The sequence below is a fragment of the Methylobacterium sp. 275MFSha3.1 genome (genome assembly GCF_900108435.1).
GTDB lineage: Bacteria > Pseudomonadota > Alphaproteobacteria > Rhizobiales > Beijerinckiaceae > Methylobacterium.
On record NZ_FNWP01000020.1, the window covers coordinates 57,672 to 113,349 of the forward strand.

Genomic DNA, 55,678 nt, shown 5'->3' on the forward strand with positions numbered 1-55,678 from the left:
CGCCGATCGGGGTGCGGCGGGTGTAGTTGAGGTAGTTGCCCTCGACCGGGATGACGTCGTCGCGCCGCGCCAGCGCCACGCCCGCGAAGTAGCGGAAGAAGTCCGGCAGCCGCGAGAGCTGCGCCCGGGTCTCGTTGACCGGCCGGCCGTTGTTGGTGGTCTCCAGCCGGTAGAGCGTGTCGAGGTTGGCCTCGAACGCGTCGGCGAGCCGGTTCACCAGCCGGGCGCGCGCCCGGATGTCCATCCCGCCCCATTCCCGGCCCTCGAAGGCCGCCCGGGCCGCGCGCATCGCCCGGTCGACGTCGGCCGGCCCCGAATTGGGGATCCGGGCGATCACCGCGCCGGTGGCGGGATTGCGCACGTCGATCAGCGTCCCGTCGCCGGCCTCGACCTCGCGCCCGTCGATGAAGTTGCCCCGTGTCTCGACGGTCGGTTCCGGCGCGTGCAGGGTCATGGCGTCTCTCCCGTGTCGGGTCCGTTGTCGGGCCGGGTCGGGCCCGGTGTCGTGTTCGACCGCGTCCCTCGGCTCCGCGCCGGGCGCGGGCTCGTTCAGAGGACGATCGCGCTGCGTTCCAGGGCGGTCAGGATGCGGCGCTCGGCCTGGGCGACGTGCGCGCGCACGAGGCGGCGCGCCCCGCGCCCGTCGCGGCGCTGCACGGCGTCGATGATGGCGGCGTGCTCGTCCACCAGCTGCGCCGGGTCGCGCCCGCGGATGCCGTCGAGGCTGACCCGGACGAGCCGGTCCGCCTGCTCGACGAGGTCGCGCACGGTCGCGGCCATGCGGCGGTTCCCCGACGCCTCGGCGAGGGCGATGTGGAAGGCGCGGTTCTCCGCGATGAAGTCGGCGCCGTCCGCGACGGCGCGGAACGCGTCGAGGGACGCCAGGACGGAAGCGGGCGCGCCGGCCGCGGCCTCGGCCGCGCAGGCCGGCTCCAGAGCGAGGCGCATGCGCAGCAGATCGCGCGCGTCCGCCACCGAAATCGCGTTGATCTGATATCCCTGACGCGCGTGAACCGTGACGAGCCGCTCGCGCTCCAGGCGCAGCAGCGCCTCCCGGACCGGCTGCCGGCTCACGGCGTAGCGCTGGGCCAGTTCCTGCTCGCGCACCTCGGCGCCGGGGCGCAGGACGCAGGCCAGGATGTCGGCGCGGATCGCCGCGTAGATGTTGTCTCGGAGCAGCACGCACGGCCTCGTTCGATCGACACATGCTGCCATCCGTGAAATATCACGTCAACCGGATTGCGAGCGAACGCGTCGGATGCGACAGCGTCGTGAAGCCGCCGGCAGAGGCGGCGGGGGAGGTTTCGGATGCAGGCGATGTTCGCGGATGGCCAGGTCGCGGTGACCGCTTCCGGCGAGGGCCCGCCCCTCGTCCTGCTGCACTCGCTGCTCGCCGACCGGACGAGCTTCGACCGGGTCACCCCGGCGCTCGGCCGCGACTTCCGGCTCCTCGTCCCCGACCTGCCCGGGTTCGGCGCCTCCGCGCCCGCGCCGGGCGGCCTCGAGGCCGTCGCCGACCGGGTCGGCGCGGCATTGCGCGCGGCGACCGGGGGCCGGCCGGCGGCCGGGCTGGGCAACGGCTACGGCGGCTTCGTTCTGCTGCTCTGCGCCCTGCGCCACCCCGACCTCTTCGACAGGCTCGTCTTCGCCGATTGCGGCGCCTGCTTCCCGGAGCCCGGCCGGGCCGCGTTCCGCGGCATGGCCGGCGCGGCGGCCGAGAAGGGGCTCGCGGCGCTCGCCGACACGGCCATGCGCCGCCTGTTCGCGCCGGCGTTCCAGGCCGCGCACCCGGACCTGATGGCCGAGCGCCGGGCCGCCTTCCTGCGCACGGACGTCGACGTGTTCCGGGCCGCCTGCGCGGCCCTGGCCGGCCTCGACCTGCGCGCGCGCCTCTCCGAGATCCGCGCGCCGGCACTGGTGCTCGTCGGGGAGGAGGACGAGGCGACCCCGCCGGCCATGGCCCGCGAGCTCGCGGCCGGGCTGCCGGACGCGCGGTTCGTGACGCTGCCGGACTGCGCCCACGTCCCGCAGCTCCAGGCCCCCGAGATCTTCGCCCGCGAGGTCCTGGCGTTTCTCCGGCCGGGCGCCGCCTGAGCGGACGCGCGGAACGGTGCTAGGTTCGGCCGCTCCGGCGGGGTCGGCGGCCCCGATCCGCGCGGCCGCGGCGGCGCGCCATCCAGCGAGACGGACATGAAGACATTTTTCGTGCAGATCAAATGCGAGATCGGCAAGACTTACGCCGTGTCCGACGCGCTCGTCGCGATGGAGATCGCGTCCGAGATCTACTCCACGGCCGGACGGTTCGACATCATGGCCAAGTTCCACGTGGACAACGGCGTCGATATCGGGCTGTTCGTGAACGACTTCCTCCTGCGCCTCGACGGCGTGAAGGATTCCGAGACGATCATCGCCTTCAAGGCCTTCCACTGACGCGCCCGACCGGGACCGGCGGCCGGCCCCGCGCGCCGCGGACGTCCGGGGCGGCCCGGTTCAGCGGACGCGCGACGGGTCGATCACCAGGAAGTACTCGCACGCCTCTGTGCCGACGTTGGTGAAGGCGTGCCCGGCATCGGCCTCGAAATACAGGCTGTCGCCGGTCTCCATGATGACCGCGCGCTCGCCGATCACCGCCCGCAGGCGGCCGCGCAGGACGTAGATGTACTCGGACACGCCGCGGCGATGGGCGGTGAACTCGCCGGTGCTGGCACCCGGCGGCAGCGTGTTGAGCACCCAGTCGATGCCGCGCCCGGGCAGGACCGGCGAGATGCAGCGCCGCAGGTAGCCGGACGCCTCGTCGCGCAGGATCGGCTGGCGGCTCGCCGGGATCACCAGGATCTCGCGCTCCGTCGCGGGCGCCATCAGCCGCGAGAAGGTGACGCCGAGCGCCTCCGCGAGGCGGGACAGCACCACCGTCGACGGCACGGCCTCGGAGCGCTCGATCTTGGAGATCATCGAGCGGCTGACGCCCGAGCGCGCCGCCAGCGTCTCCAGCGACAGGCCCTGCTCCCTGCGGCGCCGCCGGATCTCCTCGGCGATGTGGATCTGCGGGGACGTCTCCGTCGCTGCCGGGTCCGCCCCGATGATCGTCCTCGCCGTCATGCCCCGTCATCCGCGCCCGCGTCCGGGCCGCGCGACCGGGGCGCGGCACCGAGAGAGTCGCCCCCGCCTAGCGCAGGGGCTGCCGAAATGCACCTTGCGCCGCACCTTGCGCCGAAGCGCACTCCGGAACGCGCGTCGCCGGGCTGGCACGCCGCTTGCCTCCACAAGAATGGATTTTTATCCATCACAGTGGAGGATGTGCCGTGGCCGATACCGCGTTGCCCCTTGAGGCGTCCCCCGTTCTCGATGCCGGCCCGGTGCCGGTCGCCGACCGGCGCCAGATCGTCTGGTCGAGCGTCATCGGGACGACGGTCGAGTGGTACGACTTCCTGATCTACGGGACGGCCACGGCGCTCGTGTTCAACAAGCTGTTCTTCCCGAGCTTCGACCCGCTGGTCGGCACCATCGCGGCGTTCGGCTCCTACGCGGTGGGCTTCCTCGCGCGCCCCCTCGGCGGCGTCATCTTCGGGCATTTCGGCGACAAGATCGGCCGCAAGGCGATGCTGTCCCTGACCATCATCATCATGGGCCTCGGCACGTTCCTGATCGGGTGCCTGCCGACCTACGCGCAGATCGGCATCTGGGCCCCGATCCTGCTCGTGGCGCTGCGCCTGGTCCAGGGCATCGGGATCGGCGGCGAGTGGGGCGGCGCGGTCCTGATGGTGGTGGAGAGCGTCCCGGCGGAGCGGCGCGGCTTCTTCGGCAGCATCGTCCAGCTCGGCTATCCCCTCGGCGTCATCGCGTCGATCGGGGCCTTCGCGCTGTGCGGCTTCCTGCCGGAGGCGGACTTCCTCGCCTGGGGCTGGCGGATCCCGTTCCTGGCCAGCGCGCTGCTGGTCGGCCTCGGGCTGTTCATCCGCCTGCGCCTGCACGAGACGCCCGCGTTCCAGCGAGTGAAGCGGCGGTCAGCCGTGGCGCGGCTGCCGGTCATGGAGATCCTCACCGAGCACCCGCGCACCTTCCTGAAGGCCGTGGGCCTCAAGGTCTCCGAGATTGCCTATGTCAGCGTCGTAACCGTGTTCTCGATCTCCTACGTGACCGGCCAGCTCGGGCTGTCGCGCAGCATCATCCTGAACGGCATCCTGGTGGCGGCGGTGATCGAGCTCTTCACCCTGCCGGCCTTCGGCTGGCTGTCGGACCGCTACGGCCGCCGGACCCTGTTCGTCGCCGCCTGCCTGTTCTCGATCGCCTTCGCGTTCCCGCTGTTCACCCTGCTCGACACGCGCGACCCGACGATCATCACCCTGACCGTCGCGGTGGCCCTGAGCTTCGGCCAGGGGATCATGTTCGGCACCGGCGCCGCCTGGATGTCCGAGCTGTTCGACGCGCGCCTGCGCTACAGCGGCGCCTCGCTGGGCTTCCAGGTGGGCGCGGCCCTCAGCGGCGGCTTCACCCCGCTGATCGCCGCGGCCCTGCTGGGCTGGAGTTCCGGCGCGACCTGGCCGATCTCCGTCTACCTGATCGCCCTCGCCTGCATCACCCTGACGGCGACGCTCCTCGCCCCGGAGACGGCGCGCAAGCCGATCGACTGACCGGATGAGCCGCCGCCCCGGACGCGCGCGGCGGCTTCCCATACAGTGGATTATCGTCCACTATCTGAAACAGACCGACGCGAGATCGACCGCATGACGAAGCACACCATACGCACCGAGAAGGCCGCCCCGGCGGTCGGGCCCTACGCCCAGGGGATCCGGGCCGGCGGGCTGGTCTTCGCCTCCGGACAGCTGCCGATCGATCCCGCCACCGGCGCGTTCCCGGACGGGATCGAGGCGCAGACCCGGCGGTCCCTTGCCAACCTCGCCGCCGTGCTCGAGGCGGGCGGCGCCAGCCTCGCGAGCGTCGTGAAGACGACCGTGTTCCTCAAGGACATGGCGGAGTTCGCCGCGATGAACGCGGTCTACGCCGAGCACTTCCCGGGCGAGGCCCCGGCCCGCTCCACGGTCGAGGTCGCGCGCCTGCCGCGCGACGCCCGGGTCGAGATCGAGGCGATCGCGCTCGCCACGGAGGCCGCATGACAACCGAGGCGACCAGCACGATGACCGGCGAGACCGCACCCCGCATGGTCGAGGCCTTCGCGCACGCGGCCGGATCGGCCGCCGTCCGGGTTCCGGGCGGCGCCGCCGGCTGGGTCGGCAGCCTGACCCACATCCACATCGCCCCCGCGGCGAGCTACGAGATGGAGGAGGTGTCCGAGGCCGCGTGCGTGGCCGGCCGCGGGATCGAGGGCGACCGCTACTTCCTCGGCACCGGCACCTACTCGCCCAAGCCCGACGTGCGCGAGGTCACGCTGATCGAGCAGGAGGCCCTCGACGCCCTCAACCGCAACGACCCGCCGCTGCAGGAGGGGCCGCTGCGCCTCCTGCCGGGGGACCATCGGCGCAACCTCACGGTGCGCGGCGTGCCGCTCAACCACTTGGTCGGCCGGCGCTTCCGGGTCGGCGCGGTGATCCTGCGGGGCGGGCGCCTCAACTTCCCCTGCCGCTATCTCGAGGAGCTGCTCGGAATGCCGGTCTACCTGCCGCTCTACAACCGCTCGGGCCTGAACTGCGGGATCGAGAGCGGCGGCGTGATCCGGCCCGGCGACGCGATCGCGCTGCTGGACTGACGGAGCTGCGCGCGATGACGGCCCGCCTGATCATGAAGCTGCGCGTCGCCGACGCCGTCGCGACGACGCCGGAGGTGCTGCACCTCGGTCTGGTCCATCCCGCGCGCCCGGAACTCCCCGCCTGGACGGCCGGCGCCCACGTCGACCTGCGCCTGCCGGACGGGCGGGTGCGGCAGTACTCGCTGTGCGGCGACCCGGCCGACCGGAGCCGCTACGAGATCGCGATCAAGCGGGAGGCGGCCGGCCGGGGCGGCTCGGCCTGGGCGCACGAGACGCTCGCGCCCGGGGCGTTCGCCCACGTCTCGGCGCCCCGCAACAACTTCCCCCTCGACCCCGAGGCGCGCCGCCACCTGCTCGTGGCCGGCGGAATCGGGGTGACGCCCCTGCTCGCCATGGCGCGCGCGCTCGCCGCGTCGGGGGCGGAGTTCGTGTTCCACCTCTGCGCCCCCTCCTCCGAGGCGGCGCCGCTGCTGGCGGCGGTGCGGGCGGTCTGCGGGCCGCGACTCCGGTGCTGGTTCGGGTCCGAGGGGCGGCGCTTCGACCCCGACGCCCTCGGCCCGGCCGAGACCGGGACCCACGCCTACGCCTGCGGGCCGCGGCGCCTCATGGACGCGGTCCAAGAGGGCCTGGTCGCGCGGGGCTGGCCCGCCGAGCGGGTGCACAGCGAGCATTTCGAGCCGCTGCGCGACGAGGGCTTCGTGCCGGAGCCGTTCGAGGCGCGCATCGCCTCCACCGGGCAGGTGCTCCACGTGCCCGCCGACCGGTCGCTGCTCGACGTGCTGCGCGGCGCGGGGCTCGACCTGCCCTCCTCCTGCGAGCTCGGCGTCTGCGGCGCCTGCGAGTGCGGCTATCGCGACGGCGCGGTCCTCCACCGCGACGCGGTCCTGCCGCTCGCCAAGCACGGGAGCCGCATGATGCCCTGCGTCTCGCGTGCGCGGGACGCCGTGACGCTCGAGCTCTGACGGCCGGACCCGCGCTGCGGCGTTATCAGACGTGCGGCCCCGCGCGGGCGACGACGCCGGCCGCCTCGCCGCGCGGCCCGCGCGACCGTGAGCTGCGCCAGCGCGCCGCACGATTCGGATCAGCGAACCTCACGCGGCGGATGGCGATGCCGCTCGGGCTGGGTTAGCCCGCCTCGACAGTGCCATCGCCGTGGGGCAGTGCCCCGCCCGCCAAAAGGAGGTTGTGAGAATGAGCCGATCCACGCTGTCCATCAGCGCCGGTCTGGCAGCGGCCGCAGTCGTCCTGGCGGGCCTCTGGATCTCCTACGGGCCCCGCCCTCACGCGAGCCGCGACAGGCAGGCGTCCACACCGATTCCCGTGTCCAAGCAGGACCGATCCGGGATCGACCCGCAGGGCGAGGCCATCCGGTCCGTCTATCCGGGGCCGAACGCCGGATCCGCCCAGCGCGTCGCCCCGGCACCGCGGAACGCGACAGCCGCCCCCCCGTCGTCCCTGGCGGCAACCCCGCCCGCATCGCCGCCCGCATCGCCGGATGCCCCCGCGGCGAGCGGGGTGGCGAAGCCGGCGGCGCCGCCGCCGCAGCAGGCCGAGGGCGCGCCGGGCTCCGGCCAGCCGCCGGCCTCTCCGGGCCAGGGCGTCGACCTCAACACGGCGTCCGTCGAGGAGCTGAACGCCCTCGGGGCCGGCATGATCGGGCGCCGGATCGTCGCGTTCCGGCCCTACGGCTCCCCGGAGGATCTCGTGACCCGGCGTGTCCTGAAGAAGGCCGATTACGAGGCGATCAGGGCTGCCGTCGCGGTGCGGCAGACCGAGTCCGCTGGCGCGGGCCGCCCGGATTGAGGGTCGAAGCCCGTCGGCACCGAGCCGGGCTCGCCGGTCCCACGGGTGCCAGGGGCCACGGCCCGGACGCTACGCGCGCTTCGACGGGGCGGGCTGCTTGGCGGCGAGACGTTTGCCGAGCCGCTCGATGTCGACGATCATCCGCTCGTGCGTCCCGGACCCGATCTGCTCCGACTCGTCCCAGGCCGCGACGCGGAACTGGATCTGGCGTCCGGCGACGCCGACCACCTCGGCCTCCGCCCGGACGCGGTGCCCGACCGGGGTCGCCGCCATGTGGGTCACGTCCACCTTAGTCCCGACGGCGCTCTCGCCGGGATCGAGGTACTGGCGGACGGCGTTCAGCGCCGCGTTCTCCATGATCAGGACCATCATCGGCGTGGCGAAGACCGGCGGCAGGATGTTGTCCTTGAACTGGCTGGCCAGATGTGACGGCCCGACCAGCATGGCGAAGCTCCCCTTCGCCCCCAACGGGATGTCCTGCATGCGCGCGCTCCAGATCCGTTTCGGCCCGATGACCGATAGGTAGGGCCGAGGGACCGCGTCCGGACATCCCGGGACCTTCGCCGCACGCAGCCCAGCCCCCTCCCCGCCGCCCGGCGCGGCACGGGAACCCCGGCACGAGACCCCCGGACCGGGAACCCCGGGAAGGGAGGGACGAGCGCTCGCAAGCGAGTCGCGTCCGGTCAGCGCCGACGGCGGGGCTGGCCGGCCGCCTCGAGGATGAGGTCCGCGATATCCGGAGCGCGCGAGATCAGGGACAGGTGGCTCGCCCGGAGCTCGACGGTCCGCGCGTTCATGCGCTTGGCCATGAACCGTTCGAGGTCCGGGTCGATGGTCCGATCCTCGGTCGACACCGCGTAGAAGCTCGGCTTCGAGCGCCAGGCGGCCTGGGTGGTCCGTCCCGTCAGCAGGACCTTGCGGAACGGCTGCTGGACCGCGAACAGCACCCGCGCCTTCTCCACCGGCAGATCGCCCGCGAAATCCCGCAGGAACGCCGCCTCGCTCAGGCGCCCCTCGTCGCCGTCGAACACGATGCCGGCCGAGGCGGGCGGGGTCGGGTAGGCCTTCGCCAGCGCCGCGTAATCCTCGTTCGCGTCCGGCGCCCGCGCCGCCACGTAGACCAGCGCCGAGACCTTCGGGTCGATCCCGGCCTCGGTCACGATCATGCCGGAGAACGAGTGGCCGACGAGGACGGTTGGTCCCTCCTGGCGGGCCAGCACGCGCTGCGCCGAGGCCACCGCTTCCGCGAGGGTGGTCAGCGGGTTCTGCACGGAGGTGACGGAGAGGCCGGCCGCCTGCAGGTGCGGGATCACCTCCGACCAACACGACCCGTCGGCGAACAGCCCGTGGACCAGCACGACGTTGCGCGCCCGCGGGAGATCCTGGGCGGTGGCCGGTCCGGGCAGCAGCGCGGCGGCCGCGCCGGCGGCAAGGGTGCGGGTCAGCGTTCTGCGCGTCATCATGGGGACGCCTCCATCCGGACTCGTCGATGCGGGACGTACCGTCCCTGTTCGCCGCCGGCGCGGGAAGGATACAGCCTCGGGCCGCCCAGGGCGCATCTCGGCGCGCATCTCGGCGCGACCCGGCGGCGGCCGGGACCGCGCGCGGACGGGCACATCCGGGCGCAAGCGTCCCGGGATGTTACCCGGATATGCTGCGCGATGCTGGACGAGGGCGGCCTTTCAGCCTCTCATGGCGGCACGAATTGAGTAAAAACCGGGAGAGGAAACCGAGATGCTGCGACGCGTGCTGCGTCGGCTGACGGCTGCGGCCTCGCTGACAGTGCTGACATTCGCCGTTCCGGCCTTCGCCGAGGAGCCGCTGCGCTTCGAGGTCGATCCGGCCTGGCCGCAGCGCCTGCCGAACGACTGGATCATGGGTCAGGCGGCGGGCGTCGCGGTCGACGCGCAGGACAATGTCTGGGTGATCCAGCGGCCGCGCACCCTCACCGACGACGAGAAGGCCGCGAGCCTCGATCCGCCCCGCACCCGCTGCTGCAAGCCGGCGCCGCCGGTCCTCGTCTTCGACCAGGCCGGGCGCCTGGTGAAGTCCTGGGGCGGCCCGGGCGAGGGCTATCAGTGGCCCCAGAACGAGCACGGCATCCACATCGACCACAAGGGCTTCGTCTGGCTCGCCGGCAACGGCGACACCGACGGCCAGATCCTGAAGTTCACCCCGGACGGCAAGTTCGTGCTGCAGATCGGCAAGCAGGGGCCGCAGACCGACAGCCGGGACACGAGCCGCCTCGGCAAGCCGGCCGGCATGATGGTCGATCCGGAGACGAACGAGCTCTACGTGGCCGACGGCTACTACAACCACCGCGTCATCGTGTTCGACGCGGAGACCGGCGCGTTCAAGCGGATGTGGGGCGCCTACGGCAAGCCGCCGACCGACGACAAGCTCGGCCCCTACGATCCGGCGGCGGCCCCGTCCCAGCAATTCGCCAACCCGGTGCACTGCGTGCAGGTGGCCCGCGACGGCCTCGTCTACGTGTGTGACCGGACCAACGACCGGATCCAGGTGTTCCGGAAGGACGGCACCTTCGTGAAGGAGATGTTCGTCGAGAAGAACACCCGGGCCAACGGCTCGGTCTGGGAACTCGCCTTGTGGCCGGACGAGCGCCAGACCTACCTGCTCAACGCCGACGGGGCCAACAACGAGGTCCGCACCCTGAGCCGCGACACCGGCGAGGTCCTCGGCCGCTTCGGCCGCAACGGCCGGATGGCCGGCGACTTCCACTGGGTCCACAACCTCGCGATCGACTCCAAGGGCAACGTCTTCACCACCGAGGTCGACACCGGGAAACGGGCGCAGAAGTTCCTGTTCCGGGGCGACATGGTGCTGCGCAAGCGCGCCGCCCTGCCGGAGGGCGGCGCGCGATGATCGCGGCGGCAGATCCGGCCACGCCGGTCGCCGGCGCGGGCTGCGCGTGCTGCCTGCCCCGGCGCGGCTTCCTGGGCCGCCTCGCGGGGCTGGGGGCGGCGGCGCTGACGGCCGGCGCCGCGCGGGCCGAGCCGTCGCGCTACACGGGTCTGGTGATCGATTGCCACGGGCACTACACCACCGAGCCGGCCGCCATGCTGGACTGGCGCAAGCGCCAGATCGGCGCGCTCAACGACCCGGGCCAGTCCCCCAAGCCGTCGGACCTGCAAGTCAGCGACGACGCGGTGCGCGCCAGCGTGAGCGGGCGGCAGCTCAAGCTCCAGTCCGAGCGCGGCATCTCCCTGGCGCTGTTCTCGCCGCGGGCCGGCGGGATGGGCCACCATATCGGCACGGCCCGCACCAGCCTCGACTGGTCGATCGTGTCGAACGACATGATCCACCGGGTGACGAGCCTGATGCCGCAGAACTTCGTCGGCGTCTGCCAGCTGCCGCAATCGCCGGGTGTCTCGCCCAAGAACTGTACGGCCGAGCTCGAGCGCTGCGTCAAGGAACTCGGCTTCGTCGGCTGCAACGTCAACCCGGACCCGTCCGGGGGCTACTGGACCGATCCGCCGCTCTCCGACCGGTTCTGGTACCCGCTCTGGGAGAAGATGGTCGAGCTCGACGTGCCCGGCATGGTGCATGTCAGCGCCTCGGCCAATCCCAACTTCCACGCGACCGGGGCGCACTACATCAACGGCGACACCACCGCCTTCATGCAGTTCGTGACCTCGGACCTGTTCAAGGACTTCCCGACGCTGCGCCTGATCATCCCGCACGGCGGGGGTGCCGTGCCCTATCACTGGGGACGCTACCGGGGACTGGCCCAGGACATGAAGCGGCCGCCGCTGTCCGAGCTGATGCGCAACGTCTTCTTCGACACCTGCGTCTACCATCAGCCCGGCATCGACCTGCTGCTCAAGGTCGTCCCGCGCGAGAACGTGCTGTTCGCCTCCGAGATGGTCGGCGCGGTGAACGGGGTCGATCCCGAGACCGGCCACGCCTACGACGACACTAAGCGCTACGTCGAGGCCGCGGCGATCCCGGACGCGGACCGGGCCAAGATCTACGCCGGGAACGCGCTGCGCGTGTATCCGCGCCTCGCGGCGCGGCTCCGGTCGGCCGGCGTGACGCCGTAGGGCCGCCGAGGGCCTCGGAGGAGCCGCAGAGGCGGGGCGGACCCGATCGCGGGTCCGCCGGCGCGCGCCTGCCGGTGACCGGGCGAATGTGTCTCAGATCGACGGCGCCGCCGCGCGAACGATGTTGGTCCCAGGGCCGGACCGGCGGGTGAAGCGGGGATGTCGTTCATGAGGGTCACGATCTGCGCCGTCGCGCTCTGCCTTGTCGCGGGCCTGGGCCACGCTCAGGAGGCCGGACAGACGGTCGCCGGCGAGGGCGATTGGGTGCTCAGGAAATCGGCGGCCCCGTCGAGCGGCGACGTCGCCTGCGTTCTGGCGCCGAAGGCGCGGTCGCGCATCCAGATCGTCGGCGACCGCATCGAGATCACCGGCCTACCGAAGAATTCCATCTTCAATTATCAGTATCGGATCGACGACGGACCTGTTTCAAACGCGATGTTTCCCACAACGCAGATGCAGGACGCCGGAGTGATCACGCTGAATGGGGACGTATTGAAAAATATTCTGGCCGGTCGACGCTTCAGCATCCGCCTGCTGGACCGATGGCACGAGGCCATGACGGAGGAGATCAGCCTCTCCGGGCTGCGCGGCCTGATCGACAAGCGGGCCGAGGCCTGCAGGTAGCCGGCGCCTCACGCAGCGCGCCGGAGCCCCCTCCCCCGTGCGGGCGGATCGCGCGCGGCGGATCTCGGGAACCGGCGGCCTCGCGACCGGTCCGCCCCGGCGGCGCGAGGCCCGCGCGGCGCGACCTCAGAGCCCGGATCGCTCCGGGCCGCGCGCCTGTTCGCGCTCGTAGGCCGCGAACAGCTCGGGGAGGCGCGCGACGAGGAAGTCGCCGAAGGCGGGATGGAGCGTCTCGTCGATGATTAGGCCCACGGTCGTCGGGGTCCGCTCGATGCGCGCCAAGCGGCGCCCGTCCTCCGCCAGCCCCGCCTCCGGCCCCGCGCGGACCACCGGCGGCGCCGGGACGGGGACCGGCGCCACGGCCGCGTACACGCGCACGAACCGCTGGTCGGAGGACAGGGTCGCGAAGGCGTCCGCGGCGACGATCTCATCGACCCGCGCCCGCATCTCCGGGCTGGCGAGGCGATCCGCGAGGCTCATCCACCGGCGGCGTCCCGCCTTCGGGGCGGGACCGATGGCGGCGATCACGGAATCGGGCAGGGCGCGCCGCGCCGCGATCAGGCGCGACAGCTCGGTCTTGTCGACGAGCAGGGCGGCCATGATCACGTCGCGCCCGTGCCCGAGCCGCTCCAGCGTCAGGGCGAAGGCGGCCCGCTCGATGAAGCTGAGATCGGCCCGCGCGTTGTTCTCCTGACCCTGGGCGACGACGAGTTCGGCATCCGTGAGCGTCCGCACCAGCGCGCGGACCGGCCGCCCCAGCGCGGCCGCGGCCCGCAGCCGCCGGTGGCCGAACGCGACCTGATAGCGCCCGCTGACGGTGGGATGGGGCCGCACCAGGATCGGGGTCTGCTGCCCCTGCGCCCGGATGACGGCGACGAAGGCGTCCTCGCCGGGGCCGTCGATCACCGGCAGCCGGTCGGGGGCCGGCGACGGGTCGACGAGGCCCGGATCGAGATCGACCGCGACGCTGCCGGACCTGAGCTGGTCCTCCGCGGCGCGCGCCGAGACGACCTCGGAGGTCAGGCGCTCCAGGGACCGGCTCATCGCGCCGACCGCGCCGCGGCCGGTGAAGCTGGGAATGGCCGGGGCGGGGCCCCGCTCCGATCGCGCCGCCGCCGCGTCGTCGCGGGGCGAGTTGACCGCGGTCAACTCGGTCTGGTCGGCCGGATCGAGCAGGCCGGCGAGGAGGTTCTTGCGGGCCATCGGATCAGCGTCCCCATGCCGTGCGGATCAGCGCGTCGATCTCGCCGTTGACCGCGTCCAGGCTCTCCATCGCGCGGTCGTAGGTCGCGCGCGTGAACTGGTCGCGACTGACCTCGAACAGGGTCTGCTTGGTAATGCCGGCATCCGAGACCGCCGTGCTCTTCAGCATCGCGTTGGTGAGCACGCGCTCCCCGAACAGGGTCCGCATGAACGCGACCATCTGGGTCTGCGGGCCGTCGGTCGGCTCGTAGCGCGTGACGAGGTAGCGCATCCAGTCGTAGTTCATGTCGCCGCCGGCCTTGGCGACGACTCCGAGCATCTCGGAGGTCATCAGCAGGAACTGGCACATCGACATCACGTCGAGCATCTGCGGATGCACGGTGACGAGCACGCTGGTAGCCGCGCATAGGGCAGAGAGCGTCAGGTAGCCGAGTTGCGGCGGGCAATCGACCACGACCACGTCGTAGCGGTCGGCGACCGGCGCCAGGGCCTGGGCGAAGCGCGTGAAGAACAGCGAATCGTCGTCGCTGCTCCGCTGGAGGAGGGCGCGCGGTGTCTCGTGCTCGAACTCCATCAGCTCGAGATTGCCCGGCACGAGGTCGAGGCCCGGAAAGTAGGTCTTCTGGATGACGTCGGTCAGGGGACGGCGCGCCGCGTCGTACCGGATCGCGGCGTAGAGGGTCTCGTTGTCCCGCACGTCGAATTCGGGCTGGATCCCGTGCAGGGCCGACAGGCTCGCCTGCGGGTCGAGGTCGACGGCGAGGACGCGGTAGCCCTGCAGCGCCATGTGCTGCGCGAGATGGGCCGCCGTGGTGGTCTTGCCCGAGCCGCCCTTGAAGTTCACCACCGCGATGATCTGGAGATGCTCCTCGGCCCGCCGCTCCTTCCGGTACCGCCGGCCGGTCTTGGCCCCCTCGTCCAGCATGCCGCGCAGCGCCTGGATGTCGGCGCTCGAGTAGGATCGCCGCCCGGACGGCCCGATCTCGGGGGCGGGCCCCTTGCCGTCGAGCGAGAGTCGCCGCAGGTAGCCGTCGTCGACCCCGATCAGCTTGGCGGCCTCGCCGGACGAGAAGCGCCGCAGCTGCTTGCGCGCCTCGGGCGGGAACAGCCGCTGCCGGTGCGACTGCAGTTTGGCCGACAGCGCCTGCGCGTCGCCGGCGATCAGATCGTGCATCGCCATGGAGGTTGACCCCGAAGAGGGTAGGGCGGCGAGCGCCGCGGGGCTGGCCACGGTTCCGAACTCCTGTCACGGTTTTCGCGGCCGCAAACGCCGCCGCACCGTGACAAGATCACAGTCAACCTTAACAGAATGTTGACGCTCGCGCCGCCCCGCTTCCGAGCTGGCGAGCGTGTTGACCGCGGTCAACTCCCGCGACGCGGAGGGGCCGCTTGGGCCGTCGGCTGACGCTCGACGGCGCTGGCGCCACAGGGCGAAGAGCATCGGCCAGGCCGAGAACCGGCCGGAGTGGGCCTTCCGCGTCAGGTCGCGCAGATAGGCGCCGGGCGCGCCGATCGACTCGGCGCGCTGGAGGATCGCCGACAGCGCCGCCAGCGCGTGGTCCCGCCCCATCGCGGCCAGGGCCGCCTCCCAGACGTCCGGGCCGATTCCCAGCGCCGGACGAACGACCTCCGCCGCGCCGGCCAGATCGGACCAGCTCCGGATACCCTCGCGGGCGTAGAGCACGACGTCGGGACAGGCCTCGAGCACCATCGGCAGAGGCAGGGGCGAGGGGAGGGGACGCGGCTGGCCGGGCGCGGGAGCGACGTCGGATCGCGCGGCTCCGGCCGGGCCTCGCCGGGGGCACCGTTCAGAATCGTCAGCAGGATCTGGATCTGAATTCTGATGGTGGCGCTCACCGTGAGACGCAGTGCCGACCATTTCCGGCGCATTCGCCAAACTTGGCAGCCACTTGTCCACCTCCCGGCGCAGCGCGCGCAGCGGTTCGGCGGCGGCGTGCAGGTGGGGCTCGCCGGCGGTCCGACCCGGCATGCCGCCGCAGGCCGCGAACCGATCCGCGAGCGCCGCCCAGGGCCCGGGCCATCCGGATTCGGCGGCCAGGGCGAGGATCTTCGACAGGTCGCGGCGGTGCAGGGCGATCTCCTCGCGCAGGAGCAGGCGCCGGCGCGCGGCCGCCCGCACCGCCCGGGCGAGCGCGGCGAATTCCCCCGCGCGCGCCACGAGCGGCGTCAGGTCGAACCCGAAGGCGCGCGCGATCGCGCCGGCGCCGTCGCGGCGCGCGTAGCGCTTGCCGTTCGGGCTGTCCCGCCGGATCACTAGGCCGGCCGCGACGAGCTGGGCCAGCGCGCGCCGCAGCGTCGCCGGGGACGGGCCGTGCGACCGCAGCGACAATTCGCGGTTCGACGGGAAGACCACGAGCGGCGAGCCGGGCGACAGCGCCGTCTCGGGATGGAACGTGAGCAGCGCGCTCAGCACCGCGAGGGCGCGGTCCGAGACGGCGAGGTGATCCTTCGCCTCGGTCACGTCGCGGAAGATGCGCCATTTGTGCCCGACCGCGTCGTCGGGGCAGGCCTTGGCCGCCGCCTGCGCGGCCATCATGCCGAGCGAGAGCGGTCGCCGCCCGAAGGGCGTCGTGGGTTCGTGTCCGGGAAGCATGGTCCTCGCCCGCGATGAGGCAAGAGAGCAGCGCCCGCCGAGGCGATGGCCGCGTCGCGTGGTTGACAGCGATGTCCGGGAGTGATTCTCTGAGGTTGTCCAGACGACAGAGAGGGCTTCCGGGGCGAACGTCTCGGGGGCCTTTTCTTTTGCCGGGTTGCTCCGTCTAGAGGGGTGGGGGCGGGCCGCCGTCAGGCGCGCGCGGCACCGGCCGGCGTCAGCAGGTCCGCGCTCTCGCAGGGGCCCGTCTGATCCGGGACCCGCGCAGCCTTGCGCGCCCGCGGCGCGGCACGGGCGCGACGGGTCGGGCCCCCCGCGACGGCGACGAAGGCGCGCCGCAGCTCCGCCGGGTCCGAGTGCCGCAGCACCAGACCCTCGGCCGTCATCGCGACGTTGGCTTCCGGGTACGCGTCGAGGGTGCGCTTGATCGATTCCGAGAAGGCCTGCTTGAAGCGGGAGGCGAATTCCGAGGATCCGAACTGCGCCATCAGATCGCGCCAGGTCAGCAATTCGCTCTCCCCGCGCGAGAGCAGCGGCAGCCGGTAGCAGAGGTACACGAGGATATCGATCGCCATGGCGTTGTGGGCGACCTGGCGCAGCCTGGCGGTCGGCACCGGGATCGAGTGCCGTGTGAAGCGGTCGTAGGCGTTCTGGCTGAGCATCAGCGCTTCCGGCCAGCGCATGGCGCTGTGTCCCCCGGCGGCCCAGACCTCGAGGTCGTCATCCTTGAACGCGCCCCCCTCGATCAGGCTCTCGCGCTTGAACACGTGGCCGCCCTCGTCGCCGTTCAGGACCATCGTGAAGATGGGGAAGCTCAGCCGGACGAGCTGGTCCTTGGTCGGCCCGATCGAGCCCCGCTCGCCGCCCGTGACCGGCAAACCGACGGCCTTCAACCACTCGGTGATCCGCCCCATCTCCATCCAGCGGTCGCGGGCGCTCCGGCGCGGATCGCGGGCCTCCGTGGCCAGCCACATGGAGAGGAGGCGCGCCTTGGGTCCGAACGGGACGCCCACCTCGATCTGGCGCCCGTTGGGCAGGACGAACCGGGCCGGCTCGACGGTCAGCGAGAAGCGACCGTCGCGCCGGTTCCACGGCTCCATCGTGTTCTTGGGCCGGCGCAGCGGCAGGCCGGCGATGCAGAAGCCCTTGTGGAGGAACGACACATCCATGCGGCCGTCGAGCGCGGGGCCGAGCCCGGTCGTCGGCCGGTCGGCTCCGGCCTCGGGGCGCCGCAGGCTCTGCTCCCACAGGCTCAACTGGCGGGTCTCTGCCGCGTTCATGCCGGTCTTGCTCTCCTCGTGCCGACCACAGGGCAATTTGGAGGCTATCAGTCGCGAGTCGCCGACCGGGCGCAATCATCGGGTTTCCAAATCTCAGCGCGCCGACCGGGATTCTTTACAAAACTCAGCGTCGGCGACCCACGGCCGCCCAGCGGTCGAGCCGCGACGGCGTCCCGGCACGGCTGCGACCGCCGTTGGCGCCGGTCGCGGCGGCGCGAGTGCGAAAAATCAGCGCTCGCCGACCGTCCGCTGGCAAAAGTCAGCGTGGCGCACGCCGTCGGTGACGGGTGAGGGCGCTTGGCGACCTTCCAAACCGCGGCAGGCGCGTCCACCCGCGCTGATTTTTGTAAGTCCCGCGCCGTCGGACACCGCTGGGGCCGCGCTGAGTTTTCTCAGGAGCGGACCCGGGGGCGCTGATTTTTGTAAGCGGTCGCGTCGGAAGGCCCGGCACCATCGCATTGGGTGGCCACTGATCGGCCACGCGTCTCTGGCGCGCTCGGACGCCACTGGACAGAGACGCGAGACGGGCGATCAGCCGAAGGGTGGCGACCCGGCCTGCTCGGGACCTCGCCGACGCGCTTCCAGCGGCGGACCGTAACCCGCGCGCCCGTGAGGCGGCGTGAACCGATCGGCAGGGACGACCCAGATGCGAGCCGCGCACCGCAGGATCAGGATGGTGGTGCGGCGACGCGTCGGCCAGTGGCGTCGCTGACCGGCAAGGTCCCGTGGTCCGGAGACGGTCGGGCATTCGGTCGCGGCCCGCGACGACGCGGTCGGTGACCGCCCGGCACATCGGAGCGCTACGGAGCGGGACCGGGAGGGGAGGGCGCCTTCGGGCCGCTCGCGCGACGGGCGTCGGTACCGGGCCGGCCATAGACGCCCCGTGCGCCCCTGCGCGGGCCGCGCGTCCCGTTCACCCATCGCCTGCGAAGTTCCAGAACGTGCCGCGTCGCGAGCGGCAAGTTGTCGCTCGAGGACAGGACGCGCGCATCCGAGGTGAACCGAATCTTCCTGTCGTTGTTTACGCTCGCCACCGAGGAGCGTTGACGACGTGACACCCCGATACGGTGTGTGACGCGGCGCTCCGGGCCGTCTTGCCTTCACGGAGCGCGGTCGCGCGCTGCGATCTCTGTCGACGCCCGAAGATCCGATTTGTCTGGAGGAGATCCAGGAAGGGATTCACGAAAATTGTGTCGTACGCGGCGGCCGCGGCGGCGGTCTGCATGCTCGCGGTGGTGGTGGTCCAATCGGCGGGCCTCCTCGCCGGGTGATGGGCCCCACGCGGTGATCCAAGTTCATAGTTCGTACAGGGTCAGGAGCGATCGTCTAAATCCGTCTCATCGACGATGATTCCGGTATCGGGACCGTGGAGGAACAAGCGGCTTGGCGATTCTTCCCGGCATCGTCCGAGCCGAACGCCGACTCAGACCGGGGTCGGAAGACGAGCGATGACCTTGATCTCGAAGTCGAAGCCCGCGAGCCAGGTCACGCCGACGGCAGTCCAGTTCGGATAGGGCGGTTCGCCGATCATTACGTCGCGTACCGCCATCACTGTGTCGAACTGCGTTTCAGGGTCGGTGTGGAAGGTTGTCACGTCCACCACGTCGTCGAAACTGCAGCCGGCCGCCGCGAGAACGGCGTTCAGCCTGTCGAAGGCACGGCGAACCTGCGCACCGAAATCCGGTTCAGGCGAGCCATCCTCGCGGCTGCCGACTTGGCCGGAGACGAAAAGCAGGTCGCCGGACCGGATCGCGGCCGAGTAGCGGTGCTTGTCGTAGAGGGCTTGCCGTCCGGGCGGAAAGACTGCATCGCGCTTCGACATATCGCGTGTCCTCTGCGAAGGGTGCCGACGGCTTCCATCGACCTCGCGGCACCATTCACATACGCCGCGTATGTAGGGACATCGTGACATACGCCGCGTATGTCAACACATGCGGGCCTACGTGAAGGATCGAGGCATCCTGTGGCATCGGGACGGCGCGCGCTGAAGATGGAGGAAACCCGCGCGCGGCTGATCCGCGCGGCGCGTGCAGCCTTTGCCGAGAAGGGCTACGCAGCGGCGTCGATGGATGAGCTGACGGAAGCAGCCGGCCTGACGCGTGGCGCGCTCTATCACAACTTCGGCGACAAGAAGGGCCTGCTTCAGGCCGTCATCGCGCAGCTCGACGCCGAGATGGTCGCTAAGGCGCGGGTCGCGCGCGAGAGGGCGCCAACGCCCTGGCTCGGCTTCCTCGACGAGGGCGTCGCCTACATCGAGTTGGCCCTCGAGCCGGAGATCCAGCGCATCGTGCTCCTCGACGGACCGGCAGTGCTGGGCGATCCGTCGCGGTGGCCGGGCCAGACCGCCTGCCTGCGCACTACGACCGAGACGATCCAGGCCCTCGTGGAGGCCGGGACGGTCAAGCCTGTCGATGCCGAGGCCGCGGCGCGCCTGATCAACGGCGCGGCGCTCAACGCCGCGCTCTGGGTCGCCGCGTCCGACGATCCGCCGGCCGTCCTCGCCAGGGTCACCGAGGCCTTCCGGTGCTTGGCGAACGGCCTCCTGAAGTAGGCCGTCCCGCCGGTCTGGACGCGTCATCCTCGGGCGCGCGACGCGTTCGTCGGGGGACACCTTGCAGGGTGGCCCGCGCGCGAACAGCGAGAGAGGAGACGACAACGACGTCTGCTCCGGACCTATGTCGCTCGAAAGCCGACCAGCCGGAAGCCATCCGTCTGAGACGTTCAGGCGGGCGTCGCGCGATGACGGAAACTGGCCGAAAGCTGCAAGTCCGCTTCGAAGACGACTCTCCAAAAAAAGGTAGTCGCAGGAGGCCTATCGACGCGGACTGCGCAATATCAACATGTCGGAAGCGAAGATCGGTTTCGGTCCTTCCAGCGGGGCGGCGATTTAAGCCCACGTTCCCGGAAACGTCCGCGGATCCCTCAGGGCGCATAGCAGATGGTGTCTAAGCGGCTCTCTTCGATGAGTCGCATTGCTGCTGAAACGGGATTGGGGTCGGATCGCATGCGTGCCGAGAGCGTCGCCGCATGCGCGACCGCATCAGCTTTCGAGATCAGGCGCAGTCCGCGTTCCAAGCTGTCACAAGTCACTTTTCTGAAGGGCATGTGGCAGCCAACACCCAGCTGGGCCAGTCGCGCGCCCCAGAACGGCTGATCGGCGAAGACCGATGCGACCACGGACGGCAGCCCCGCCCTGACGACGGCATGGGTTGTTCCAGCGCCGCCGTGGTGAACGGCGGCTGAGCAACGGGGCAGCAGCCAATCATGGTCGATCGCGCCGACGAGGCGGATCTCCGATGATGGGTCCTGCAGCGACGCCAAGGTCGACCAGCCGGCGCCCACGACCATGCGGCAATTGCAGCGGCGCGCGACCTGGCCGAGAAGGTTCAGCATCCGGTCAGGCTCTCGCACCGGCATGCTGCCGAGACCAACGTAGACCGGTGGTGGACCGGCCTCAAGCCAAGCGGCGAGTTGCGGCGCAGGGGCAGCCTCCCCGAGGCTCCGCCGCGCAGCCTTCGGGACCTGAAAGGACCCGACAATGCGTTGCGTCGGGCCCCAGTCGGATGGCCGAGGGACGAGGTGTGACGAGAATGCCTGCACGGAGCACAACCCCGTCGTGGCGAGGCGCTGCTGGGTTGGCCGACGGGTAGAGGCAAGCCCCATGCGGCTGCGCAGAAGCGCAACGCTGTCGCGATGGGCCGCCCACCACAGGCGTTCAACCACAGCATATGTCAGGCGATGGAGCAGGCGCGAGCGGAGATCTCGCGTGGTGACGAGGCTATGGGCGAAGTCGCCGGTGGGCATCAAAGGAGCAAGATGCAGTGCGATCAGGGGGATACCCTGCGCTTCGGCCATGACCGCCGAGTGATCCTCTGTAAGTACGCCAGCCACGATAACATCTGCTCCGTCGCAGATGCGCATCTGGTCCGCCAGAAGCAGATCCTGATGCGCGTGCATCAGGGCCTGCATGCGTTTCATGATAGCCCGGACGTTACCGGACGCGAACATGGCTTGGCCCTCGGGCGAGTCCATGTAGGCCTGGGTGTCGAAGCCGATACGCTCGATACGGACGCCGCATTGGGCAGCCCACTCTAGGACGTTGGGAGGGACCGCGAGGGTCACATCGTGGCCGCGAGCCTGCAGCGCCATCGCGAGGACTAGAAAGGGTTGGACGTCTCCGCGTGTCCCGAAGCTCGTAAGGGCGATCCGCACCGTGTCATCTCGCTGCGTGCTGCGCTGCGAACACTCTGCAAGCACGTCCGTCATCGCGCGCGCGCTCGCGCTCGCGAATGAGGGATCGTAGCGCATTGTGACGCGACAGCCTGCTCGACTGCTCGTTCCTGGTCATCACCGTTCGCTCCTGTGTGGTGATGATATGATCTGTCCGTCAGCGGTTCCACCATATCGATAGGCTGATCACCGCAGGAAGGCGGCCAGCGGCCCGACGTCACGGATGTAGTTGTGCTGCGTCGCCCGGGAGAACCGGCGCAGGGTCATGTCGTCGATCAGGCGATGACGCAGCGAGCCGCCGGCAGCGGCGGGAACTGCGACGATGGTCATGGGATGGCCCCGCTCGAAACAAGGGAGCCGGGATCGTCCGCCCGGGCTGGGCGGCGCTCAATTGGCGCAGGACGCTGGGGTCAATCCGCCATCCTCGAAGCTGCCACCCAACCCGCGCGAGCGGGTTCGTTCATCCACCCATTCAGGTCATTCCGAAGCAAATTCCGGTGGGCCGGATTGGGCCGAAACCCGCCGATCTGTTTATATGCCCGCATATTGCAAGAGCAGACGTAAGGCGCCAGCGAGTGCCAACCCATCATCTTGGGGGCATGCAAGCCAGGGCGAACAGAATTGGAGCTAAACGGGTCCTAAACTTAGATCATGCGGAGCTTTGGTCAGTGCGCGCATACGAACGTAGTGCGAAGCGGTTGAGCGCATGTAGGCGGAGGTCAAAGCCCGGCCTTCTACCCGAGGCGAGGTCGGCGAGAACTTCACCCACGACGCTGCAGAACTTGTAACCGTGGCCTGAGCAGGGTGAGGCGACGACGACCTGCGGCAGGTCCGGCAGCGTATCGATCACGAAGTGCTCGTCCGGCGTATTCGTGAAGAAGCAGGCCCGCATTGCCATGGTCGGGCCGTTTGCTTGGGGGAAGTAGCGGCTGACGCAGGGGCGTAGCACCGCCTCGTCCTCGGCTTCGCACTCTCGCGACAACGTATCGGCACCGCCCGTCTCGCCGAGATGGTGCCAACGGCCGATCTTGAAGCCCGGCACGTGCCAGACTGGGAAGCCGTAGAACTTGCCCTCGTCGACCTCCATATTGAACACCGGGAAGCGGTCCGGAGCGAACAGGGCCGGCTCCCGTGGCTGGAACCAGCCGAGCACCTGCCGCTCGGGCACAGCGACGGTTTTGAGCTGCGGCACGAATTCGCCCATCCACGAGCCGGCCGACAGGATCAGGTGCCCCGCCTCGTAGGTGCCCCGCTCCGTCCGGACGCGTACACCTGAGGCCGTCGGCTCCCAGCTCAGCGCCGGCTCCCGCGCCCGGATCTCGGCGCCGGCCGCCTGCGCCTGCATGACGTGCGCGACGATCGCGCGCTCGGCCGAGACGAAGCCGCCATCCGGCTGAAGGACGGCCCGATGCGTGTCGGGCAGGTTGTAGCCGGGCGCCACACGCCGCAGTTCGGCGCCATCGAGCAGACGGTGCGGGAGGTCGTGCGTCCGGCAAGCCGCGACCGAGCCCTCGACCATAGCACTGCCCTCAGGTCCTGCATCGATCGAGCCGGTGATGAAGAGCAGCTGCTCGCCGAACCGTCCCTCCAGTTCCCGCCAGTTCTCATAGGCGCGCCGCAGCAGTGGCACGTAGGAGGGATCCTCGAAGTAGGCGAGGCGGATGATCCTGTTGAAGCCGTGTGAGGAGCCCATGGCGTGCGGGATGTCGAAGCGTTCGAGCCCCAGCACCCGGACCCCACGGCGGGCGAGGTGCCAGCAGGCGGCCGAGCCCATGCCGCCGACGCCGAGGACGATGACGTCGTAGGTGTTCGCTGACATCGCGAGATCTCCGGAGTTGCCCGAGAAGTGCTCAGGCCCAGACGTCGCCGAGCAGGGCGAGCCAGTTGCCGCCCATGACGCGTTCGATGCGGGAGGCCGGCCAGCCGCGCCGCTCCATCGCTGCGGTGAGGTTCGGAAAGTCGCCGATGACGCGAATGCCTTCGGGGTTCAAAACCTCACCGAAATCCGTGAGCTTGCGGCCGTCACCCTTGTCGTGGGTGATGTAGTCGAAGAATGCCTGTCCGTAGCCCTGCGTGAAGTCGGTGCCGATGCCGGCGTTCTCTTCGCCGACCAGATCGATCACGTACGCGATGGCGTCGAGATAGTCCTCGATCGTCGCGGCTGCGCCCCGGGCGAGGAACGGCGGGAACATGGTCACGCCCACGAAGCCGCCCCGCTCAGCGATGAAGCGTAGCTGCGCGTCCGTCTTGTTGCGCGGATGATCCTTCAAGGCGGCGGGCAGGCAATGGGAGTAGGCGACACGTCGCTGCGAGGCGCGGATCGCGTCCTCGCTGGTCTTGGGTCCGACATGCGAGAGGTCGCACAGGATGCCGAGGCGGTTCATCTCGGCCAGCACGTCGCGGCCGAAATCGGACAACCCGCCGTCGCGGGACTCGTAGCAGCCCGAGCCGACGAGGTTCTGGGTGTTGTAGGTCAGCTGGACGATCCGTAGGCCGAGCGCGTGGAACAGCTCCAGGTACTCGATGCGGTCCTCGATCGCGCTGGCGTTCTGCCAGCCGTGGATGATGCCGGTGCGGCGCTCCGCCTTCGCGCGGTGGATGTCGGCAACACCGTGGACCGGGGCGATCAGGTCGGCGTGCTCGCGGAACCAGCGCCGCCAGCGGGCCATCGTCCGCATGGTCGTGACGAAATCCTCCCAGACGGAGCAGGTGCAGTTGGCCGCCGTGATGCCGCCGCGTCGCATGTCGGCGAAGACCTCGGGCCCGAAGTCGGAGACGATCAGCCCGTCGATCACGATTAGGTCGTCGTGCCGGATGGTCATGGTGCGCCCTTTCAGAGTTCGACAGGAACGAAGTGGCAGGCGTCTGGCGGGACGGCGACGTGAACGCGCGCGCCGGGATCGAGCATGGCCGGGCCGCCGGTTGCAGGGGTCGCCCGGCGCGCCGTCAGGCACAGACCGGACGGGGTCCGCAGCCTGTACTCGACGGAAAGGCCCCGGTAGGTCGCCGCCTCGATCTCGGCATCCAGCGTGTCGGGCGCGGTGTCCGCGCCGGAGGGCGTGATGCGGACGCGCTCGGGCCGGATCGCCAGGACCGTCGCCCCGCGGCCGGCGCCTGCGACCGGGACGCGGATCGCGTTGCCGTCGGCGAGCCGGAACGTGTCCGGTCCCTCCACCGTCCCCGGCAGGAGGTTCGTCACGCCCATGAATTCCGCCACGAAACGCGAGCGTGGCGCACCGAACACCGCCTCCGGGCTGCCGTCCTGCTCGATCCGCCCGGCGCGCATCACGACAATACGGTCGGCGATCGAGAGCGCCTCGTCCTGATCGTGCGTGACGAAAATCGTGGTGATGCCCATCGCCTTCTGGATCTGGCGGATCTCGAGCTTCATCTCCCCGCGCAGCTGCGCGTCGAGGTTGGAGAGCGGCTCGTCGAGGAGCAGCACCGAGGGCTCGATCACCAGGGCGCGGGCGAGCGAGACCCGCTGCTGCTGGCCGCCAGACAGCTGCTTGGGCAGCCGATCCTCCATCGCCGACAGGCGCACCCGGTCGAGCGCCCGGGCCACGCGCGACGCGATCTCGGCCCGGGGAAGGCGACGCATCTCCAGGCCGAAGGCGACGTTCTGGGCGATGCTCATGTGCGGGAACAGGGCGTAGCTCTGGAAGCCGAAGCCGATGTTGCGCTTGGCCGGCGGCAGACGGGTCACGTCGCGGCCGCCGATCAGGATGCTGCCGGCATCCGCCTCGACGAACCCGCCGATCATCCGCAGCGTCGTGGTCTTGCCGCAGCCCGAGGGGCCGAGCAGGGCGACGAGCTGGCCCTCGGGCACATCGAGGGTGATGTCGTCCACGGCCGTGAAGCTGCCGTAGCGCTTGATCAGGGAGCGAAGGGCGACCGTCGTCGACATGGTCCGATCTCCGGGCTGGCAGGTGGCAGTCTCAGACGGCCGTCTCAGAAGGCTTGGGCGAGACGCGCGTAGCGGTCGCTGACGAGGAGCGCCGTCCCGACAATCAGGATCTGGACGGCGGCGACGGCCGCGACCGTCCCGTCGAGGTTCCATTCGAGGTAGTTGACCAGGGCGATCTGCAGCGTCGTGCGGCCCGGCCCGACGAGGAAGATCGACTTCTCCAGATCGATGAACGAGATCACGAAGGAGAACAGGGCCGCCGCGACGATCGCGGGCCGGATCGCCGGAAGGGTCACGCGCCGCAGCACGGTAAGCGGGTCGGCTCCAAGGCTCGCCGCGGCCTCCTCGATCGCCCGATCGGCCGACGCGAGGGACGCGCTGACCAGACGGATGGTCCAGGGCAGCGCGATCAGCGTGTGCGCCGCGAGCAGGCCGCCGAGCGTGCCGGCCACCTGGATGTCGAGCAGCGCCTCGACCTCGATGAAGGCGATGAACAGGGCGGCGCCGCCGACGATGCCGGGCACGACCATCGGTGCGAGCAGCAGGGCCTGCACGGCGTCGCGGCCGGGGAAGCGGCCGCGCACCAGGCCGAGGCTCGCCGGCACGCCGAGGGCGAGGCTCGCCGCCGTGGCGAACAGCGCCGTCTCCACACTGGTGACGAAGCCGTCTCGAAAGACGTCCGTTTCGAGGGCGCGCGCGTACCAGTCGAGGGTGTAGCCGCTCGCCGGGAAGGCGAGGATGCGGTTGGCGAAGAACGACACCCAGACGATGACCACCAGCGGCAGCACGATGAAGGCGAGGACCGCGCCCGAGATGGCGCCGTAGGTCCGGCGGATGCCTGCGCGCGACATGGCCCTACTCCGACCAGCGCCGGTAGCGGCGCTGTACGAGGACGTTGGCGGTGGTGGTCAGCAAGAGGGTGACCGACATCAGCACGAAGGCGAGGGCCGCACCGAACGGCCAGTTCATGGCCTTGGCCACCTGCTGGTAGACCTCGGGCGCCATCATGTGGAATTGCGGTCCGCCGATCAGCACCGGCGTGGCGTAGGCGTTCATCGACAGGATGAAGCACAGCATCGTGCCGGCGAGCAGCCCGGGCAGCGCGAGGGGCAGCACGACCCGCCGCAGGATCGTGAGGTGCCCGGCGCCCAGACTCTCGGCCGCCTCCTCGAGGACCGGATCGATCCGCTCAAGCACGCTTTGCAGCGTCACGATCATGAAGGGCAGCGTCACCGAGACGAGGCCGATCACCACGGCGCTGGGGGTGTACATCAACCGGGGCGGCGTGAGTCCCACCCCGGAGAGCAGGGCGGCGAGAAGGCCCTTGTCGCCGAGAATGACCATCCAGGCGGCGGTGCGGACCGCGTTGCCCATGAGGAGCGGCAGGATGATGAGGATCAGCAGCTTCGACTTCCAGCGTGGCCCGACCTGCCGCACCAGGGCATAGGCGACCGGGAAGCCGAGCACGAGGCAGATCAGCGTCGAGAGGGCCGCCACCCAGAGGGTCGTGAGCAGGACGTCCCGATAGAAGCTGTCGTGCAGGAACTTGGCGTAGTTGGCGAGGGTGAGCCCCTCGACCATCAGCTCACCGGGGACGAACCGGTTGAAGCTGTAGCGGAGCATCAGGGCGAGCGGCCCGAGAAGCGCCAGGACGACCAGTAGCGTGCCCGGCAGGACGCCGCCGACCCCCGGGGGGATGCGCGGCCGGGCCCGCGCGGCGCGATCGGGCGCCAGGACCTCCGAGCGTGCGAGGGTGGCCATCGGATCAGCGCGCCATCGTCTTGTTCCACCACTCGAGCCACTCGGCGGTGTTCTTCGAGACGTAGGCATAATCCGGGAAGTTGAGGTGCTCGCGCTCCTCGGGGGAGAAGTCGATCCGGGCGCGCAGCTCGGGGCTCAGCTCGGCCGCGCCGTTGGCCGGCGCGTAGAAGCTCGCCGCGGCGAGTTCGGCCATCGCCTTCCGGTCGAGCATCGCGTTCAGGTAGACGTAGGCTCCGTCCGGGTTCGGCGCGCGCTTCGGCATCCCGGCGCCGAAGGTGATCGCGATCGCGCCCTCCTTCGGATACTGGATGGCCAGCGGCGAGCCCTCGCCGATCCATTGCAGGCCGCGGGCCTTGTAGTTCAGGGCGATGTCGACCTCGCCGGTGGCCAGCGCCGCGCCGAGCTGCTGATGCGCGGCGTAGAGCCGGGGCTGGACCAATTCCTTCAGTGCGACGAGCCGCTCGCGGCCGGTCTCGACGCTCGTCATGTTGCCGCCCTGGATCAGGCCGGACATCATCATGTAATTGAAGTAGAGCTGATTGGTCAGGCCGAGGCGGCCGGCCCACCTCTTGTCCCAGAGCTCCGCGTAAGATTTCGGCGGATCCTTGATCTTGTCCTTGTTATAGATAATCACCACGCCACTGTAGAGCCACGGCACGAAATAATCCTTGCGCAGGGCCGGCACCACGTCGCCGTAGTTCGGGATGCGCGACCGGTCGAGGTCGGCCAGTACGTCCTGCTTCATCATCTCGAACCCGTCCGAGTCGTTCAGATGAATCACGTCGATGCTGCCCCGGCGCAGGCGGCGCTCGGCGAGGAGCTTGGCCTTGCGCTCCGGTTCCATGCCGAGATCGCGCACGACGGTCAGTCCCTGCGCCTCCACCAGGGGCGTCTCGACGAAGCGTACCGTGCGCTGGTTCCAGTCGCCGCCCCAGTTGGAGACGACGACCGTTCCGGCCGCCGCGCGCGCCTCGCGTCCCGCCCCCGCCGTGAGGACGGCCGCCGCGCCGCCGAGGAGCGCCTGCCGGCGCGTCGGCGAGAATCGATCGAGAGACAAGTCAGCACGCATCGGCTCACACTCCTGCATGGGCGGCGGGTCGAGGATCGGATCGCGTCAGGCGATGGCCCAGGTCGTCAGGCGGCGTTGCGCAGGCCGACCTCGTCGAGGTAGGCGACACAGCGCTCCAGCGGCTCGACGTCGGCGAACTTCGCGTCGATGTCGAAGAGGTTCCAGGCGACGGCACCCGGCACGCGGTCGCCGATGCACTCGCGCACCGCGATGGTCCGGAAGCCCTCGGCGAGACCGTCGCAGAGCGTGGTGCGCACGCAGGCCGAGGCGGTCACGCCCGTGACCAGGATCGTGTCGACGTTATTGGCGCGCAGGAACCCGGCAAGGTAGGTCCCGTGAAAGGCGCTCGCCCGCTTCTTCACCAGGACCTGCTCGCCCGGCACCGGCTCGATGCGGCTGTCGATCGCCCAGAGCTCGGGCTTGTTCTGATCCACGACCTCAACCGGGATCTTGCGGTGCCACAGGCCCATGTCGGTCTTGGGGCTGTCGACGTCGGTAACCTGATAGCAGGTGGTGACGTGCACGACCGGGTGGTTGTTGCGCCGGCAGGCGGCCAGGAGCGCCTGGACGCCGGGGATGATCTGGTCGTCGATGTTCTCGCAGGTGAAGGGATTCCCCGGCCGCGTCCAGGCATTGGCGAGATCGACGTTGATCAGGGCGGGGCGCCGGCCGAACCCGACGCGGCGCTGGAAACCGCGCTCCTTGTACAACGCGCTCGCCTCCGCGAACGCCGCTTCGAGAGCGCTGTCGAGTTCGGTGTTGAAGGCCATCTGTCGCGTCCCTTGCATCGTTCGTTCCAGCCCGCCGCAGCGGGATCGAGGCGAGGATGTTGCAGACGGCCCGCGGTGTGAAATGATGAATTTGGCGTGATTGATACGAGATTCGGCATCAATGCGGTTTGACCTCAGGCACGTCTCGAGCTGCCTCGTCCTCGCCCAGGAGCTTCACTTCGGCCGGGCCGCACAGCGCCTCGCGACGACGCAGCCGGGTCTCAGCCGGCTCGTCTCAGACCTCGAGGCGGAGGTCGGCGTGAAGCTGTTCCGCCGTACGACCCGAACGGTCGAGGTGACGGAGGCCGGGCGTGCCTTCCTGGCCGAGTGCCGGATCGGGATCGACCATCTGGAGCGGGCTGTGACGCTGGCGCGGCGCACGGCAACCGGCATGGCCGGCGTCCTGCGAGTCGGCTACATGGATTTCGCGATCAACGGTCGGCTGCCGGAGCTGGTCCGCGCGTTCAGCGAAGTGCGACCGGCGATCCGGCTGGAGCTGTCGCACGTGCCCTCGCAATCCCAGCGCGAGGCCCTGCTCAACGACCGCATCGACGTCGGCTTCACGCTCAGCGCGGTCGAGAACGAGCACTTCGAGAGCCTGCTGTTCGATCGCGACTCCTATGTGGCCCTGCTGCCGGTGACCCATCCACTCTCGAACGCGCGCAGCCTGACCCTCAAGGATCTCGCCGGCGAGCCGTTCGTGCTGGGGTCTGGCGGGAGCTGGAGCGCCTATCGCGAGGCCTTCTTCGCGATCTGCCATCGGCGCGGCTTTCACCCGACCATCAGCCAGGAGGCCTCGTCGAGCGAGGGTATCTTCGGCCTCGTCGCGGCGGGAACTGGCGTGAGCACCTATGCGAGCTGTGTGCGCAACGTGCAGCGGCGCGGGATCGTGATCCGCTCCCTCGACGATGTCCCCGATACCATCGCAACCTACGCCACTTGGATGAAGCCGGCCCGATCCACCAGCCTCGAAGCCTTCACCACCTTCCTGGCGACTGTATGGGGCGCTGCGCCAGCAAGTACCAACACGCGATCGAAGCTTTGAGAACGCGAACGGAAGCGGGCTGCCTCTGCTCTCCTGCGGCACAAGGCGGCTCCGGCTGCCAGCTAGGGGCCACCTTCGGAGAACAAGAAGCTATCTCGGGCCGCAATCTCGAAGGCCCCGTAGTGTTTCCAATTCCGACCTAAAGATCCGGCTCCCGTGACGTCCGCTTCGGAGATGTCTTCGATGTGCACCGAATGTCCGGGTTGGGCGCCGAGGCACATGTCCGGTCTTGCGCGCTCCGGCGATCCGGCGTGACGTAGTATGGCCGAAAGCTGCCAGTCCGCTTCGAAGACGATTCTGAGAAAAAGCAGTCGCAGTGGGGCGCCGGGTCTCGGCAATCAGCTTGCCTGCAGCGGGCAGCAAACCGGGCGCCGGTCAGTTGGCGTACACGCAAGACCGGGGTGCGCCGGACCAGCTCTTACACGCTCTATTCCGGCAGCCGAAATCGCGCTGAAGCGGGTCCCTCATATAGGTGGCCGTCAGGGCCGAACGCACCGGCGAATGCCTGCCCCCCGTTCGGATCCGCGCAGACGAGATCATGGTTTGAAATCTCCGTCACCGTGCATCCCGACGCTCCCGCCAGCGCGCCCGGGATAAGCCGAAAGTCCCCGTCCTTGGGTGCCGTGAAGCCCGGATTGCCGGCACGCCCGTGGGACTCGAACCCGCGCTCGCGCTTGAGCGCGACAGGAAAGCCGTTGCTGCTGACGTCGAAATCGAAGACGCTCGCGAGCGCGGAGAGATCGCGGCCGGACTCGTCGACGGGCAGCCACCGGAAGCAGTCGAAGAACGGCAGCGTTCCCGTTTCGCCGAGATAGCGGGCGAGGCCGTCCCCGCCGACCACGCCACGTCCGCAGGTGCTCACATCGAACGTTTCGGGTCTCGGCCGGCACACTTCTTTATCGTAGCCGGGCACGCCGTCCTCGCAGAATAGCAGGGCGTTGTTCCAGTGCCTGAGATTGGCGGCCGCGCCGATCCCGGTCACGGGCGAGCGCAGGTACCAGCTATTGTTGAACAGGTAGATCGCGCCGCGCTCCGCATAGCGATAGGTCCCGGGCTCCACATCCCGCGGGGGGAGCGCGAGCTTGACGACGCGGCCCTGGAGGCTTGCCTCACAGGTCTGGTCGAGGGGATCCATCCAGGAGACGGCACCGCTCGGACCGATGCTCTCGACCCCGACGGGCAGCCAGCGGGCGCGTGCGTAGTCGTAACGCCGGTCGAGCTTCGGGTCGAATGCCCCGCCGGCGGCCGGTTTCTCGATCGGGTGGCGCGTGCAGGGCGGCGGGAACAGGGAATGATCCGGCAAGGCGATCGCCGGGACGTCGTCGAACCAGCCGCGATTGCCGTAGACGTAGATCGGACCGCCTCCCATGTCGTCGAACGAGAACCACGCGTGGGCATTGACGATCCGGTTGCGATAGATCCGGACGTCCGTCGCCCAGGTCTCCAGTTCGATGGGGTTGTCGCGAACGTAGGCGAACAGGTTGTCGTAGATCCAGACGTCCCCATTGTAGGGGCAGGTTTCCGGCGAGAGGTCCAAGGCCTTGCGGTCGTCGCAGGCGGCAGCCTTGAGCCGAAAGCCGTTATAGGCCGAAAGGACGGTGTTGCGGCGGAAGATGATGGGGCCCCGCACGTCGCTTCCGCCGAGCAGCGCACCGTTGAAGTGATCGTAGGCGCCGTGATGGCCCACGCCCCAGGGGATGCTCCGCCAGAGCAGGCCCGGGCAGCCGAGCGGGCTGACGCGGCCGTCGGCGCAGCGGAACGGACCATCGCGCCTCAGGGCCGCGGCGTCGTAGCCGCTCGCGTCCTGCACCCATGTCACGTCCTCGACCACCAGCGAGTCGGCCGGCCGCTCCCGGCTGCCGCGTGCCGCGAGACCGTAGCTGCTCCCGATCACGAGGGAGCGACGCAGCGTGACGCGGCGACTGCCGATCGCCCGGACGGCCGCGAGCCAGCACCCGTCAAACGTCAGATCCTCCACCGTGATGCCGTCCCCCCGGTCGATGTCGAGGCAGGCTGCCTCCGCAAGCCGTCCGGCACGGCCGATCGGTATGGCGAGCCGCGAGCGGCGGCTGCGCTCCCGCTCGCCGGTCGAGGCCGGCGTGGTCAGAGCACCGAGCAGGTCCGAAACCTGTGGGGCCGCAAGGGCAGTCGCGAGGCCGCCGCAGGCCTGCTCGAGATCGTCCTCGGGCATCGGACAGCCGCGGACCTCATCGACCGTGCGCCCGACCAATCGTGTGCGCCCGCCGAGGCCCTTGATTAGGATCGGCGGCGCGTCCCGCTCGCCCAAGCCGGACAGAACGATCCGCTTGGCGTAGAGCGCCGCGACGGCGGGATCTGGGCTGTCGGCGAGAAGCTGGACTACGTCTCCCGGGCGCAGTCCCCGCATCGCCTCGGTGGAGAAGGCTTGCGTCTGCGGGGCGATCATCCGGCCGTCCGCATCGTAGCCCGGTCCGGCCCCTGCGGGCGTGACGTAGATCGTCCGCGCCACGGCGGCATGCGTCCCCAGGCAAAGCAGCCCTGCCGCGAGCAGGCGCCGCGCGCGGCAGCTGCCATGGGACGAGCGGACTTGGCCCCGCGGGCGTCTGGTAGCGGCATGCTCGCCATCAACGAAAGCCATCGTCGGCACCTCGATCATCCCGGGGCGGCCCAAAGATGTGATCGACCGGCCCGGGTCCGACGCGCGGACCCGGTACGCGATGACGGGGTAGGTCACTCGGCCGGGACTTGCTCAATCTCCTGCACACCCGCCTTGGCGGCGCGCCTGGCAGCCTCGTAGGCATCCCGATAGCCGCGCGCGACGGCACGCACGCCGCGTCCGATATCGGCGTATGCCTCGTCGGGCAGGTTAGCGAGGGAGACCCGCAGGGACCAATCGGGCGCTTCGAACCCGCCACCGTTGAGCAGCACGATGCCGTGGACCTCGGCGAGCCGAAAGGCGAGGTCGAGCGGATGGACGTTGCGCTTCAGATAGGCAACGGCCTCCTCGCCGATATTCTTGCGCGCCCAGAACTCGAAATCGATCAGCCCGTAGTAGGCATCGTAATTCGGGTTGGGCGTGATTTGGAGGCCGAGCCCCTCGATCATCGACCAGGCGCGCCGGTTGACGATCTCCATGCAGGCCTCCTGATAGACCTTGCTCTCGTCCATCAGCTCGGCGAGCGAGAACAGGCTCATCATCACCTGCTGCGGCAGGGAGAGGCCGGCGGTGTGGTTGAGCGCAATGTCGCGACTGTCAGCCACGATGCGGTCGATGAACTTGAGCTTGCGCGGCTCCAAGGTCAGCGGCCCGTAGCGCTTGTCGAGATCCGCGGTCACCTCGGGCGGCAGCTTCGCGATGGCCTTGTCGAAGATGTTGTCCTCGTGGATCGCGATGGCGCCGAGCCGCCAGCCGGTGCAGCCGAAATATTTCGAGAACGAGTAGACACCGATGGTGTTGTGCGGCAGTTCCGCCATCAGCGACTGGAAGTCGTGCACGAACGTGCCGTAGACGTCGTCGGTCAAAATCATCAGGTCGGGCCGCTTGTCCCTAACCAACCGGGTGATCTTGGCGATCGTCTCCGGGCTCAGGGCCATCCCGGTCGGGTTGCCGGGATTGACGACGAAGAAGGCCTTGACCTTCGGATCGAGCAGCTTGTCGATCTCGGCATCTGTGTATTGGAATTTGTTCTCCTGCGGCGCCTTTATGTGAACCACACCGAGGGCATAGTCCTCGAGATGCGTCATCTCGAGATAAGGCGTGAAGATCGGCGTGCCGAGGGCGATCGTATCGCCCGGCATCAGGAGCCGATTGGCTTTGAGGGACTTGAACAGGTAGCACATCGCTGCCGTTCCGCCCTCGACTGCGTAGAGATCGAACCGGCCGGCTGGCTTGCGCGAACCGCACATCGCCCACATCAGGTATTCGTGTACGATCCGCTCGTTGTGGACGAGCATCCGATCCGGAACGGGGTAATTGTCGCCGACGATCGAATCGACGAGTTCGTGCACGAAGGCGTCCGGCTCGAAGGCAAACGTTCGAGTCGCGTAGGGGACGAGGGCCGCCAGGAAGTCGGCGCCGGGCTGATCGGTACGCTGCTGCAGCCAGACCGCGAGCCGTTCGGCGATTCCGGACGCCTGCGGCATGCCGCCGAGCCCGGCTGGGTGGCTCATCACGCGCCGGCTCTCGCTCATCGCGAACTGGCCGAGGAGGAAGAAGGCGTCGCGCGGCGTCGTAGCGACCCAGTTCGGGTTACCCCGTCCCGCGTTGAGGAAGGCTGATTGTGTTCGGCGCGACGTCGCCTTGGCCAGCTTGATCAGCTCGTCCTTGATCTCGAACGGGCTGAGCGACTCGAAGTCCTGTAGATCGAACGATCCTGCCATGACGATACTCCGGCGCTTCGGGGGGTCTCAAGAGAAGATGAGCACGATCACCATGCCGTAGATGGTGAGTACGGTGTTGCCGATGGCGTAGGGCATGCCGTAGCCGAGGGCCGGGATCTTGCTCTTGGCGGCTTCCTGGACCATGCCGAGGGCCGCGGTGGTGGTCCGCACGCCCGCGCAGGCGCCGAACAGAATCGCCGGGTGAAAGTTGAAGATGTACCGGCCGATGTAGACCGACAGGACCATCGGGATAGCGGTCGCGAGCGCGCCCCAGAGAAGAAGACTTAGGCCCACAGCATGGACGCCCGCCACGAAGCCCGGACCGGCGCTGATGCCGACGACGGCGATGAACACGTTGAGGCCCAGCGTATTCAGCAGCCACAGGGCCGGTCCCGGGATGCGCCCGAAGATCGGGCGGATCGTCCGCAGCCAACCGAGCACCAGGCCGGCCAGCAGGGCGCCGCCGGAGGTCGACAGGCTGATTGGGATGCCGCCGATCTTGTAGCTCAGCGCGCCGACGAGACCCCCGAGGACGATGCCCACGGCAAGGAAGGCGATATCGGTCGTCTCGACAGTCCGGTCCGGGTAGCCGAGGTGCCCGATTGCCGCTTCGACGTGCCGGTGGCCTCCGGCAAGCGTGAGGATGTCGCCGCGCAGGATCTCGGTCCGCGGCAGCACCGGGAGTTCGACCATGTTGCGCATGATCTTGCGCAGATAGACGCCGCGTGCCCAATCATGGCCCGCAAGTTCCTCGAGGGTCATGCCCGCGAGGTCGCGGTTCGTCACGAGAACGTCGACGACCTCCGCCGGAACATTGAGGAGTTCCCGGTCCTGAACCTCCTCGAGCATGGGGTTGAGGCTATCGACGAGGCGCTCGCGACGACCGGAGACGGCCACGACGTCGTCAGGCCGCAGCATGGTCTCGCCATCGGCCTCGATGATCTGATCACCGCGCCGCACGCGCTCAACGAAGACGCGCATCCCCGGCCAGATCTCCCGCACCGGCCGGCCAACGATGCTGTCGTCGTTCGGCACCCGGTACGCCCGCAACTCGATGTGACGGATCGCCGAGATGAGGCCGCCCTCACTCACCTGACCGCCCATCGTCTGCTCGTAGTCTTTGCAGGCCTTCTCGAGATCGACGCCGATCAGTTTCGGCCCAAGCTGCGCCAGGATGATCGCCGACCCGATCGTGCCGAAGATGTAGGTGACCGCGTAACCGATCGGAATCTGATCGAGATAGGTCTTGGCTTGGTCGGCCGGCATGTCGAGCCGCGCGATCTGGTCGGATGCGACGCCGATTGAGGCCGAGATGGTCTGCGAGCCGGCGTACATCCCCGCCGCGTAGCCGAGATCGAGGCCGGCGAGCTTGGCGCACAGGATCGGTGCGAGCAGGCAGAGGGCGAGGACGACGAGGGAGAAGCCGATCTGCCTCGGCCCCTCCTTGGTCAGGCCGCTCACGAATTGCGGCCCGACGCCATATCCGATCGCGAAGATGAACAGGATGAAGAAGGTCGATTTGACGTTGGGCGAGATGGCGATCCCCAGTTGACCGATCGCAACCGCGGCGAGAAGGGTCGCCGTGACATTTCCGAGGCTGAAGCCCGCGACTTTCCGAGGACCGATTGCAAATCCGATCGCCAGGGACAGAAAGATCGCCAACTCAGGATAAGTCTGAAAGGTCCTGACGAGCCAATCGCCCATAGGATGTTTCCCTATCCGGTCGCTCGCCCTCGCATCAGCGATTTCAGGTGCGCGGACGACAACTGCCAATCTTGCCGCAACATCCACTTGCCCCCGCCGCGGTGTAAACCCGGACGGAAGCTGCGACCGTCAGAAGCTATAACGGGACAAACACAATCCGCTTGATCGCTTGGGACAAATAAAAATCTCGTTGCCAAGCTTCCGCAGTCCGTTATCTCGCCATCTTGTTTAACATCGAAGCGATTGTAACATAAACTGACAATAAAATACGGCGCGGCGTTTGGCGGGACCGCTCCGGCGACCCTGCGTCGAGCCGCACCCCGGATCGGACCGTCAGACCGCAACCCGACCTGATCCAACTGCCCACGGACTTTTCTTCCATCGGGTGCGCTCCATGGGTATGGCACAGCGACTTCAGGCGATGGCGGTTTCCGGGTTCAGAGATCCGGGACAGGAAGGCGCCATGGTCAGGCACGTCAGCCGGCGGGCGATCCAGGGTGTCCTGCTGACGGCGGTCATCCTTCTATCAGATGCTCCCGTCCATGCCGTGCCTGCGCGGCACGGCGGGCGAGTCGTCGTGACCTACGTTCAGCCGAGCGACCCCGCGCATCGCGAGATCTACCGGACGCTGCGGCGGCAGCGCGTGTTAGAGCGGCTTGGCGCGGTCGTTCGCCTAGTTCGACTCCCCGGTCGTTTGACGCTCCGGCTGAAGGGGTGCGGCGGCGAGGCGAACGCCTGGTACGATCCCGAAAGCCACGCCGTCACGATGTGCTACGAGATGGTCGCAGGCATCATCGCTCTCGCGCCGCACGAAGCCTCTGCGGCCGGCGTCACCCAGGAGCAGGCGATTCGCGGGCCGATCGCCCAGATTCTGGTGCACGAGACCGGACATGCCCTGTTCCACCTGTTGCGCGTCCCGATCTTCGGACGCGAGGAGGACGCGGCCGACCAACTTGCCGCCCTGCTCCTGCTCCACCTCGCCCCTGCACAAGCCCGGGCTCTCGTCGGAGGCAGCGGCTACTTCTTCGTGACGCTGGGGCGGCAGGAAGCGGTCGATAGAAGCGGTTTCGCCAATGTGCACGGCCTATCATGGCAGAGATTCTACAGCCTCGTATGCCTCGCCTACGGCTCCGATCCCCGTCGCTACGCCGACATCGTTGCAAAGGATTATCTGCCCCCCGAGCGGGCCGCGACGTGCAGAGAGGAATACAAGTCGGCGGCTTACGCTTTCGAGAGGCTGATCGGCCCGCACTTGCGGGTACGCCTGCATCGCGGCGCACGCTTGCGCCGCGCTTGGCAATCGCGGGTCCCGTAGACTATCCGCCGCTGTAGTCGGGCGATCACCGGCGACGTTCATACCGACAGCTGACCATCAGTGGCTCATCAGGCAGCAGACAGGCGAACGTTTCAAGAAATCTCGCGTCACGCCGCCGAACAACCATTCCCGCAATCGGGACCGGCCATATCCGCCCATGACCACGAGATCTGCATCCGCCTGGTCTACGAAGCGCAAAATTTCATCCGCGACGTTTCGAGCATTCGCACCCAACAGGTGCTGACTGACCTGTGCGCCGTGACGGGCCAGAAATTCCGCGACGCGGTCGGCACCATCGGATCGGGCTTCCTCACCCGCGCTGACGACGGAGACGTGCTTCGCGCGACGTAGGAACGGCAGCGCAGCCGAGACCGCGCGGCGTGCCTCGGGCGCATCTTTCCAAGCGACGACGATCCGTTCGGCTCTGAGGTCATCCGAGCCGGGCGGAGTCATCAGGACCGGACGCCCGACTTCCATCAAGACCGCGCCGGGTAAGGCGCTCATCTCGCCGATGCCTTCCTCACTCTCGCGGCCGACGACAACGACATCCGCAGCCAGCGCCTGCCGCACGAGAAAGTCTGCCGCATTGGCCTCTGCTTGCAACCAACTGGTCAGGACATCCGCGTCGGCATTCTGCTCGAAAAGATCCCGGCATCGCTCCAAATCCCTCGCGAGCTTGGCTTGCTCCTCGTTATAGGTCGTCTGAATCTCAGCTAGGTCGTGGCCGGGGCCGGGATTTGGAATCTTACGCGCGGCGACACCGGTCAGCATTGCGTTGAAGTGCTTCGCGAGACGCGTCGAGAGGCGGACGCGGGCAGCGGCCGCCGCGCTGAGGTCGAGGGAAACCAGGATGCTGGCGATGGTCATATCATCGACTCCCGTCAAACCGTTACAAAGAGCGTGCAGTCAGCTTTGCCGGCGCCGCAGCAGTCGGCGTGCGCCCGGGGTTTGGTCCTGGAAAACGCATGGCGCTCAGCTGAGGAGCCTTTCTCATGGCCCGATCACGGGAGTTTGCCGGATATCTTCGCGTGTGCCGCTTACGGTCAGGTCATTGTCGAGCTGATGCAGCCGTGGGACCGGGATGCCGATCTCCCCGCCACCGAGCCATCGTCGGCGTGCGACCACGGCGATCAGCGTATGTCCGTCCTGTGAGACCCTGACATCCTGCACGCGCCCCACAACGAGCTTGTGATCGGCGTGGAGCCACCGTCCCCGGAGGGTCGGAATCAACGACGCCGCCGCCATCTGCATGTGCGAATCCGCCTGCGTCGCGATCAGAGAGCGGGCTTCCTGCGCGCGCGCGGCGCCGGCGAACAGGATGAGAGCGCAGACCAAGATGCGATCAGGTTGGCGCATCCCTTGTTCCCCCCTAACCCGCCTGAGGCATGTCGCTGTCGACGGGGCTGTTCGTCTCCGATCGCTTCTCCTTCCGCCATGTGCTTGGCGCCATGCCCGACCAGCGCCGAAAGGCATGCGTGAAGGCGGCGAGCTCGGAGAAGTTCAGGGCTGCCGAAATCTGCGTCAGGCTCATGCTCGTGTCGGCCAGGAGCTGCTTGGCCACCGCGAACTGGGCCTCGTTGGTGAGCTGCCTGAAGCTCGTGCCCTCGGCCCTCAGGCGGCGGCTCAGGGTGCGGCGGTTCACCAGCCGCAGGCGCGCAAACCGCTCCGCCTTGCAGCGCTGCTTGATCACCGTAGCCCGGAGATAGTGACGGAGCTCGTCCGTCAGCTTGGCGGGCTCGGCGGCCTCGATCTGGCGGATCCGCTCCTCCACGCATCGGCGAACCGCCGGGTCTGCGCCGGCGATCGTCTGCTGCAGGAGCAGCGCCGGAAAAACCAGGGCGGTCATTTCCTGATCGAACCGGACGGGCGCGCGAAAGAACGCGCCGTATGGCTTGATGTCATCCGGTGCGCAGCGCGGCAGCAGCACCTCCAGCGGCGCCCATTGGGACCCGCAGAGCGCCCGCAGAACGTTGGTCACTTTGGCCAAGGCCCGCTCGGAATGCAGGGCGGCTCCCACAATCTCGGGATCATACGGGGTGTAGCTGAGTACGGCGATCTCGTCGAAGACGCCCAGCCCGACCACGCCACCCCGGTCCTGTACGCACAGATGAGCCTCGAGGGCCCGCAGCGCGTCCCCGACCGTCTCGCAGTTGCACAGCAGCGAGCCGAGGAGCCACTGTGAGGCCAGCGTGACGCGCTCCCCGATGAGGAGCCCAAGATGTGGGCAATGCATGCGGTCGGCTGCCAGAGCGATGAGGCGGCCGACCGCGGTGAATGGGACGAGCTTCATGCCGCTATCGATGACCTGCGGATCGAGTCCGGCTTCGGCGACGAGGCTGCTGAAGTCGGCGCCGAGTTCAATGAGAACGACCCGGATGGCCCTGACATCGTCAACCTGGACAAATCCCGTCGAGGGAGCCTTCTCGGTCGCGTGGAAGCGCTCGGCCAAGGCTGCCTCCGTCAAGCAGAAGCCGCTGTGCAATGTGGCGGACAGGGGCATAATCGTATCCTCCGACGCCAATTAATCTAAGCCATAAATCATTGCTTGATCGAACGGGACACCCGAACAGCTTCGAATTTAGTAAGCGCCCTCCGACGTTTTTCGGGGCCGAGCGAGGACTTGTCCCAGGGGACCTTGCCGGCCGCTTCATCGGAGTTGGCTCGGCCCCGATGCAGAATACTCCGATACCGGAACGAAAAAGGGACCTCCAACCAAGTGCTACTGCGGCGCGCAGCCGGGTCTGCGCCTTCACGGGATTGAACACGCCTTTGCAAGCCGCCTCCCGCCGCCAGCCGGCCTCCGTGCGTCGCGCCCGCGATCGAGATCCTTTATCGCCGCAATACTGTGCAGACTGCAGGCGGTGGCTCCAGCAGCTGGATCAGTACTGCTCCGGCACGAAACGCTGGTCGCGCAGGGTGTCGTCGTAGGCGTTCTTCTTGCAGCGTTTGGGCAGCGCCACCGGCTCGGGCTTGAGCTCCCGATAGGGGATCAGATGCAGCAGGTGCGCGATGCAGTTCAGCCGCGCCCTGCGCTTATCGTCGGAGCGCACCACGTACCACGGCAAGGCGTCGGAATCGGTTGCCGCGAGCATCGCATCCCGGGCGCGGGAATAATCGTACCATCGCCGGTAGGATTCCAGGTCCATCGGGCTCAGCTTCCACTGCCGGAGCGGATCGCTGATGCGGGCCTCGAAGCGGATCCTCTGTTCCTGGCGGCCGACCTCCAGCCAGAACTTGATGAGCTGGATCCCGCTCCCGGCGATGAACTGCTCGATTTGCGGACAGAGGGTCAGGAAGCGGCGCTGCTCAGCCTCGCCGGCGAACCCCATGACGGCCTCGACGCCCGCACGATTGTACCAGCTGCGGTCGTAGATCACGATCTCGCCCGCGGCTGGGAAGTGCGCGATGTAGCGCTGAAGAAAAAGCTGGCTCTTCTCGCGATCGGACGGCGCCGGCAGGGCGACGACGCGGAACACGCGCGGGCTGACCCGCTCGGTGATCGCCTTGATGGTGCCGCCCTTGCCGGCCGCGTCGCGCCCCTCGAACACCACGATGATCCGCGCGCCGGTCGCCTTCACCCAGGCCTGGAGGTGGCAGAGCTGCACCTGGAGCTTCCGCAGCTCGCGCTCATAGGCTTTGCGCTTCAGCCGGTTGCGCTCGCCGGTCGGCTCTGTCTCGACGCGCGCTTCGGCGCGGAGTGCTTGATCTGTACCGTCCATGGGGCAATCCTCCGCTATTCCGCCGGGAGATGCCCCGGCGTGCCGCCGGCCGCGTCGGACTGCGTGGCTGGGTAGGTCATCTTGCCCGTCCGGCCGCTCAGCAGACGCCACGCCCGCTCGCGCAGGCCCTGGAACACGACGTAGAGCGGCGGGATCACGAAGATTCCGAGGAACGATGCGGCGAGCATGCCGCCGAACACGGGCGTCCCGACATCGCGCCGGGCGAGCTGCGAGGCGCCGGTGGCGATCACGAGCGGGAGGAGCCCGAGGATGAAGGCGAAGGACGTCATCATCACCGGGCGGAAGCGGAGGCGTGCGCCCTCCGTCGCGGCCTCGCGCAGCGGCACGCCCTTCTCGCGCTGCTCCTTGGCGAACTCGACGATGAGGATGCCGTTCTTGGCGGCCAGGCCGATCAGCACCACCATGCCGATCTGCGCGTAGAGATCGAGGGTGAGGTTGCCCCAGACCATCGCCAAATAGGCGCCGACGATGCCGACCGTCACGGAGAGCAGCACGGGCACCGGGATGGTCCAGCTCTCGTACAGGCCGACCAGGAACAGGAAGGCGAATAGCACCGCGAAAGCCAGAATGATCGCGGTCTTGCCCTCCGCCCGCTTCTCTTGGAAAGCGGTGTCGGTCCATTCCCCGCCGAAGCCCGCGGGCAGCGTGCGCGCTGCGACGGCCTCCATGGCCGCGAGCGCCTGGCCCGAGGAGACGCCCGGCGCGGGGCCGCCCTGCACCGTCACGGCACGGAGGTTGTTGTACCGGATCAGCGCGGGCGGCCCGACGACGATGCGGGCCTCCGCGAGGCTGCGCAATGGGACCATCCCGCCGTCCTTGTTGCGCACATTGATGCGGTAGATGTCGTCGATCTTCTGGCGGTCCGTCGCCTCGGCCTGGACCTGGACCTGCCACGCGCGGCCGAACAGGTTGATGTCATTGATGTAGTAGCCGCCGAGCGAGGCCTGCAGCGCCTGGAACACGGCGTCGAGCGACACCCCGAGGATCTGGACCTTGTTGCGGTCGATATCGAGGTAGACTGAGGGATTCGTCGCCGAGAAGGTGCTGAAGACGCGATTGAGCTTCGGCTCCTGGTTCGCCGCGACGAGGAGCCCGCGCAAGACTTGCGCGAGCTCCTTCGGGTCGCCGCCGCGCAGGTCCTCCAGCACGTAGGCGAAGCCGCCGCCGGTGCCGAGACCGATGATCGGCGGCGGCGCGATCGGCACGACCGTGCCGCCGGGGATCTCGCGGAAGCGCTGGCCGAGCCGCGCGATCAGCGCCGCGGCGCCGTCGCCCGCGCCCTTCCGCTCCTCGAAGGGCTTGAGCGTCACCACTTGGAAGGCGGCGTTGCCCTGCGAGTAATTGTCGATGAAGTTGAGGCCGACGACCGTGGTCGTGTCCGCGACCGCGTGCTCCTCGCGCAGGATCGCCTCGGCTTGCGCCGCGACCGCCGAGGTCCGGTCGACGGACGCACCCTCGGGCAGTTGCACGACCACGAAGAACGCGCCCTGGTCGTCCTCGGGCAGGAAGCCCGTGGGCGTGATCTTGGCCAGCTCGACCGTGCCCCAGGCCGCCGCGAGCGACAGCACGACGCCGATGATCGACAGGCGGACGATGCGGGCGACCGCCACGCCGTAGCCGTCGCGCACCCCGTCGATCGCGCGCATGATGAAGCCCATGATCCCGCGGCGCGGGCCGTGGTGCGGCCGCAGCAGCACCCCGCAGAGCGCGGGCGAGAGCGTCAGCGCGTTGATCGCCGAGAGGAACATCGAGACCGCGACCGCCACGGCGAACTGGCGGAACAGCTCCCCCGAGATGCCGGGCACGAAGGCGACTGGCACGAAGACCGAGAGCAGGACCAGGGTGATCGCGATGATCGGGGCCGTGATCTCGGCCATCGCCCGCTTGGTTGCCTCGCGCGGGGACAGCTCGGGATGCTCCTCCATCACCCGCTCGACGTTCTCGACGACCACGATGGCGTCGTCGACCACGATGCCGATGGCGAGCACCATGGCGAGCAGCGAGACGGAGTTCGCCGAGTACCCCACCGCCTTCAGGGCGATGAAGGTGCCGATCAGGCTGACCGGCACGGCCAGCGTCGGGATGAGCGTCGCGCGAAGGCTGCCGAGGAACAGGAACACCACCACCACGACGAGCACGAACGCCTCGATCAGGGTCTTCTGCACCTCGTGGACGGTCTCGGTGATGAAGGCTGTCGGGTCGTAGGTGACCTTCCACTCCAGCCCCTCCGGGAAGGAGGGGGCGAGCGCCGCGACGCGGGCCTTGACCTCCTTGAGCGTCGCGATCGCGTTGGCGCCCGGCGATTGGTAGATCGCCACGACGGTCGCCGGGCTGCCGTTGAGCCGGGTCTCACGGTCGAGGCTCGCCGCACCCAGTTCGATCCGGGCGACGTCGCCGAGGCGAAGCAGGGAGCCGTCCGGGTTCGTGCGCAGGACGATGTTCTGGAACTGCTCGGGCGAGGTGAGCCGTCCCTGGGTCTGGATGCTGAGTTGAAGCTGCTGCGCGTTGGAGATCGGTCGGGCACCGATCCGCCCCACGGGCGCCTGGACGTTCTGCGCCTTGATCGCGTCGATCACGTCGCTCGTGGTGAGGTTGAGCCCGGTCAGCTGGTCGGTCCGGACCCAGGCCCGCATCGCGTAATCCTGCGGCCCCCACAGGGTCGCGTCACCGACGCCGGGCGTGCTCTTGATGCGGTCGAGCAGGTTGATGGTGACGTAGTTTGAGATGAAGAGCGGGTCCTGAGCGCCCTTGGGCGAGTAGACCGCGAGCACGCCGAGCAGGGCGGACGACTTCTTCTTGACCGTGATCCCCTGCTTGCGAACGTCCTCGGGCAGCTTGGCCAGGGCGATCTGGACCCGGTTGTTGACGTTGACGGCGTTGATGTCGGGATCGGTCCCGAGTTCGAACGACCCGGTGAGCGTGTAGCTGCCGTCGTTGCCGCTGACGCTCTTCATGTAGATCATCTTGTCGACGCCCACGACCTGCGACTCGATGGGCTGGGCGACCGTGGATTCCACCACCGCGGCGGCGGCGCCGGGATACGTTGTCGTCACCGAGACCTGCGGCGGCACGATGTCGGGGTATTGCGCGACCGGAATGGTGAGCAGCGCCAGGGCACCGGCGATCGACGTGACGATGGCGATGACGATTGCCAGGCGCGGGCGGTCGACGAAGATCGCGGACAGCATGGCCTCAGATCCCGCTTGCCGGCTGGGCGATCGGGTTCGCCCGAACGGCGATCCCGGGCCGCACCCGCTGGAGGCCGTCGACGATGACCAGTTCGCCGCCGGACAGGCCCTCGTCGACGATGGCATCCGGTCCGGTGCCGCCGGAGCCCAGCTTGACTCGCCGGATCACGGCCCGCCCGTCTTCGACGACGAAGACGTAGACGCCGCCCTGGTCGGCGATGAGGGCAGCCTGGGGCACCATCACCTTCTCCACAGGCGCCCCGGTCTGCAGCGCGACCTTGACGAGCTGGCCGTCCCGCAGGGTGCCGGCGGGGTTCGGCATGCTGGCGCGCACCAGCACTGTGTCGGTGGTGCGGTCGACGCTGATGTTCACGAAGTTGACCCGGCCGAGCTGGTCGTAGGTCGTGCCGTCGGAGAACTGGATCCGCACGACGATCTTGCTGCGGTCCAGGTGGGCACCGCTCTGCTGCACCCGGAGGAACTCGCGCTGGCTGACCGGGAAGGCGACGTACATGGGATCCTGGCTCACGATGGAGGTGAGCACCCCGCTGTCCGGCCCGACCACGTTGCCCTTCGTGACGCTGGTGCGTCCGATCCGGCCGGCGATTGGGGAGAGGATCTTGGTGTAGCCGAGGTTGATCTGCGCCGTTCTCAGGCTCGCCTCGTCGCCCATCACGGCGCCTTGCGATTGTTCGAGGGCGGCGCGCGCTTGGTCGCGTGCGACCACGGTGCCGGAATTGCGGTCGAGGAGATCCTGCGCGCGCTGGAGCTGGATCGCCGCGAGCGTCTCGGCCGCGCGGGTGCGCTCCAGCGCCCCCTCTGCCTGACGGACGGCGGCCTCGAAGAGGTCGGGCTCGATCCGGTAGAGCGGCGCGCCCTCCGCGACCAGCTCGCCCTCCTTGAACAGGACCGCGTCGAGGTAGCCCGTGACCCGCCCCCGTACCTCGACGCGGCTCACGGCCTCCACCCGGCCGACGAAGTCGAGCGCCGTGTCGATGGCCTTCTTCTGCGCGGCGACGGTGCCGACGGGCAGCGCCGCGGCGGGCGCCGTCTCCGCGGCGGCGGAATGCGATCCTGCGGTCAGAAGAGTGAGGATGAAGAGACAACGAGACCAGCGGAACATGACCGTCCCTCGCCCGGAGAATCCCCGCGCATCCTTGCAGATTGCGTCTGTCCGGCTTGATCGGACGGGACAGCCGGACCTCCCGCCCGGACCGATCAGGCCCTCGGTGGCACCCCGGAGCCCGAGAGCATCAGCGCCCTCAGCGTGTCGCGGCCGAGCACGCGCCCGAGTTCGCGCCACGCGAAGTAGGGGACGAGCGCGATGGCCATGATCACCGTCATGACCGCGAGGCCGCGCACGCCGCCGCCGCCGATCGCCGGCAGGGCGTCGGCGAGGCTATGCCCCTTCCACAGATTGATCGCCGATTCCTCTGCCGCGTAGGCGCAGACCAGCAGCAGGGCAAACCCGGCGGATCGCAGCGCGATGGGCAGGATCAACGGCCGGCCCGCGAAGTGCGGACGAGCGTCGAGCCCTTCCGCCACCAGCATCACCTTGGCGAGGATCCAGGCATTGATGAAGGCGAGGCCGTAGAACTGGGCGCTCAGGCCGTGCCGCGACAGCACCACCGATTCGTGCAGCACCAGCACGCCGAATACGACCCACAGATAAATGAAGATCGCGGCGATGTGTTTCGCCTCTTGGGACACGCGCCGTCCGATGCGCCGCCAGCGATCCGTCGCCCCGGTGTTGCGGACGATTGCCGGATCAGCGGGCGTGCTCATCCGCTCCCCTCCTGCCCGACCGTCCTGGGTCGTCCGATCGCGAACGCCGTGCGCGACGACGCATGATCATCGACAGCCGCCTGTCCCGTACGCACGCGTCGCAGGGTAGCAGTTCGGCCCTGCCGAGCGACCATACGCGATGACCTTTCCGATCATAGGCCAAAACAATCAGCCCAGGAATGCGCTTCTGCTACATCTATGAAATTTAATCAGAAGCAATCCAGGCCATATCATCTACCGGCAATCGTATCGGGCAGGAATCGTCCTTCAGTCCTGCTTCCAATACGGCCGGGCGGCCTCGGTCCGGAACCATCGCGTGTGTCCCTTTCGATCAAGCGTTCCGATCCGGCCTAGATTAGAAATCGAGCCAATCTACTCGCATGGTGGAATGTTCATATCTCCGCTTTGGCACGCGACGAGGCTGGGCCGGCCGTTCCATCAACCAGGAGGAGCCGATCTCATGAAGTGCTTCATCATTGCTGTCTCCGCCGTCACCGCCCTGATTGTCACCAGCGCCGCTGCGGAGGCACGCGGCTTTGGGGGTGGCGGCTTCCGGGGTGGCGGCTTCCGCGGCGGCGGCTTTCACGCGGGCGGCTTCCGAGCCGGCGGTTTTCATGGCGGAGGGATCGGAGGCTATCGCGGCGGATACCGCGGTGGTTATGCCTACCGCGGCGGCGTCGGTCGCTATGGCGGTGCTTATGCCTATCGCGGCGGCTATGGCCGTTACGTTCGCCCCGGCTACGGTGCCTACGGCTATCGCTATCGCCCGTATGGCTACGGGCTGGCGGCCGCCGGCGTCGGTGCCGCGGCGGCGGCGGCGGGCTACTACGGAGCGACGTCCGGCGGATGCGGCCCGTACCAATACTGGGACGCCTATGCCGGCGTCTGCCGCCCGAACTGAGGTCAGCCACCGGGACGGCATTACCGCGCCAGGAACGCCGACCTCCGGCGTTCCGCATCACCCCGTCACGTGATCCGATGAGGCGTCCGTCATGCGAACCAGGATTGCTGCCTTCTGTCTCGCCGCTGCCGGATTGTCGTCCGCACAGGCGCAGGCGCAGGACTTCTCGAGCACGCCGCCGCTCCTCGTGCACGGCAATTACTGCGGCCTTGGCAACCGCGCACCGCTTCTCCCCGTCGATGCGCTGGATCGCGCCTGCGCGCGCCATGATGCGTGTACGCCCGCGGGCGGCCTGCCGCCTCGGCTCTGCAATCTCCGCTTGTCGCGGGAGGCAGACCTGATCGCTCGGGATCCCCGTCAACCCGACGACGTTCGGGCGGCGGCCGGGTTCATCGCCTTCAGCGCCGCGACGATGCCGTTCGACCCAGCGCCGCGGGCCGTGATGGTCGTGGCGCCCGGTGCCGCCGGCCCTTACGTCCGCCAACGTGCGCGCGTCGGGTATGACTACTAGCCTCCGGGGGCGTCACCCGAGGGCCGTCATCCGAGAGCGGTCACGCAGGAGCGGGCGGCCGGCGCCGGCCGCGCTGCCGCTCAGGGTTCCGTCGACGGTGCCGTGGCCGACCGGAGCGCCCCGTAGCGTGCAATGGCCGTACGGGCGTTGAACAACAGGCGGTCCGGGCCGAGTTCCCGGTCCAGGCCCGTGCGCCGCACCATCCGGAGCACGTCCGGGTTGCAGCCCACGAGCCAGACGCTGACGGCAGCGGACCGTATGCCCTCCCGCAGCATCTGAAGCGCAGAATACTCGATGTCGGGCACGCGGCTGAGGTCGAGGGCGACGACGCGCGGCTTGTACTCCTCCGTCAGCGCCCGCATCCGCTCCCCTACGGTCTGGGCGTTCGCGAAATACAGACGGCCCTCCGGACGGAGGATCAGAAGCCCGTCGAAGGTCTCATCCTCGGGATGGTCGAGGGACTGTGGACGCAGGACGTCGGCCCCGGGCTTACGGACGATGATCGAGATACGGGGCTGAGCCGTCTGGAGGGCGAGGCCCAGGAACGAGAGGACGATGGCCACGACGATGCCCTGGAGCGTCCCGAAGGCGAGGACGCCGATTGCCGCCGCGACGGCCCAGCGAAACTCCATGCATCGGACCGTATAGATGGCGCGGAACTCCGCCGGCTGGATCAGGCTGGCCGAGTACACGACGACGATCGCCGCGAGGGTCGCCTGCGGCAGGAGGCCGAGGATCCCAGCGAGGAACAGCATCGTGGCGAGCGCGGCGACGGCGGTCGCGAGCGAGGTCGCCTGCGTCCGGCCGCCGGCCGCGCGAACGACGCTCGTCTGCGAGGTTCCACCACCCGCCGGCATGGCGCCGAGCAGGGCTCCACCCAGGTTTGCCGATCCGGTCGCGACCAGTTCGCGGTTGGCATCGACGGGCGGATCGCCGGGGCCGACGAAGGCCCGTGCCGCCGCGATGCTCTCCGTGAAACTCATCAGGGCGATCCCGACCGCGCCCGGCAGAAGCGCGAGGACGAGTCCGGGATCGGGCACGGTCAGGGACGGTAGGCCCTGCGGGATCGGCCCGACTGTGGAGACGCCCCGCGCGCCGAGGTCCAGCACCCACGAGGCGGCGATCGCGGCGGCGGCCACGATCAGGGGCGCCGGGGAGTGCGGCTTCAACCGTTCCATGCCGATGAGGATGGCCAGCGTCGTGCCACCGACGGCCAAGGTTGGCAGAGAGATCTCGGGGAGGTGGCGGACGACGCTCGCCAGATCGGCGAAGAACGACTGCTTCGCGATATGCAGCCCGAGGAGCTTGGGGGCTTGGTCCAGCAGGATCACGAGACCGATGCCGGTCTTGAAACCCGTGAGCACCGGCACGGAGATGAAGCTTGCGATGAAGCCCAGCTTCAGGACCCGCGCCGCGAGAAGCAGCGCGCCCACAAGGGCCGTCAATGTCGCCGCGGCGACCGCAAGTCTCGCCGGATCGCCGTCCGGAACCACAGTGCCGAGCTCGGCCCCGGTCAGGATAGCCAGCGTCGTCGTCGAGCTCACGCTGAGGACGCGCGACGAGCCCAGCCATCCGTAGACGAGCGGCGGCACGAACGCGGTGTAGAGCCCGACCGACACCGGCAGTCCGGCCACCGTAGCATAAGCCATCGCCTTCGGCAGGACGACGGTCGCGGCCGTGAGCCCCGCCACGACGTCGTGGCCGAGATCCGGTGACACACGGTTCCCGCCAGTTCGACGCGCCTTGCCGGGATCTCTCATCGGAACCCCCGTCTTCAGGGCACACAACCGACTGTAGCACCGTTCGGGAGAGTATTGCGGGGTGAAGACGCGGCGACGTCTGATCTGTTTTTCGGGTCGGCTTTGAAAGATCGACGCCGGACGGCGCCCGGAAGCTGGATATACAGGACGTGGCCTCAGAACGCATCTCTCTCCATGAGGGCCAGGGTTCGTCGCAGGATCTCGAAGATCACAGCCGTCGACCAGCCGAACAGCAGGATCCCGTTCATTGCGGCAACTGGACCGAGGAGGCGCCAGCGTTCGGCTGGAACGATGTCTCCGTAGCCGAGCGTTGTATAATTGACGAACGCGAAGTACAGAAAGTCGGATCCTGCTGGCGCTATGCGGATCACTTTGTAGATCGCGGCCCAGATCGCAACTTCAACAGTATGCGCCGCCATAATGACGCACACGGCTGACGACATGATGCGCCAGAGGGTCACGCTGCTGTAGCCGCGGATGGCGCCGTGCACACGAACCACCTTCAGGATGATGGTCATCATGAAGGCGTGGATCGTGATGCTGCACACGCTCCCGAGCGCGCCGATCGCGAGTTGCGTCAGCATGTCGTTCCCCCGGAATCGATGATACTTGAGCACGCGCCAGGACAACAGTCGATCATGATGGCATGCCATCGCGGTCCAGGGCCGCTCGCCCGGCAGAGCGCAACGGACGCGTCGAGCGGCTGAGGGCCGGGAGTAGGCATGCGCAAATCGGCGTTTCCAGTCGGTCGTGAGGCATGGCTCACCCTCGGATTGGTGCTCGTGCTCGTCGCCACCGCGGCAGCGGGGTTCTATTTCACCCGCGCCACGACCCTGACCCTTGCGGTCGCCCCGAATGGCGGAACCGAGCCGGACTTGCTGCGGGCCTACGCGGGCGAGCTCGCCCGCCGGAAAACCGGTGTCCAGCTCAGGATCCTGGACTTCCCGGGGGTCCGCGAGAGTGCGGAGGCGCTCAGGACCGGCAAGGCGGATCTGGCGGTGGTCCGACCGGACGTCGCCATGCCCGGGAACGGCTTGACCCTCGCGATCCTGCGCGAGCTCGCGGCCTTTGCAGCGGCGCCGGCTGGATCCAGCATCGGGAGCATCCCGGATCTGGCGGGCAAGCGGCTGGGCATGCTGGCGAGCCGGGACGCGGACAGGACGCTTCTGCGCGACCTGCTGACCCGCGACGGGCTGGAACTTCTCACCGAGGCCCCCAACGGCCCCGTTCCGCCGCAGGCCGTTCTCCTCGTGCCGCTCGAGGAAGCCGACGTGACGGCCGCATTCGGCGATGGGCGCATCGACGCGATGGCGCTTGTGACGACGCCCACGCTTCCGGCGGCACGGCGCTTGGTCGGCTTCGTCCGCGCGGCGAGCCAGGATGGCACGGTCGCGCTGATCGGCGTGCCGGACACCGCCGCGGTGCTGGCGCGCTGGCCGCGCCTCCAGTCGGTGACGGTGCCGGCCGGGCTGTTCAGCGGCAACCCACGCCTGCCGGCCGAGGATGTCGCGACCGTCGGCTCGTCCTACCGGTTGATGGCGCGCGCCAGCCTGTCGCGCAGCGTCGCCGCCGAGGTCACGCAGCATCTGTTCGAGATGCGCGCGGCGCTGGCCGAGACCGTGCCGGCCGCCGAGGCGCTCACCTATCCGGCCTATGAGGACACGGCGGATGCCACCACCGCCCGCCTGCCCATTCACCCTGGCGCCATCGACTATTACGAGCGTGAGCAGGAGACCTTCATCGAGCGCTACGAGAGCTGGATCTATCTCGTGGCCATCTTGGGCGGCGGCGTCTGCTCGACCATCGCTTGGCTGCGGCAGCGCCTCGGGCGCATCCGCCGGCAGCGAATCGAGGTCGCGACGACGCGCCTGCTCGCACTCCGCTCGACCGCCCGGCGGGAGACCGACCGGGACCGTCTTGACGCCATCGCAGTTGAGGTGGACGACCTAGCGGCAAGCATCGCACGCCACGCCCTGAACAGACCAACGGAGCCGCGGCTGCTCGGCGCCGCCGCGGTGGCGATCGAGGCCGCGCACTCGACGGTCCGTCGCGCCGCGGCCCGCCCCGATCGACCGGCATGCTGATTGGAGCTCCGACGGAGTTCAGTCGCAGAAATTGATCCGTCCGTCGTGTATGACGGGCTGTTAAGGAATTCAGTTCGACCGGATGCTGCATAATGATGCGATCCGCGTCTGCATCGGTCGCCACCGCCATGTCCGCTATGGAGATGCCGACGGACATGGCGGAATGGCCGCATGGGGCGCCGAGCCGAACGTCTGGTTCTGCGCGCGCTGACGAATTGGCGTGACGGATTCTGGCCGAGAGCGGAGTGGCCGCTGTGGAGCGCGACCGCTGCAAAGGCGGACGGCCTCCCACCGACCCGACCCTGCCGTCAGAGCGTATCGGCACGTCTCCCGGAAGCGGATCTCCAGCGTGCAGCAACCGGACGATGCGCGCCCTGCTCAGTGCGCCAGCGATCGGTCCGATGCGTCCGACGAGCGCTTCTTCCTCTTGCGCTTGCTCGCTTTCAAGACCACGTCCGCGTTGTCCTCGGCGATGCGCTCAGCCAGGGCGAAGTCGTGAAGCTCCGCGGTCGCGCTCTCGGTAGCGGTCCGCCCTTCTGTCACGGCGTAGAACGCGGCGCGGACGATCTCCTTCTTGCTCGCCTCCGGATGCCGCTCACGGATGGCGGAACGGATCGCCTTCGGCTTCATGCCCGGCGCGGCGATCTTCCTCAGCGTGTCCGCGATCTCCCGGATCGATGCCATACCGCTACCTTCACCTGACCCCTTCTGCCGGCTCACAAACCCGTCAGCCGACGGGGCGTTCCGATGCCGCGGCCACACAGGCGGCTTCCCGCGCGCGACGCGCCGCACCCGCGGACGTGAGCTCGCGCCGAACCGCCGCGCTCCTCCCGAAACCGCAACGCGCTCGGCGCGCGCGGGGGCGCGCAAGCGGGCCGCGTTCACCTCAGTAGCGGGTGATGGCACGCAGGCCGAACACCGCGGCGCCGCGCACCCGCTTGCCGTCAGGATCGCGCGGATTGGCGATCCCGCCATCCGGATGGGCGATGTACTGCACGGTCGGCTGCAGGGCGATGCCGGGAGCGAGCACGGCCTGATAGGTCGCTTCGAGCAAGATCTCGGCGCTCCGGCGCGGTGCGGGTGTCGTGCTCTGGAGCGCGGCGATCGCATCGAGCCGGCGTGCTGCCGGGGAGATGCGGGTGATGCCGACGGCGAGGCCCAGCGTGTCGTCCGACCGTCCGGGGATCAGGCCGCGATAGGCGATGCCGCCGTCGATGTAGAGGTCCACGAGATTGCGGTCCCCCGGCGAGACGGACGCACGCAGGAAGACGCTGGCGCCGTCGTTGGGATCGTCCGGCTCCTGGTAGATCGTCTGGTCGATGAGCCCGTAGAGGCCCGAATTGCCCGAAACCCTCCGATCGAGGCCACTCACCGGATCCGGCGTGAGGGCATCGACGCGGCCGAAGCGGTGCCAGCCGCCCAGCGTGACGGTGCCCGGCCGGCCTTCGGAACCCGGACGGGCGTTGTAGGCGTAGGCGACCTCGGCGATGACGAGCGGGGGGTCGGAGACGGGGAAGCGGATACCGTTCGGATTGCGGCGCTGCGGGTCTACGCCCGAGCGGGGACGGCCGCCGCCGGGTGTGCCGTCGATCACGCTCGCCTGGAACGAGAGATCGGGCGTCGGGACGTACTTCAGGCGGACGGTCGGCGCCGAGAGCGGATAGGCCGGCCCTCCGTCCACCATGTTCGCGGCGAAGATCTCCGGCCAGCCGAAGGTACCGTTGGTGAACAGGATGCTGGTCTGGCTCACCATGTACTCGGTGTCGGCGGAGAGCTGGCCGATACGGACGGACAGCCTGTCGTCGAACAGGCTCTGCTCCAGCCACAGCTCCGAGAGTCGCGAAGCCGGCAGGGCCTCGATCTCGCTGATCGTCATGAGGTTGCCGACGCGGCTGCGGGAGGCTCCGCTGCCCTGGATCTGGTAGACGGTGGCGTGGGCCGTCGCCCCCTTCCACCCGGCGAGCGTGTCGAGATCGACATCGACGTCGAGATCGAGCAGCGTCAGGCCCGTGGAACCCCGCCGCAGGCCGCCGCGCAGGTTGCGGTAGGTCTCGGCCACACTGATCAGGCCGAAGGTGATCCCGCGGCTCTCCAGGAAGGCGCGGTACCCGCCGGGATCGCCGGCGGCTCCGAGGAGAGGCTGGAACGAGGTCGTGACCTCCGCCGCGCGACCGGCCGAGAACACGGGCTGAGCGACCGAGGTCTGCGGATCGCCGCCTGCGCCGGAGGGTGAACCGATGGCGAGGCCCTCCGCGGCGACCCGCGCGGCCGTCGCCAGCGGATCCGCGGCCGGTTCGGCCAAGGCACGGCCGACCGGCGCGATGAGAACGAGCGTGATGCCAGCGAGGGCGCAGATGACAGAGCGCACCAGGACCTTTGGAGACATCGGGCTCGGCGAACGAAGGCATAGCCTCGTGACCATTCGACGACGGCGGTGGCGAGACATCGCCGCGAATTGATGGGACAGACGCGGCACTGACGCTGGCTCGTACAACCGCAGGTCGCTAGGGTTCTCCGCATCACCGGAGGTCCTCCACCGTGCGTACGCTCGCTCTCGCCTCGGCCCTCGTCTTCGCCTGCACGGTGTCCGTCCGAGCGCAGGCCCCCGCACCCTCGGCGGCTCAGACCGCGCAGCGGGATCGGATGAAATCCTGCAACGTGGATGCTGGGACGCAACGGCTGTCGGGCGCCGCCCGCAAGAGCTTCATGGCAGATTGCCTCGCGGGAAAGAGCGCCGCGCCGGCCAAGGAGCTGACGCCGCAGCAGATGAAGATGAAGAGCTGCAATGCGGATGCCTCGGCCAAGAGCCTCAAGGGCGCCGAGCGCAAGGCGTTCATGAGCACGTGCCTCAGAGGTTAGTCGCCTGCGCCCATACCGCGTCCCTGTTCGGCTTCTGACCAATGTCAGGGCTGCGTGAAACGGATGCCGTTCGAGATACCGACCGATCTCGGGCGTCCTGAACGTCACTCGGGCTTCCACGAAGCGGTCGACGTCCCCCTCACTCTCCCCCCGCTCCGTCGCGGAACGGTTTTGCCAGCCTCGCCGTAACTGACCCATCGAGCCGCGACGGCGCGGGTCAGATGGCCGAGGCGGTCCCAGCATGAAGCGCGCTCCCTTCCGCATCCTGATCCGCATCGAGGGCGATCGGCGCGTCCTGCGCGCGACCTCGGAGCGCGAGGCGGCGCTCAAGGCCGAATCCGTTCTCCGGCGCTACGACGTCCTGCCCGGCGGCGCCGGCCTCATCATCGAAGCGTCGGACACCCGGGCGAGCGCGCGCATCGCGGCCTATCTGGCCGACGTCGCGCTCGAGATGGAAATCGCGTGATCGGCCTCCGAGGATGACGGTCTCGGACAGCGCGGTCCCCTACGTGCTGGGCGCTGCGGCGGTGCGCTCGGTCGAGGTCATCGACGGCGGCGGCACACTGGCGATCCGATTGCGGTCGCCCGACGACAGTGAGTTCTGCGTCCTGCTGCCGATCGGTGTCGTGGGCGACCTCCTCTTTCAACTCGCGGATGTGATGAGCGTCAGCCTTGACCCACGCCCATGACCGAGAGGATGCCCACCTGGGCGAAGGGGATGACCCGGTGCTCGACGCGGTCGCCGTGCTTCGGTGCCGCGGGTACACGGTCGAGCCGGATGACGACTGCGCGCGCTGGCGGATCGACGGTGCTGACTGGATCACGCTCAGCGACCTGTTCGCGCGGGCTCTGCGGCTCGGCTTGAGAGACGGGCCGGGACGCGCGCAGTAATCCCCGGCCAGACCGGGAGCCTGTCCGCTGAGGGATCGACCGGCGGGATCAAACACCTAGTTGATCAGGCAGAAGCCGCCTTCCGCCCTGTCGACGCCGCCGACGCGCCTCCCGGTCTCGCAACTCGGGGCGACGGCGCGCACCGCTTGGACACGCGGCGTTTCGGGCGGCGGGCGGAGGAGGGTGGGCTGTGGCCGAAGCTCCGGCTCGCGCGCTTCGGCCGGCGTGTTCGCCACCGCTGCCGCGGCCGCCGCAGGAACGGCCGCAGCGATGGGGGCCGGCGCGATCGCGATGATGGGACGGTAGCCGGCACGGCCGCTCGGGGCCGTGTCGGTCGCGGCGACAGACGGAGGCAGCGCGGGTCGCTGCGCCGTCGACGACCGCCCGAAGAACAGACGCCCGCGCCCGCGCGCCTCGACGGTGTCGATGCTACCCACAAGTGTAGAGAACGCCACACCTGCCACCAGCCACGCGCGCATGATGTCCCCCACCGCACGCGAGGAGTATGGC

At 68.9% G+C, this 55,678-nt stretch carries 54 protein-coding genes (1 of these 54 running past the window's edge); 20 read left to right on the forward strand and 34 right to left on the reverse strand.

The annotated features are described in order from the left end of the window. Nucleotides 1-454: the 5' portion of an aldehyde dehydrogenase gene (locus BLW78_RS22030; RefSeq protein WP_056524199.1), read on the reverse strand. It extends 1,070 nt beyond the left edge of the window; 454 of the gene's 1,524 nt are visible here — the first part of the coding sequence; its start codon is at nt 452-454; the stop codon falls past the left edge of the window. Between the two features lie 95 nt (nt 455-549). Beyond that, complete coding sequence (locus BLW78_RS22035; RefSeq protein ID WP_020096173.1) at nt 550-1,182, reverse strand: GntR family transcriptional regulator; 633 nt, start codon at nt 1,180-1,182, stop codon at nt 550-552. A 126-nt stretch (nt 1,183-1,308) separates the two neighbouring features. On the opposite strand from BLW78_RS22035, the gene BLW78_RS22040 reads away from it, so the two are divergent. Both BLW78_RS22040 and BLW78_RS22045 read left to right on the forward strand, forming a co-directional pair. Beyond that, nucleotides 1,309-2,094, forward strand: coding sequence for an alpha/beta fold hydrolase (locus BLW78_RS22040; RefSeq protein WP_091682096.1), 786 nt, complete (start codon nt 1,309-1,311; stop codon nt 2,092-2,094). A gap of 96 nt (nt 2,095-2,190) precedes the next feature. Beyond that, complete coding sequence (locus BLW78_RS22045) at nt 2,191-2,430, forward strand: Lrp/AsnC ligand binding domain-containing protein (protein ID WP_012329666.1); 240 nt, start codon at nt 2,191-2,193, stop codon at nt 2,428-2,430. 60 nt (nt 2,431-2,490) lie between these two features. Here BLW78_RS22045 and BLW78_RS22050 read toward each other — a convergent pair whose 3' ends face one another. After that, a complete protein-coding gene (locus BLW78_RS22050; RefSeq protein WP_020096176.1) occupies nt 2,491-3,099 on the reverse strand; it encodes a helix-turn-helix domain-containing protein in 609 nt (202 codons plus the stop codon). A 257-nt stretch (nt 3,100-3,356) separates the two neighbouring features. On the opposite strand from BLW78_RS22050, the gene BLW78_RS22055 reads away from it, so the two are divergent. The 5 genes from BLW78_RS22055 (at nt 3,357) to BLW78_RS31815 (ending at nt 7,507) form a co-directional block, all read left to right on the forward strand. Next, the gene (locus BLW78_RS22055; protein ID WP_170855219.1) at nt 3,357-4,631 is read left to right on the forward strand and encodes an MFS transporter; all 1,275 of its coding nucleotides are present in this window, start codon (nt 3,357-3,359) and stop codon (nt 4,629-4,631) included. 93 nt (nt 4,632-4,724) lie between these two features. Next, complete coding sequence (locus BLW78_RS22060; RefSeq protein WP_042670561.1) at nt 4,725-5,114, forward strand: Rid family detoxifying hydrolase; 390 nt, start codon at nt 4,725-4,727, stop codon at nt 5,112-5,114. A gap of 20 nt (nt 5,115-5,134) precedes the next feature. Further along, nucleotides 5,135-5,704 (forward strand): MOSC domain-containing protein, encoded by a 570-nt coding sequence (locus BLW78_RS22065; RefSeq protein WP_091682180.1) that lies wholly within the window; start codon nt 5,135-5,137, stop codon nt 5,702-5,704. A 14-nt stretch (nt 5,705-5,718) separates the two neighbouring features. Continuing rightward, nucleotides 5,719-6,666, forward strand: a complete 948-nt coding sequence (locus tag BLW78_RS22070; protein ID WP_091682099.1) for a PDR/VanB family oxidoreductase — start codon at nt 5,719-5,721, stop codon at nt 6,664-6,666. A 553-nt stretch (nt 6,667-7,219) separates the two neighbouring features. Continuing rightward, nucleotides 7,220-7,507, forward strand: coding sequence for a helix-hairpin-helix domain-containing protein (locus BLW78_RS31815; RefSeq protein WP_244527020.1), 288 nt, complete (start codon nt 7,220-7,222; stop codon nt 7,505-7,507). A gap of 69 nt (nt 7,508-7,576) precedes the next feature. Here the strand turns inward: BLW78_RS31815 and BLW78_RS22080 are convergent, their stop codons facing one another. Next, nucleotides 7,577-7,990, reverse strand: coding sequence for a thioesterase family protein (locus tag BLW78_RS22080; RefSeq protein WP_020096182.1), 414 nt, complete (start codon nt 7,988-7,990; stop codon nt 7,577-7,579). Between the two features lie 200 nt (nt 7,991-8,190). After that, nucleotides 8,191-8,970 carry an alpha/beta fold hydrolase gene (locus BLW78_RS22085; RefSeq protein WP_091682102.1) on the reverse strand — a complete coding sequence of 260 codons (780 nt, stop codon included), beginning with the start codon at nt 8,968-8,970 and terminating at the stop codon, nt 8,191-8,193. Between the two features lie 271 nt (nt 8,971-9,241). Between BLW78_RS22085 and BLW78_RS22090 the strand changes: the two genes are divergently transcribed. The 3 genes from BLW78_RS22090 to BLW78_RS22100 all read left to right on the forward strand — a co-directional run bounded on the left by BLW78_RS22090 (nt 9,242) and on the right by BLW78_RS22100 (nt 12,192). Further along, nucleotides 9,242-10,390, forward strand: coding sequence for an NHL repeat-containing protein (locus BLW78_RS22090; protein WP_091682103.1), 1,149 nt, complete (start codon nt 9,242-9,244; stop codon nt 10,388-10,390). Between the two features lie 149 nt (nt 10,391-10,539). Then, entirely contained in the window at nt 10,540-11,568 is a 1,029-nt protein-coding gene (locus BLW78_RS22095; RefSeq protein WP_056524304.1) for an amidohydrolase family protein, read from the forward strand. 168 nt (nt 11,569-11,736) lie between these two features. Beyond that, on the forward strand, nt 11,737-12,192 hold the full coding sequence (locus BLW78_RS22100; RefSeq protein WP_139307721.1) for a hypothetical protein: 456 nt from the start codon (nt 11,737-11,739) through the stop codon (nt 12,190-12,192). 126 nt (nt 12,193-12,318) lie between these two features. Here BLW78_RS22100 and repB read toward each other — a convergent pair whose 3' ends face one another. The 5 genes from repB to BLW78_RS22125 form a co-directional block, all read right to left on the reverse strand. Next, a complete protein-coding gene (gene repB / locus BLW78_RS22105; protein WP_091682105.1) occupies nt 12,319-13,395 on the reverse strand; it encodes a plasmid partitioning protein RepB in 1,077 nt (358 codons plus the stop codon). Between the two features lie 4 nt (nt 13,396-13,399). Beyond that, complete coding sequence (gene repA, locus BLW78_RS22110; protein ID WP_091682106.1) at nt 13,400-14,575, reverse strand: plasmid partitioning protein RepA; 1,176 nt, start codon at nt 14,573-14,575, stop codon at nt 13,400-13,402. Nucleotides 14,576-14,641: 66 nt separating this feature from the next. Further along, nucleotides 14,642-16,009 (reverse strand): plasmid replication protein RepC, encoded by a 1,368-nt coding sequence (gene repC / locus BLW78_RS22115; RefSeq protein WP_091682107.1) that lies wholly within the window; start codon nt 16,007-16,009, stop codon nt 14,642-14,644. A gap of 191 nt (nt 16,010-16,200) precedes the next feature. Further along, a complete protein-coding gene (locus BLW78_RS22120; RefSeq protein ID WP_091682108.1) occupies nt 16,201-17,289 on the reverse strand; it encodes a replication protein RepA in 1,089 nt (362 codons plus the stop codon). 1,423 nt (nt 17,290-18,712) lie between these two features. Beyond that, nucleotides 18,713-19,111 carry a RidA family protein gene (locus BLW78_RS22125; RefSeq protein WP_091682109.1) on the reverse strand — a complete coding sequence of 133 codons (399 nt, stop codon included), beginning with the start codon at nt 19,109-19,111 and terminating at the stop codon, nt 18,713-18,715. A gap of 168 nt (nt 19,112-19,279) precedes the next feature. On the opposite strand from BLW78_RS22125, the gene BLW78_RS22130 reads away from it, so the two are divergent. Beyond that, nucleotides 19,280-19,840: a TetR/AcrR family transcriptional regulator gene (locus BLW78_RS22130; RefSeq protein ID WP_210186895.1), complete on the forward strand. Its 561-nt coding sequence runs from the start codon at nt 19,280-19,282 to the stop codon at nt 19,838-19,840. 371 nt (nt 19,841-20,211) lie between these two features. Here BLW78_RS22130 and BLW78_RS22135 read toward each other — a convergent pair whose 3' ends face one another. The 9 genes from BLW78_RS22135 to BLW78_RS22175 all read right to left on the reverse strand — a co-directional run bounded on the left by BLW78_RS22135 (nt 20,212) and on the right by BLW78_RS22175 (nt 29,026). After that, a complete protein-coding gene (locus BLW78_RS22135; RefSeq protein WP_091682111.1) occupies nt 20,212-21,597 on the reverse strand; it encodes a glycosyltransferase in 1,386 nt (461 codons plus the stop codon). 108 nt (nt 21,598-21,705) lie between these two features. Then, nucleotides 21,706-21,849: a hypothetical protein gene (locus tag BLW78_RS22140; RefSeq protein ID WP_244527021.1), complete on the reverse strand. Its 144-nt coding sequence runs from the start codon at nt 21,847-21,849 to the stop codon at nt 21,706-21,708. A 319-nt stretch (nt 21,850-22,168) separates the two neighbouring features. Then, nucleotides 22,169-23,338 (reverse strand): N-methyl-L-tryptophan oxidase, encoded by a 1,170-nt coding sequence (gene solA / locus BLW78_RS22145; protein WP_091682114.1) that lies wholly within the window; start codon nt 23,336-23,338, stop codon nt 22,169-22,171. A gap of 31 nt (nt 23,339-23,369) precedes the next feature. After that, entirely contained in the window at nt 23,370-24,341 is a 972-nt protein-coding gene (locus tag BLW78_RS22150) for a dipeptidase (protein WP_091682115.1), read from the reverse strand. A gap of 11 nt (nt 24,342-24,352) precedes the next feature. Next, the gene (locus BLW78_RS22155; RefSeq protein ID WP_091682117.1) at nt 24,353-25,426 is read right to left on the reverse strand and encodes an ABC transporter ATP-binding protein; all 1,074 of its coding nucleotides are present in this window, start codon (nt 25,424-25,426) and stop codon (nt 24,353-24,355) included. Nucleotides 25,427-25,470: 44 nt separating this feature from the next. Beyond that, the gene (locus BLW78_RS22160) at nt 25,471-26,277 is read right to left on the reverse strand and encodes an ABC transporter permease (protein ID WP_091682118.1); all 807 of its coding nucleotides are present in this window, start codon (nt 26,275-26,277) and stop codon (nt 25,471-25,473) included. Nucleotides 26,278-26,281: 4 nt separating this feature from the next. Continuing rightward, nucleotides 26,282-27,187, reverse strand: coding sequence for an ABC transporter permease (locus BLW78_RS22165; RefSeq protein WP_091682120.1), 906 nt, complete (start codon nt 27,185-27,187; stop codon nt 26,282-26,284). Nucleotides 27,188-27,191: 4 nt separating this feature from the next. Further along, complete coding sequence (locus tag BLW78_RS22170) at nt 27,192-28,256, reverse strand: ABC transporter substrate-binding protein (protein ID WP_091682121.1); 1,065 nt, start codon at nt 28,254-28,256, stop codon at nt 27,192-27,194. 65 nt (nt 28,257-28,321) lie between these two features. Next, the gene (locus BLW78_RS22175) at nt 28,322-29,026 is read right to left on the reverse strand and encodes an isochorismatase family protein (RefSeq protein ID WP_091682123.1); all 705 of its coding nucleotides are present in this window, start codon (nt 29,024-29,026) and stop codon (nt 28,322-28,324) included. A 121-nt stretch (nt 29,027-29,147) separates the two neighbouring features. On the opposite strand from BLW78_RS22175, the gene BLW78_RS22180 reads away from it, so the two are divergent. Beyond that, a complete protein-coding gene (locus BLW78_RS22180; protein WP_091682127.1) occupies nt 29,148-30,071 on the forward strand; it encodes a LysR family transcriptional regulator in 924 nt (307 codons plus the stop codon). A 427-nt stretch (nt 30,072-30,498) separates the two neighbouring features. On the opposite strand, the gene BLW78_RS22185 is transcribed toward BLW78_RS22180, so the two are convergent. From BLW78_RS22185 to aspT, 3 genes are read right to left on the reverse strand one after another with little or no spacing between them, the layout of a single operon-like run. After that, nucleotides 30,499-32,784, reverse strand: coding sequence for a hypothetical protein (locus BLW78_RS22185; protein WP_244527022.1), 2,286 nt, complete (start codon nt 32,782-32,784; stop codon nt 30,499-30,501). Further along, entirely contained in the window at nt 32,781-34,430 is a 1,650-nt protein-coding gene (locus BLW78_RS22190; protein ID WP_091682130.1) for a bifunctional aspartate transaminase/aspartate 4-decarboxylase, read from the reverse strand. Before BLW78_RS22190 ends, BLW78_RS22185 begins: the two co-directional genes overlap by 4 nt. 27 nt (nt 34,431-34,457) lie before the next feature. Beyond that, nucleotides 34,458-36,134 (reverse strand): aspartate-alanine antiporter, encoded by a 1,677-nt coding sequence (aspT, locus tag BLW78_RS22195; RefSeq protein ID WP_091682132.1) that lies wholly within the window; start codon nt 36,132-36,134, stop codon nt 34,458-34,460. Between the two features lie 463 nt (nt 36,135-36,597). Here aspT and BLW78_RS22200 point away from each other — a divergent pair, with 463 nt between their 5' ends. Then, nucleotides 36,598-37,449 carry a DUF4344 domain-containing metallopeptidase gene (locus tag BLW78_RS22200; RefSeq protein WP_091682133.1) on the forward strand — a complete coding sequence of 284 codons (852 nt, stop codon included), beginning with the start codon at nt 36,598-36,600 and terminating at the stop codon, nt 37,447-37,449. Between the two features lie 57 nt (nt 37,450-37,506). On the opposite strand, the gene BLW78_RS22205 is transcribed toward BLW78_RS22200, so the two are convergent. From BLW78_RS22205 to BLW78_RS22235, 7 genes are all read right to left on the reverse strand, one after another. Further along, on the reverse strand, nt 37,507-38,316 hold the full coding sequence (locus BLW78_RS22205; protein WP_091682135.1) for a universal stress protein: 810 nt from the start codon (nt 38,314-38,316) through the stop codon (nt 37,507-37,509). Between the two features lie 123 nt (nt 38,317-38,439). Next, nucleotides 38,440-38,805: a hypothetical protein gene (locus tag BLW78_RS22210; RefSeq protein WP_091682136.1), complete on the reverse strand. Its 366-nt coding sequence runs from the start codon at nt 38,803-38,805 to the stop codon at nt 38,440-38,442. Nucleotides 38,806-38,818: 13 nt separating this feature from the next. After that, nucleotides 38,819-39,898 carry an AraC family transcriptional regulator gene (locus tag BLW78_RS22215; RefSeq protein ID WP_348272463.1) on the reverse strand — a complete coding sequence of 360 codons (1,080 nt, stop codon included), beginning with the start codon at nt 39,896-39,898 and terminating at the stop codon, nt 38,819-38,821. Nucleotides 39,899-40,328: 430 nt separating this feature from the next. Beyond that, nucleotides 40,329-41,168, reverse strand: a complete 840-nt coding sequence (gene ppk2, locus BLW78_RS22220; RefSeq protein ID WP_091682143.1) for a polyphosphate kinase 2 — start codon at nt 41,166-41,168, stop codon at nt 40,329-40,331. A 14-nt stretch (nt 41,169-41,182) separates the two neighbouring features. After that, on the reverse strand, nt 41,183-44,377 hold the full coding sequence (locus tag BLW78_RS22225; RefSeq protein WP_091682145.1) for an efflux RND transporter permease subunit: 3,195 nt from the start codon (nt 44,375-44,377) through the stop codon (nt 41,183-41,185). Nucleotides 44,378-44,381: 4 nt separating this feature from the next. Further along, nucleotides 44,382-45,500 carry an efflux RND transporter periplasmic adaptor subunit gene (locus tag BLW78_RS22230; RefSeq protein ID WP_091682146.1) on the reverse strand — a complete coding sequence of 373 codons (1,119 nt, stop codon included), beginning with the start codon at nt 45,498-45,500 and terminating at the stop codon, nt 44,382-44,384. Nucleotides 45,501-45,595: 95 nt separating this feature from the next. Next, complete coding sequence (locus tag BLW78_RS22235; protein WP_170855218.1) at nt 45,596-46,162, reverse strand: hypothetical protein; 567 nt, start codon at nt 46,160-46,162, stop codon at nt 45,596-45,598. Between the two features lie 460 nt (nt 46,163-46,622). Between BLW78_RS22235 and BLW78_RS22240 the strand changes: the two genes are divergently transcribed. Together BLW78_RS22240 and BLW78_RS22245 are read left to right on the forward strand one after the other, a co-directional pair. Beyond that, on the forward strand, nt 46,623-47,063 hold the full coding sequence (locus BLW78_RS22240; RefSeq protein ID WP_091682148.1) for a hypothetical protein: 441 nt from the start codon (nt 46,623-46,625) through the stop codon (nt 47,061-47,063). 91 nt (nt 47,064-47,154) lie between these two features. Further along, a complete protein-coding gene (locus BLW78_RS22245; RefSeq protein WP_244527023.1) occupies nt 47,155-47,574 on the forward strand; it encodes a phospholipase A2 family protein in 420 nt (139 codons plus the stop codon). Between the two features lie 80 nt (nt 47,575-47,654). On the opposite strand, the gene BLW78_RS22250 is transcribed toward BLW78_RS22245, so the two are convergent. Both BLW78_RS22250 and BLW78_RS22255 read right to left on the reverse strand, forming a co-directional pair. Further along, a complete protein-coding gene (locus BLW78_RS22250; protein WP_280142480.1) occupies nt 47,655-49,292 on the reverse strand; it encodes a SulP family inorganic anion transporter in 1,638 nt (545 codons plus the stop codon). Between the two features lie 197 nt (nt 49,293-49,489). Beyond that, nucleotides 49,490-49,918 (reverse strand): potassium channel family protein, encoded by a 429-nt coding sequence (locus tag BLW78_RS22255; RefSeq protein ID WP_091682151.1) that lies wholly within the window; start codon nt 49,916-49,918, stop codon nt 49,490-49,492. A 138-nt stretch (nt 49,919-50,056) separates the two neighbouring features. Between BLW78_RS22255 and BLW78_RS22260 the strand changes: the two genes are divergently transcribed. Beyond that, on the forward strand, nt 50,057-51,418 hold the full coding sequence (locus tag BLW78_RS22260) for a TAXI family TRAP transporter solute-binding subunit (protein ID WP_091682153.1): 1,362 nt from the start codon (nt 50,057-50,059) through the stop codon (nt 51,416-51,418). Nucleotides 51,419-51,796: 378 nt separating this feature from the next. Here the strand turns inward: BLW78_RS22260 and BLW78_RS22265 are convergent, their stop codons facing one another. Both BLW78_RS22265 and BLW78_RS22270 read right to left on the reverse strand, forming a co-directional pair. After that, nucleotides 51,797-52,102 (reverse strand): hypothetical protein, encoded by a 306-nt coding sequence (locus BLW78_RS22265; RefSeq protein ID WP_091682155.1) that lies wholly within the window; start codon nt 52,100-52,102, stop codon nt 51,797-51,799. Nucleotides 52,103-52,304: 202 nt separating this feature from the next. Then, complete coding sequence (locus BLW78_RS22270) at nt 52,305-53,804, reverse strand: carbohydrate porin (RefSeq protein ID WP_091682156.1); 1,500 nt, start codon at nt 53,802-53,804, stop codon at nt 52,305-52,307. A 152-nt stretch (nt 53,805-53,956) separates the two neighbouring features. Between BLW78_RS22270 and BLW78_RS22275 the strand changes: the two genes are divergently transcribed. From BLW78_RS22275 to BLW78_RS22290, 4 genes are all read left to right on the forward strand, one after another. Then, complete coding sequence (locus BLW78_RS22275; protein ID WP_026605361.1) at nt 53,957-54,277, forward strand: PsiF family protein; 321 nt, start codon at nt 53,957-53,959, stop codon at nt 54,275-54,277. Between the two features lie 241 nt (nt 54,278-54,518). Then, nucleotides 54,519-54,743, forward strand: a complete 225-nt coding sequence (locus tag BLW78_RS22280; RefSeq protein ID WP_020095939.1) for a hypothetical protein — start codon at nt 54,519-54,521, stop codon at nt 54,741-54,743. Nucleotides 54,744-54,756: 13 nt separating this feature from the next. Continuing rightward, on the forward strand, nt 54,757-54,966 hold the full coding sequence (locus BLW78_RS22285; RefSeq protein WP_020095938.1) for a hypothetical protein: 210 nt from the start codon (nt 54,757-54,759) through the stop codon (nt 54,964-54,966). Then, nucleotides 54,950-55,168, forward strand: a complete 219-nt coding sequence (locus BLW78_RS22290; protein ID WP_020095937.1) for a hypothetical protein — start codon at nt 54,950-54,952, stop codon at nt 55,166-55,168. The genes BLW78_RS22285 and BLW78_RS22290 overlap by 17 nt, the downstream gene beginning before the upstream one ends. A gap of 56 nt (nt 55,169-55,224) precedes the next feature. Here the strand turns inward: BLW78_RS22290 and BLW78_RS22295 are convergent, their stop codons facing one another. After that, nucleotides 55,225-55,647 (reverse strand): hypothetical protein, encoded by a 423-nt coding sequence (locus tag BLW78_RS22295; protein ID WP_139307722.1) that lies wholly within the window; start codon nt 55,645-55,647, stop codon nt 55,225-55,227. Between the last annotated feature and the right edge of the window lie 31 nt (nt 55,648-55,678).

What these genes read in the sequence shown, in the direction of transcription:
- BLW78_RS22040 (WP_091682096.1), top strand. Translation starts at nt 1,309, where the DNA reads ATGCAGGCGATGTTCGCGGATGGCCAGGTCGCGGTGACCGCTTCCGGC.
- BLW78_RS22045 (WP_012329666.1), top strand. Translation starts at nt 2,191, where the DNA reads ATGAAGACATTTTTCGTGCAGATCAAATGCGAGATCGGCAAGACTTAC.
- BLW78_RS22050 (WP_020096176.1), bottom strand. Translation starts at nt 3,099, where the DNA reads ATGACGGCGAGGACGATCATCGGGGCGGACCCGGCAGCGACGGAGACG.
- BLW78_RS22060 (WP_042670561.1), top strand. Translation starts at nt 4,725, where the DNA reads ATGACGAAGCACACCATACGCACCGAGAAGGCCGCCCCGGCGGTCGGG.
- BLW78_RS22065 (WP_091682180.1), top strand. Translation starts at nt 5,135, where the DNA reads ATGACCGGCGAGACCGCACCCCGCATGGTCGAGGCCTTCGCGCACGCG.
- BLW78_RS22070 (WP_091682099.1), top strand. Translation starts at nt 5,719, where the DNA reads ATGACGGCCCGCCTGATCATGAAGCTGCGCGTCGCCGACGCCGTCGCG.
- BLW78_RS22080 (WP_020096182.1), bottom strand. Translation starts at nt 7,990, where the DNA reads ATGCAGGACATCCCGTTGGGGGCGAAGGGGAGCTTCGCCATGCTGGTC.
- BLW78_RS22085 (WP_091682102.1), bottom strand. Translation starts at nt 8,970, where the DNA reads ATGATGACGCGCAGAACGCTGACCCGCACCCTTGCCGCCGGCGCGGCC.
- BLW78_RS22090 (WP_091682103.1), top strand. Translation starts at nt 9,242, where the DNA reads ATGCTGCGACGCGTGCTGCGTCGGCTGACGGCTGCGGCCTCGCTGACA.
- BLW78_RS22100 (WP_139307721.1), top strand. Translation starts at nt 11,737, where the DNA reads ATGAGGGTCACGATCTGCGCCGTCGCGCTCTGCCTTGTCGCGGGCCTG.
- repB (WP_091682105.1), bottom strand. Translation starts at nt 13,395, where the DNA reads ATGGCCCGCAAGAACCTCCTCGCCGGCCTGCTCGATCCGGCCGACCAG.
- repA (WP_091682106.1), bottom strand. Translation starts at nt 14,575, where the DNA reads ATGGCGATGCACGATCTGATCGCCGGCGACGCGCAGGCGCTGTCGGCC.
- repC (WP_091682107.1), bottom strand. Translation starts at nt 16,009, where the DNA reads ATGCTTCCCGGACACGAACCCACGACGCCCTTCGGGCGGCGACCGCTC.
- BLW78_RS22120 (WP_091682108.1), bottom strand. Translation starts at nt 17,289, where the DNA reads ATGAACGCGGCAGAGACCCGCCAGTTGAGCCTGTGGGAGCAGAGCCTG.
- BLW78_RS22125 (WP_091682109.1), bottom strand. Translation starts at nt 19,111, where the DNA reads ATGTCGAAGCGCGATGCAGTCTTTCCGCCCGGACGGCAAGCCCTCTAC.
- BLW78_RS22130 (WP_210186895.1), top strand. Translation starts at nt 19,280, where the DNA reads ATGGAGGAAACCCGCGCGCGGCTGATCCGCGCGGCGCGTGCAGCCTTT.
- BLW78_RS22135 (WP_091682111.1), bottom strand. Translation starts at nt 21,597, where the DNA reads ATGCGCTACGATCCCTCATTCGCGAGCGCGAGCGCGCGCGCGATGACG.
- BLW78_RS22140 (WP_244527021.1), bottom strand. Translation starts at nt 21,849, where the DNA reads ATGACCATCGTCGCAGTTCCCGCCGCTGCCGGCGGCTCGCTGCGTCAT.
- solA (WP_091682114.1), bottom strand. Translation starts at nt 23,338, where the DNA reads ATGTCAGCGAACACCTACGACGTCATCGTCCTCGGCGTCGGCGGCATG.
- BLW78_RS22150 (WP_091682115.1), bottom strand. Translation starts at nt 24,341, where the DNA reads ATGACCATCCGGCACGACGACCTAATCGTGATCGACGGGCTGATCGTC.
- BLW78_RS22155 (WP_091682117.1), bottom strand. Translation starts at nt 25,426, where the DNA reads ATGTCGACGACGGTCGCCCTTCGCTCCCTGATCAAGCGCTACGGCAGC.
- BLW78_RS22160 (WP_091682118.1), bottom strand. Translation starts at nt 26,277, where the DNA reads ATGTCGCGCGCAGGCATCCGCCGGACCTACGGCGCCATCTCGGGCGCG.
- BLW78_RS22165 (WP_091682120.1), bottom strand. Translation starts at nt 27,187, where the DNA reads ATGGCCACCCTCGCACGCTCGGAGGTCCTGGCGCCCGATCGCGCCGCG.
- BLW78_RS22170 (WP_091682121.1), bottom strand. Translation starts at nt 28,256, where the DNA reads ATGCGTGCTGACTTGTCTCTCGATCGATTCTCGCCGACGCGCCGGCAG.
- BLW78_RS22175 (WP_091682123.1), bottom strand. Translation starts at nt 29,026, where the DNA reads ATGGCCTTCAACACCGAACTCGACAGCGCTCTCGAAGCGGCGTTCGCG.
- BLW78_RS22180 (WP_091682127.1), top strand. Translation starts at nt 29,148, where the DNA reads ATGCGGTTTGACCTCAGGCACGTCTCGAGCTGCCTCGTCCTCGCCCAG.
- BLW78_RS22190 (WP_091682130.1), bottom strand. Translation starts at nt 34,430, where the DNA reads ATGGCAGGATCGTTCGATCTACAGGACTTCGAGTCGCTCAGCCCGTTC.
- aspT (WP_091682132.1), bottom strand. Translation starts at nt 36,134, where the DNA reads ATGGGCGATTGGCTCGTCAGGACCTTTCAGACTTATCCTGAGTTGGCG.
- BLW78_RS22200 (WP_091682133.1), top strand. Translation starts at nt 36,598, where the DNA reads ATGGTCAGGCACGTCAGCCGGCGGGCGATCCAGGGTGTCCTGCTGACG.
- BLW78_RS22205 (WP_091682135.1), bottom strand. Translation starts at nt 38,316, where the DNA reads ATGACCATCGCCAGCATCCTGGTTTCCCTCGACCTCAGCGCGGCGGCC.
- BLW78_RS22210 (WP_091682136.1), bottom strand. Translation starts at nt 38,805, where the DNA reads ATGCGCCAACCTGATCGCATCTTGGTCTGCGCTCTCATCCTGTTCGCC.
- ppk2 (WP_091682143.1), bottom strand. Translation starts at nt 41,168, where the DNA reads ATGGACGGTACAGATCAAGCACTCCGCGCCGAAGCGCGCGTCGAGACA.
- BLW78_RS22225 (WP_091682145.1), bottom strand. Translation starts at nt 44,377, where the DNA reads ATGCTGTCCGCGATCTTCGTCGACCGCCCGCGCCTGGCAATCGTCATC.
- BLW78_RS22230 (WP_091682146.1), bottom strand. Translation starts at nt 45,500, where the DNA reads ATGTTCCGCTGGTCTCGTTGTCTCTTCATCCTCACTCTTCTGACCGCA.
- BLW78_RS22235 (WP_170855218.1), bottom strand. Translation starts at nt 46,162, where the DNA reads ATGAGCACGCCCGCTGATCCGGCAATCGTCCGCAACACCGGGGCGACG.
- BLW78_RS22240 (WP_091682148.1), top strand. Translation starts at nt 46,623, where the DNA reads ATGAAGTGCTTCATCATTGCTGTCTCCGCCGTCACCGCCCTGATTGTC.
- BLW78_RS22245 (WP_244527023.1), top strand. Translation starts at nt 47,155, where the DNA reads ATGCGAACCAGGATTGCTGCCTTCTGTCTCGCCGCTGCCGGATTGTCG.
- BLW78_RS22255 (WP_091682151.1), bottom strand. Translation starts at nt 49,918, where the DNA reads ATGCTGACGCAACTCGCGATCGGCGCGCTCGGGAGCGTGTGCAGCATC.
- BLW78_RS22260 (WP_091682153.1), top strand. Translation starts at nt 50,057, where the DNA reads ATGCGCAAATCGGCGTTTCCAGTCGGTCGTGAGGCATGGCTCACCCTC.
- BLW78_RS22265 (WP_091682155.1), bottom strand. Translation starts at nt 52,102, where the DNA reads ATGGCATCGATCCGGGAGATCGCGGACACGCTGAGGAAGATCGCCGCG.
- BLW78_RS22270 (WP_091682156.1), bottom strand. Translation starts at nt 53,804, where the DNA reads ATGTCTCCAAAGGTCCTGGTGCGCTCTGTCATCTGCGCCCTCGCTGGC.
- BLW78_RS22280 (WP_020095939.1), top strand. Translation starts at nt 54,519, where the DNA reads ATGAAGCGCGCTCCCTTCCGCATCCTGATCCGCATCGAGGGCGATCGG.
- BLW78_RS22285 (WP_020095938.1), top strand. Translation starts at nt 54,757, where the DNA reads ATGACGGTCTCGGACAGCGCGGTCCCCTACGTGCTGGGCGCTGCGGCG.
- BLW78_RS22295 (WP_139307722.1), bottom strand. Translation starts at nt 55,647, where the DNA reads ATGCGCGCGTGGCTGGTGGCAGGTGTGGCGTTCTCTACACTTGTGGGT.